Annotated in this window: 45 protein-coding genes (1 of these 45 only partly in view); 20 read left to right on the top strand and 25 right to left on the bottom strand. The window is 43.1% G+C overall.

Features of this window, described 5'->3' with window-relative positions; genetic code table 11:
• Positions 1-1,087, bottom strand: partial view of a WD40 repeat domain-containing protein gene (locus tag RMY27_RS13180; RefSeq protein WP_322663813.1) — the 5' end (the start) only. Its footprint begins 1,280 nt before the window's first position; only the first 1,087 of its 2,367 coding nucleotides appear in the window; the start codon lies at positions 1,085-1,087; its stop codon lies beyond the left edge, outside the window.
• A 436-nt stretch (positions 1,088-1,523) separates the two neighbouring features.
• Between RMY27_RS13180 and RMY27_RS13175 the strand changes: the two genes are divergently transcribed.
• A complete protein-coding gene (locus RMY27_RS13175; RefSeq protein WP_322663811.1) occupies positions 1,524-2,168 on the top strand; it encodes an HMA2 domain-containing protein in 645 nt (214 codons plus the stop codon).
• A gap of 133 nt (positions 2,169-2,301) precedes the next feature.
• The gene (locus RMY27_RS13170) at positions 2,302-3,324 is read left to right on the top strand and encodes a phosphatase PAP2 family protein (protein ID WP_322663809.1); all 1,023 of its coding nucleotides are present in this window, start codon (positions 2,302-2,304) and stop codon (positions 3,322-3,324) included.
• 10 nt (positions 3,325-3,334) lie between these two features.
• Here the strand turns inward: RMY27_RS13170 and RMY27_RS13165 are convergent, their stop codons facing one another.
• The 4 genes from RMY27_RS13165 to RMY27_RS13150 all read right to left on the bottom strand — a co-directional run bounded on the left by RMY27_RS13165 (position 3,335) and on the right by RMY27_RS13150 (position 10,099).
• Positions 3,335-4,414 (bottom strand): WD40 repeat domain-containing protein, encoded by a 1,080-nt coding sequence (locus RMY27_RS13165; RefSeq protein ID WP_322663807.1) that lies wholly within the window; start codon positions 4,412-4,414, stop codon positions 3,335-3,337.
• Positions 4,415-4,701: 287 nt separating this feature from the next.
• Positions 4,702-7,875 (bottom strand): efflux RND transporter permease subunit, encoded by a 3,174-nt coding sequence (locus tag RMY27_RS13160; RefSeq protein ID WP_322663805.1) that lies wholly within the window; start codon positions 7,873-7,875, stop codon positions 4,702-4,704.
• Positions 7,876-8,157: 282 nt separating this feature from the next.
• Positions 8,158-9,507, bottom strand: coding sequence for an efflux RND transporter periplasmic adaptor subunit (locus RMY27_RS13155; protein WP_322663803.1), 1,350 nt, complete (start codon positions 9,505-9,507; stop codon positions 8,158-8,160).
• Between the two features lie 205 nt (positions 9,508-9,712).
• The gene (locus RMY27_RS13150) at positions 9,713-10,099 is read right to left on the bottom strand and encodes a hypothetical protein (protein ID WP_322663801.1); all 387 of its coding nucleotides are present in this window, start codon (positions 10,097-10,099) and stop codon (positions 9,713-9,715) included.
• 99 nt (positions 10,100-10,198) lie between these two features.
• Here RMY27_RS13150 and RMY27_RS13145 point away from each other — a divergent pair, with 99 nt between their 5' ends.
• Together RMY27_RS13145 and RMY27_RS13140 are read left to right on the top strand one after the other, a co-directional pair.
• On the top strand, positions 10,199-10,873 hold the full coding sequence (locus RMY27_RS13145; RefSeq protein WP_322663799.1) for a response regulator transcription factor: 675 nt from the start codon (positions 10,199-10,201) through the stop codon (positions 10,871-10,873).
• A 204-nt stretch (positions 10,874-11,077) separates the two neighbouring features.
• Complete coding sequence (locus tag RMY27_RS13140; RefSeq protein ID WP_322663797.1) at positions 11,078-12,352, top strand: HAMP domain-containing sensor histidine kinase; 1,275 nt, start codon at positions 11,078-11,080, stop codon at positions 12,350-12,352.
• A 246-nt stretch (positions 12,353-12,598) separates the two neighbouring features.
• Here RMY27_RS13140 and RMY27_RS13135 read toward each other — a convergent pair whose 3' ends face one another.
• Both RMY27_RS13135 and RMY27_RS13130 read right to left on the bottom strand, forming a co-directional pair.
• Positions 12,599-14,188: a B12-binding domain-containing radical SAM protein gene (locus RMY27_RS13135; protein ID WP_322663795.1), complete on the bottom strand. Its 1,590-nt coding sequence runs from the start codon at positions 14,186-14,188 to the stop codon at positions 12,599-12,601.
• Positions 14,189-14,901: 713 nt separating this feature from the next.
• Positions 14,902-15,885, bottom strand: coding sequence for a CHAD domain-containing protein (locus RMY27_RS13130; RefSeq protein WP_322663794.1), 984 nt, complete (start codon positions 15,883-15,885; stop codon positions 14,902-14,904).
• A gap of 277 nt (positions 15,886-16,162) precedes the next feature.
• Here RMY27_RS13130 and RMY27_RS13125 point away from each other — a divergent pair, with 277 nt between their 5' ends.
• Positions 16,163-17,230, top strand: a complete 1,068-nt coding sequence (locus tag RMY27_RS13125) for a DUF3616 domain-containing protein (RefSeq protein WP_322663792.1) — start codon at positions 16,163-16,165, stop codon at positions 17,228-17,230.
• 30 nt (positions 17,231-17,260) lie between these two features.
• On the opposite strand, the gene RMY27_RS13120 is transcribed toward RMY27_RS13125, so the two are convergent.
• Complete coding sequence (locus RMY27_RS13120) at positions 17,261-17,665, bottom strand: NIL domain-containing protein (protein ID WP_094347724.1); 405 nt, start codon at positions 17,663-17,665, stop codon at positions 17,261-17,263.
• An 804-nt stretch (positions 17,666-18,469) separates the two neighbouring features.
• Here RMY27_RS13120 and RMY27_RS13115 point away from each other — a divergent pair.
• The 3 genes from RMY27_RS13115 (at position 18,470) to RMY27_RS13105 (ending at position 22,912) form a co-directional block, all read left to right on the top strand.
• Complete coding sequence (locus tag RMY27_RS13115; protein ID WP_322663789.1) at positions 18,470-21,523, top strand: response regulator; 3,054 nt, start codon at positions 18,470-18,472, stop codon at positions 21,521-21,523.
• Positions 21,495-21,881: a response regulator gene (locus tag RMY27_RS13110; protein ID WP_322663787.1), complete on the top strand. Its 387-nt coding sequence runs from the start codon at positions 21,495-21,497 to the stop codon at positions 21,879-21,881. The genes RMY27_RS13115 and RMY27_RS13110 overlap by 29 nt, the downstream gene beginning before the upstream one ends.
• Before the next feature lie 272 nt (positions 21,882-22,153).
• Positions 22,154-22,912: a sterol desaturase family protein gene (locus RMY27_RS13105; RefSeq protein WP_322663785.1), complete on the top strand. Its 759-nt coding sequence runs from the start codon at positions 22,154-22,156 to the stop codon at positions 22,910-22,912.
• 93 nt (positions 22,913-23,005) lie between these two features.
• Here RMY27_RS13105 and RMY27_RS13100 read toward each other — a convergent pair whose 3' ends face one another.
• Together RMY27_RS13100 and RMY27_RS13095 are read right to left on the bottom strand one after the other, a co-directional pair.
• Positions 23,006-23,308 (bottom strand): hypothetical protein, encoded by a 303-nt coding sequence (locus RMY27_RS13100; RefSeq protein ID WP_322663783.1) that lies wholly within the window; start codon positions 23,306-23,308, stop codon positions 23,006-23,008.
• A gap of 486 nt (positions 23,309-23,794) precedes the next feature.
• On the bottom strand, positions 23,795-23,935 hold the full coding sequence (locus RMY27_RS13095) for a tyrosine-type recombinase/integrase (protein WP_322663781.1): 141 nt from the start codon (positions 23,933-23,935) through the stop codon (positions 23,795-23,797).
• 230 nt (positions 23,936-24,165) lie between these two features.
• Here RMY27_RS13095 and RMY27_RS13090 point away from each other — a divergent pair, with 230 nt between their 5' ends.
• A complete protein-coding gene (locus RMY27_RS13090) occupies positions 24,166-25,326 on the top strand; it encodes an LLM class flavin-dependent oxidoreductase (protein ID WP_322663779.1) in 1,161 nt (386 codons plus the stop codon).
• Positions 25,327-25,823: 497 nt separating this feature from the next.
• Here RMY27_RS13090 and aroF read toward each other — a convergent pair whose 3' ends face one another.
• The gene (gene aroF, locus RMY27_RS13085) at positions 25,824-26,714 is read right to left on the bottom strand and encodes a 3-deoxy-7-phosphoheptulonate synthase (protein ID WP_322663777.1); all 891 of its coding nucleotides are present in this window, start codon (positions 26,712-26,714) and stop codon (positions 25,824-25,826) included.
• Positions 26,715-27,524: 810 nt separating this feature from the next.
• Between aroF and RMY27_RS13080 the strand changes: the two genes are divergently transcribed.
• From RMY27_RS13080 to RMY27_RS13065, 4 genes are all read left to right on the top strand, one after another.
• Positions 27,525-28,019 carry a hypothetical protein gene (locus RMY27_RS13080; protein WP_322663775.1) on the top strand — a complete coding sequence of 165 codons (495 nt, stop codon included), beginning with the start codon at positions 27,525-27,527 and terminating at the stop codon, positions 28,017-28,019.
• Between the two features lie 148 nt (positions 28,020-28,167).
• The gene (locus tag RMY27_RS13075; RefSeq protein WP_322663773.1) at positions 28,168-28,839 is read left to right on the top strand and encodes a pentapeptide repeat-containing protein; all 672 of its coding nucleotides are present in this window, start codon (positions 28,168-28,170) and stop codon (positions 28,837-28,839) included.
• A gap of 180 nt (positions 28,840-29,019) precedes the next feature.
• On the top strand, positions 29,020-29,874 hold the full coding sequence (locus tag RMY27_RS13070) for a DUF72 domain-containing protein (protein WP_322663771.1): 855 nt from the start codon (positions 29,020-29,022) through the stop codon (positions 29,872-29,874).
• Between the two features lie 82 nt (positions 29,875-29,956).
• The gene (locus RMY27_RS13065) at positions 29,957-30,397 is read left to right on the top strand and encodes a hypothetical protein (protein ID WP_322663769.1); all 441 of its coding nucleotides are present in this window, start codon (positions 29,957-29,959) and stop codon (positions 30,395-30,397) included.
• A 260-nt stretch (positions 30,398-30,657) separates the two neighbouring features.
• On the opposite strand, the gene RMY27_RS13060 is transcribed toward RMY27_RS13065, so the two are convergent.
• The 4 genes from RMY27_RS13060 to RMY27_RS13045 form a co-directional block, all read right to left on the bottom strand.
• A complete protein-coding gene (locus RMY27_RS13060; RefSeq protein WP_322663767.1) occupies positions 30,658-31,059 on the bottom strand; it encodes a VOC family protein in 402 nt (133 codons plus the stop codon).
• 95 nt (positions 31,060-31,154) lie between these two features.
• Positions 31,155-31,565, bottom strand: coding sequence for a VOC family protein (locus tag RMY27_RS13055; protein WP_322663766.1), 411 nt, complete (start codon positions 31,563-31,565; stop codon positions 31,155-31,157).
• A gap of 22 nt (positions 31,566-31,587) precedes the next feature.
• A complete protein-coding gene (locus RMY27_RS13050) occupies positions 31,588-32,031 on the bottom strand; it encodes a YybH family protein (RefSeq protein ID WP_322663764.1) in 444 nt (147 codons plus the stop codon).
• 35 nt (positions 32,032-32,066) lie between these two features.
• The gene (locus RMY27_RS13045; protein ID WP_322663763.1) at positions 32,067-32,426 is read right to left on the bottom strand and encodes a YciI family protein; all 360 of its coding nucleotides are present in this window, start codon (positions 32,424-32,426) and stop codon (positions 32,067-32,069) included.
• A gap of 245 nt (positions 32,427-32,671) precedes the next feature.
• Here RMY27_RS13045 and RMY27_RS13040 point away from each other — a divergent pair, with 245 nt between their 5' ends.
• Positions 32,672-33,925 carry an RNA polymerase sigma factor gene (locus RMY27_RS13040; protein WP_322663762.1) on the top strand — a complete coding sequence of 418 codons (1,254 nt, stop codon included), beginning with the start codon at positions 32,672-32,674 and terminating at the stop codon, positions 33,923-33,925.
• A gap of 167 nt (positions 33,926-34,092) precedes the next feature.
• Here RMY27_RS13040 and RMY27_RS13035 read toward each other — a convergent pair whose 3' ends face one another.
• Both RMY27_RS13035 and RMY27_RS13030 read right to left on the bottom strand, forming a co-directional pair.
• Positions 34,093-34,635, bottom strand: coding sequence for a GNAT family N-acetyltransferase (locus RMY27_RS13035; protein WP_322663760.1), 543 nt, complete (start codon positions 34,633-34,635; stop codon positions 34,093-34,095).
• Between the two features lie 28 nt (positions 34,636-34,663).
• A complete protein-coding gene (locus tag RMY27_RS13030; RefSeq protein WP_322663758.1) occupies positions 34,664-34,840 on the bottom strand; it encodes a hypothetical protein in 177 nt (58 codons plus the stop codon).
• Between the two features lie 400 nt (positions 34,841-35,240).
• Between RMY27_RS13030 and RMY27_RS13025 the strand changes: the two genes are divergently transcribed.
• The 3 genes from RMY27_RS13025 to RMY27_RS13015 all read left to right on the top strand — a co-directional run bounded on the left by RMY27_RS13025 (position 35,241) and on the right by RMY27_RS13015 (position 38,918).
• Positions 35,241-35,681 carry a beta-lactamase hydrolase domain-containing protein gene (locus tag RMY27_RS13025; RefSeq protein ID WP_292740392.1) on the top strand — a complete coding sequence of 147 codons (441 nt, stop codon included), beginning with the start codon at positions 35,241-35,243 and terminating at the stop codon, positions 35,679-35,681.
• The gene (gene chrA / locus RMY27_RS13020) at positions 35,678-36,898 is read left to right on the top strand and encodes a chromate efflux transporter (protein ID WP_322663757.1); all 1,221 of its coding nucleotides are present in this window, start codon (positions 35,678-35,680) and stop codon (positions 36,896-36,898) included. The genes RMY27_RS13025 and chrA overlap by 4 nt, the downstream gene beginning before the upstream one ends.
• An 802-nt stretch (positions 36,899-37,700) precedes the next feature.
• On the top strand, positions 37,701-38,918 hold the full coding sequence (locus RMY27_RS13015) for a glutathione S-transferase family protein (protein WP_322663756.1): 1,218 nt from the start codon (positions 37,701-37,703) through the stop codon (positions 38,916-38,918).
• Positions 38,919-39,326: 408 nt separating this feature from the next.
• Here RMY27_RS13015 and RMY27_RS13010 read toward each other — a convergent pair whose 3' ends face one another.
• The 5 genes from RMY27_RS13010 to RMY27_RS12990 all read right to left on the bottom strand — a co-directional run bounded on the left by RMY27_RS13010 (position 39,327) and on the right by RMY27_RS12990 (position 45,478).
• Positions 39,327-40,634, bottom strand: coding sequence for a CO2 hydration protein (locus RMY27_RS13010; protein WP_322663755.1), 1,308 nt, complete (start codon positions 40,632-40,634; stop codon positions 39,327-39,329).
• Between the two features lie 44 nt (positions 40,635-40,678).
• Positions 40,679-42,175 (bottom strand): NADH-quinone oxidoreductase subunit M, encoded by a 1,497-nt coding sequence (locus tag RMY27_RS13005; RefSeq protein ID WP_322663753.1) that lies wholly within the window; start codon positions 42,173-42,175, stop codon positions 40,679-40,681.
• Between the two features lie 102 nt (positions 42,176-42,277).
• Positions 42,278-42,994: a carbonic anhydrase gene (locus RMY27_RS13000; protein ID WP_322663751.1), complete on the bottom strand. Its 717-nt coding sequence runs from the start codon at positions 42,992-42,994 to the stop codon at positions 42,278-42,280.
• A gap of 51 nt (positions 42,995-43,045) precedes the next feature.
• On the bottom strand, positions 43,046-44,923 hold the full coding sequence (locus RMY27_RS12995) for an NAD(P)H-quinone oxidoreductase subunit F (RefSeq protein ID WP_322663749.1): 1,878 nt from the start codon (positions 44,921-44,923) through the stop codon (positions 43,046-43,048).
• Between the two features lie 369 nt (positions 44,924-45,292).
• Positions 45,293-45,478 (bottom strand): hypothetical protein, encoded by a 186-nt coding sequence (locus RMY27_RS12990; RefSeq protein ID WP_322663747.1) that lies wholly within the window; start codon positions 45,476-45,478, stop codon positions 45,293-45,295.
• A gap of 861 nt (positions 45,479-46,339) precedes the next feature.
• On the opposite strand from RMY27_RS12990, the gene RMY27_RS12985 reads away from it, so the two are divergent.
• Positions 46,340-46,513 (top strand): hypothetical protein, encoded by a 174-nt coding sequence (locus RMY27_RS12985; protein ID WP_322663745.1) that lies wholly within the window; start codon positions 46,340-46,342, stop codon positions 46,511-46,513.
• Between the two features lie 46 nt (positions 46,514-46,559).
• Here RMY27_RS12985 and RMY27_RS12980 read toward each other — a convergent pair whose 3' ends face one another.
• Complete coding sequence (locus RMY27_RS12980) at positions 46,560-51,959, bottom strand: translocation/assembly module TamB domain-containing protein (protein WP_322663742.1); 5,400 nt, start codon at positions 51,957-51,959, stop codon at positions 46,560-46,562.
• 882 nt (positions 51,960-52,841) lie between these two features.
• Positions 52,842-53,039 (bottom strand): hypothetical protein, encoded by a 198-nt coding sequence (locus RMY27_RS12975; protein WP_322663740.1) that lies wholly within the window; start codon positions 53,037-53,039, stop codon positions 52,842-52,844.
• 719 nt (positions 53,040-53,758) lie between these two features.
• Between RMY27_RS12975 and RMY27_RS12970 the strand changes: the two genes are divergently transcribed.
• Together RMY27_RS12970 and RMY27_RS12965 are read left to right on the top strand one after the other, a co-directional pair.
• Positions 53,759-55,012 carry a DUF4912 domain-containing protein gene (locus RMY27_RS12970; RefSeq protein WP_322663738.1) on the top strand — a complete coding sequence of 418 codons (1,254 nt, stop codon included), beginning with the start codon at positions 53,759-53,761 and terminating at the stop codon, positions 55,010-55,012.
• A gap of 84 nt (positions 55,013-55,096) precedes the next feature.
• Positions 55,097-56,023 (top strand): phosphodiester glycosidase family protein, encoded by a 927-nt coding sequence (locus tag RMY27_RS12965; RefSeq protein ID WP_322663736.1) that lies wholly within the window; start codon positions 55,097-55,099, stop codon positions 56,021-56,023.
• 418 nt (positions 56,024-56,441) lie between these two features.
• On the opposite strand, the gene crtR is transcribed toward RMY27_RS12965, so the two are convergent.
• Positions 56,442-57,503 (bottom strand): beta-carotene hydroxylase, encoded by a 1,062-nt coding sequence (gene crtR / locus RMY27_RS12960; protein ID WP_322663734.1) that lies wholly within the window; start codon positions 57,501-57,503, stop codon positions 56,442-56,444.
• Positions 57,504-57,671 lie beyond the last annotated feature (168 nt).

Below are 57,671 nucleotides of genomic sequence, written 5' to 3'. Positions count from 1 at the left end.
GTACTGATTGTAAATCAAAAGTATCTGACAGCAAACTCGGCAGCAACTCTGGTAGTAGCGGAGCTACACCATGATTAACCAGGTGGTAAACATCCGCTACCCAACCTGCAACCAAACAGTGATAAGTAATCAAAACCTGGCAAAGGTTTTCAAAGTCTTGACGGTTAACTTGATATTGTAAAGATAACTTACTAATATCAATTCCTTTTTGATTCCATTTTTCTACCTTTTCTAAAATTGCCAAATTAACAACATTGTCTTTTCCAATCTGATTAATTTCCTCTAAGTCTTCTCCCAATGCCAAGAGTTCATCTCTGATTTTTTTCCATTCTAACGCTCGTCTTTTAGCAGACTCTTCCAAAATTTCTCGATAAGGTAAACGAGCAATTGTTTTATAATAATAATTACCTTGTCCCAAACCCCAGTAGGCAATCCGAAAATTTAAATAATCTCCATCTTTTTCTGACTCTAAAATCAAAGTTGGCTCTGTTTTCAACATTCCAAACAGAGCCTTAATACTTGATTCACTGTGAAAACGCTTACTATCCCAAGCTCCTGCCAATAATTCTGTTGGTCTAACTTGACTGTGTAAAGAGTAATGCTTGTTGAGAAAATCTCGTAATCCTTCAGCCAACATTAACTCAATTTGGGAAATTCTTTCATCTCTATTATCGTCAAAGTGGTCAAAATGTACTTGAGGAGGAGCGATAAAAATTTTCAGTGGAGTGCGTTCATAATTGGTGTGGTCTAAAATTTGTGAAGGGTACAATCTTAAAGGCCAGCTATCAAGAATTTTATTGACTTCTGGCAACTTGAGGGCTGTTTCTCGCTCTTGGGCGGCTATTCTTAGTTGCGTTTGGTGATTCTCGGCTACTAATTGCTGTTGGAAAATTTTTTCTTGTTCAAAGTCTTCAATATAACTGCTTTTTTTATTTGAAGGATTTAGAGCTTTGATTAATTCAGGAATTGCTTCAATCGCTTCATATTTGCTCAGAGCTAAATCTTGACTTCTCTTTTGTACTAGCTCTGCAACAACAGGTGCAAACTCTAGTACTAATTGAATTAGTAAACTTAACCCTTGCTGCATAAACACATACCTAGAAACTAAAGAAAATAAACAAGCAACGCTTGCATGAAATCAGGGCAATACTGCCAGCCAGTAAATTCATATATACTCTTCATTTTACTATTTGGGAATATAGTAACTCAACTATTGCAAGTTAAAAACTTGACATTTTAAGCCGAATATATACTTAAACATCTGGAAATAAAAATGATCATCATCTAACAGAGGGGAGAGAGTATTTATAAGATTATTAGCGAAACGTAGTGTTAAAGAAACTTAATCAACCTGATAGCAGCGACAGTTAGATTCACTACTGGGATAGATTTTTTCCCTCAAAAGAATAGGTATAAATAAAGTAAAGTCAATGCAGTTTAATAAAACGCTCTCTGAGAACATCAAGAGATAAGTTTATAAACCTCGGTTATGCTTTTTATTTTTTAAATTAAAAATTGTTTTTATGACTTCTATGAAACCGAATAATTCTGACAAAAATTCTAGTCTTAATCTGCGTTTACCATCAAAAAAGGCAGCTAAAAGCGTAGCTAAGAAAACAGCGCCATCTAAAAAGATATTATATAGCATTGTCCATGCAATACCTGGGCGCATTCGTTTTCGGATTCCTTTGTTAGCCAAAGATCCTGAGTACGCTAATCAACTCAAATTGGTGATAGAATCCGACACTAAGGTTACAAATGTTCGTGCTAACCCGAAAGCTGCATCCATCGTCATCAATTATCAAGTAGGTGGAATTTCAGATAATCAAATGCGCGAGCATTTGATCGGTCTGATTCAAACTGCTCAAAATGTGGTTTTGCCAAAAGAGGTAACGACCAAATCAATCATAGGGGCTATCTTTGACGCTCTAATCAACTTAATTGATAGTACACGCAAAATCAACCAAGCACGTAATGTTATTGTGTATCGAAGGGTTAGGACAGACGTTTGGGAACGAATACTTTCTACCTCAAGAAGCATAATTAAGAGGCTAAAATCTGCCACCATGTTTATCTTGCCCAACAAGCGATGGCGATTGCGCGGCAATGGTGAGGTGAAGTCCCCGCCTTTACAACTGCAACCTGTGAGGGAAGTTAAGGCTGTGTAGTTGCCAATACAGTGACCATTAACATTATTGATGGTTAAGAAGTAGGCTTGAAATAACTGCGCTCCCTCAGAGCTGATGAAAATCTCTCTTCCCTAGCCCCCAATCTAAATGTCCCTATTATCAATTAAAAAAAATGGGTACAGCTTATTTCGATGAACTTCTCAATGAAAATCATTGGGTTCAACCAATACATACTGCTGTTAAAGGAAGAGCTAGATATAAGGTAAATGGGCTTTATCATTCAGAGGCCCTTAAAAGATACCTTGAATCGAGATTATTAGAGCAGAAAATAATCTTGCGAGCTAGTGCTAATAGTTACACAGGGAATGTGCTTGTTATTTTTACTCCAGATAAGAGTTTAAACGCGATCGCTCTCCTCATTCAAGACATCCTCTTAAATTATCGGCAAAAAAGCAGTAAATCACTTGCTTCTGCCGCAGTCACTAAAGAAAATACTGCTTTCGTTGGGGGTAATAACCGAAACATATCTGATTCAGCCATACTGCCTCAAATATCTATGCAGCGACAATTAAACCAAACAGGTAGTCAACTTATTCCGGTATTGGGGGCTGTTGGCGCTCTTGTATGCGCCACCGGATTGTTGTATGCATATAATCTTGACGAAGCCATTTTGCTCTTGATCCAGAAGTTGCATACACCACTGCGCGATCGCATCATGCTTAGTATCACTTTTCTTGGCGATCCACTAGTAATGCTGTTATCTTCTTTGGGGCTGGCAATTAGTCCGTTATTTTATAATCGTCGCCGGGAAGCAACTATCTTGGGCATAGCTGGAGTCGGCGCAACCTTGCTAAATTGTTTAATGAAATTATTATTTGGTAGAGCGCGTCCAGCACTGTGGAAACATATTATTAAAGTAGGCCAACACAGTTTCCCCAGCGGCCATGCAATGGTTTCAATAGTGATTTACGGTTTTATCGGCTATATTCTAGCAAAACAGTTTCCTGAATGGCGCTTTTGGATTTATGGTTTGACTATAGGCTTAATTGTTGCCATTGGTTTCAGTCGGCTTTATCTTGGAGTACATTGGCTAACTGATGTGACAGCTGGCTACGGGGCAGGTTTAGTGTGGTTGATTTTCTGTATTCTTAGCTTGGAGACCACTAGAAAACAACTCTCAGAAAATGTACAGTGACTTTTTATAACTATGGTTTTATCTGCCAAACTTTAACAGATTTATCGCCACTACCGCTATATAAAGTCTTTCCATCACTACTTAATGCAAGTCCATAAATCCCACCTGCGTGTCCGGTAAGCTTCATGAGTGATTTTCCTGTTTTGATGTCGCGTAATATGATTTCTCTACCTAAACCACCAGTAATAAATGTCTTGCTATCGGCACTTATAATTAACGCATCAATACTCGTACCCAACGAAAAATTATGAATTAGTTTCCCTGTTTTCAAGTCCCAAGCTTTGAAACCTTTACTATCTGTGCTTCTGACTCCACCAGATTGAAAGCTATCGTCGTATCCACCACTGAGGAGCATTGTCCCATCGTTACTAACAGCAAGCGTAATTGGGGCAGATGCTCGTTCCGAACCGTTGATGAGGTCTTCCTTTTTGGGTAATGGTGGGGTAAAACTGCCTAGTTGTTTACCTGTTACCAGACTCCAAACCCGAACTTTTCCTCCATTTTCACCTCCGCTGAAGAGGGTTTTCCCATCAGGAGTAATTGCAAGTGCTGTTGTTTCTACTTTCAGTATCCGGTCAATTTTTCGAGTTTTGAAATTCCGAAATTTGATAGTTTGATCGCCACTACCACTAATTAAAGTTTGTCCATCTGGGGTCAGTAACATTGCTCTTACCCCGGTTTTTTCAACAATGGTGCGAATTTCCTTTCCTGTTTGCGTGTTCCAAAATTTAATAGTGTTATCCAAACTTGTACTAATTAGAGTTTGATTGTCTGGAGTAATCAAGATTGATTTAATGCGCTCCCGATGTCCAGTTAAAGTGCGAAGCAATACACCTGTAGCCGGATTCCACAGTTTGATTGTTTTATCATCGCTACCACTAGCAAGAACTTGACCACTAGCGGAAAGAGTTAATGCACGGACAGGTTCAGTGTGTCCTGATAAAGTTAATTTCAACCGCTTTACTTGTTCAGTATCTGTAGAAGTATTAGGTGTATTCGCTATCACCCGAAAGGTAGGAATCATACTAAAAGGTATAGTCAGGAAAAAACCAAGTAATGTTAAGGTTTTAAATAGGATGGGTAATTTCATAGCGATATTGCTGAAACTGCAACAAATCTAGCAAATAAACCTTGCTTGATTCGGACAAATAAAAACTGATATCATGTCCGCCAAATTACCCATAATAAAAGAACCCCACCCCCAACCCCTCCCCGCAGGCGGGGAGGGGAGACAAAGCACAGCTTTGGCGGGGTGGGGTTCTTCGGGTTTAATAAGCAATCAAGCGGACATGATATGACTCCAGCATAATTTTTTATCCTTGCTGTGTCATTTTAGTAACTAATACTGTGCAACTAATGTCTCACAAGGTCAACATCCTAGTTAGTAGCTAGTTTGTCCGGCTTTTTTGCAGTTGACGATCGCGGCGATTTACGTCCAGAAAGATCGTACAGTAAACCCATAAGTGCAGGTACAACAGTAGGTGTCAAAATAGTAGAAAAAGCCAGACCACCTGTTAAAACAATGCCTAACCCTTGATATAGCTCTGAACCCTGTCCTGGTAGAACTGCTAGCGGTAACATCCCCAAAACGCTAGTTCCGGCAGACATGAAAATGGCACGTAAGCGATCACTTGTCGCATTATATAAGGATGCATCATAATCCTCACCTGCTTGCTGGAGTTGCAAGGCGCGATCAACTAGTAGAATGGCGTTGTTAACAACCACACCTGTAAGGATCACAAATCCCAAGGCTGTAATCATATCCAATGCCACATTCATTCCCGGAATTAGGTTGGCAATCACTAAGCTCAATAGTGCGCCACTCATACCCATCGGTACTGTTGCCATAATCACCACTGGGTAAAGGAATGAGCGATACAACGCTACCAGTAACAAGTAAGTAATCAAAATCGAAAATACAAAGGCAGCAGCTAATTGGCCAACAGTTGTTGCTAACTGATCTGCTGAACCTGACAGTTCTAGTCGATAGCCTGTTGGTAAACTGGCACGCAGAGGAGCGAGAATTTCTGCTTCGGTACGTTCTACCAGGGTAGCAAGGGGGGCATCTGGTGCAAGGGAAACAGTGAGACTAATTGAACGCTCTAAATCAACGTGGTTAATGGCATCGGCTCCCGTTGTTTCACGAACTTCGGCAATATCGCCAAGTTGTACTTGTCGTCCCCGCGCATACAAGGGTAATTGGCGCAACTGCTCTGGCGTTTCCACAGCAGCATTTTGGAGTTCCACTGAGACATCTAATTCTTCTTTGCCGTCAATGTAATCGGAGGCAACTTTACCACCCAATGCTGCTTCTACCATCGAACCAATTTCCGCTTCCGAAAGTCCCACTTCCGCCATGCGTTCGCGGTTGGGAATCACTTGTAATTCTCCTGCACCCAATACAAAGTTTGAGCGCACATTCTGAACCCCTGGAAGCGATCGCAATTTTCCGGTAATTTGCTTTTCTAAATCACCAATCTGATTTAAGTCAGCCCCAACAATATCCACTTCAAATTCTTTACCCGGATCGCGGAATATAGAAATCCGTGTTGGGATCACAAAACGGTATCCAGGAAAGTTACTGCTTTGGGCGCGTAACCGATCCACCATGTCAGCGAGTCCCGTAGTCGTGGCAAATTCTGGTTTTAAGATAGTTGCAATCCCGCGTAGCGCCCCTGGACGGTCAACATACATGATGCGCTCAACTTCTGGTTGCGATCGCAGAAATTTCTGTACAACTTCAGATTGCCGAATCGCTTCGGGAATACTAGTTCCCGGCAAAGGTTCTGCTCGCAAAACAACTAAGTTACGATTTCCTTCGGGTAGATAATCGGCAGGTGGTAAGAGAAAAATACTAGCCACTAATAAAACAATCGGAATCGACAGCACAACTAATCTGCGACGAATATGCCTACGTCCCAGTGACCAACTAACGGTAGCAGCGAGAAAGTTTTCTAGTTTGCCTTGGAAATGACGAAACACCGCAGAAGTTTTGGCCACCATGCGCTCAAACCAATTACCGCCCCGATATTCTCCACCCTCCATCATTTGCATCGCTTCTGATTGTTTCAGGAACAATCCCGATAGCATTGGTACTAAAGTTAATGCCGCAAATAGCGAGAATAGAGAAGAGGCAGAAAGAGTGATCGCCATATCGGTGTAGAGTTGTCCTGCTTCACCCGTCACCATTAACAGGGGGACAAACACGACTATGTTACTCAAAGTAGAACCGAGCATTGCGCCCCAGACTTCCTGAGTGCCATCGATTGCTGCCCGAAGTGCGTTTTTGCCTTGCTGCATGTGGGTAAAGACATTCTCAATGACAACAATTGAGTTATCCACTACCATACCCACAGAAAACGCAAGTCCTGCCAAACTGATGATGTTCAATGTTCGTCCAAATGCAGACATAACAATGAATACAGCAATTGTGCCAATAGGAATAGTTATGGCAACTACAGCAACGGTTCGCATCGAACCCAGGAATAGCAACAAGACAATGATTGCTAGCAATCCACCACTAACCAAGTTCTCTTGAACGAAAGCCACAGATTGGTTAATATATTCGCTTTCATCGTAGTTGTAGACAAAGCGAATTCCTTGGTTTTCCCTGTCGAACTCAGTTTGCAATGCTGCAATTTCCGCCCGGACACCTTTGGCAACTTCAGGCACATTCGCCCCAATTTGACGAATCACACCTATCGCCACCGCAGATTTGCCGTTGAACATTAACGCACTATCTTGCGGTTTGCGTCCCATCTGGACAATTGCTACATCTCGCAAGTAAACTGTGCCCGATTGGTCGCGTCGTAGGACAAAGCCTTCAATTTGCGATAAATCTTGCGATCGGCTGATTGTGCGGACTCGATATTCCCGTCGTCCGAGAATTAATGGCCCACCCCGAATATCGCGGTTGTTTTCCTGAAGAACTCTTACTACATCGCCAATTGCGAGGTTGCGATCGCTTAATGCTTTCGGATCAACCTTCACCTCGACTTCTCGTTCTTGTCCACCCACTAACAAAAACTGCCCAGTTCCTTCGACTCGCCGCAAACGCGGAATCACTACTTCGTCCGCTAAATCCCGATAACGATCTGCATCTGGTTGAAATCCTTCTTTGGTATCAAAGGGAATCCACATCATCGGTGAACTGTTACCACCCACCAGTTCTACATTCGATTCCTGCGCTTCTGGAGGCAAGCTTTCTACCTGTTGCAAGCGGTTGAGAACATCTATCATCCGTTCTCTGGCGTTGGCATCCTGAGCAAATTCTAAGGTAATGCTGCTGCGTCCAGCACGAGAAGTACTGCTAATTTCTTGGACACCCAGTACCTCTTGCATCTGTTCTTCGATGGGGCGGGTAATCAGGTCTTCTACTTCTGTTGGCCCTGCGCCCGGATAGGTAGTTGTGATCGTAATTTCCGGGCGATCGCCTCCCGGTTGCAATTCTAGGGGTAACTTTAGTAGGGAGAACACCCCAAACATTCCTACCAAGCAAAACAAAACAAAAGTTCCATGTCGCCAACGAACAGCGGTTTCAATAAAATTCATATTAGTTAGTAATTCAGAAATTCATATTTAAACTGGGTTTGCAGTCTTTTTAAGAAGGAAAGGTTAAAGGAGAAAGAGACGATTCTTCCTCTTTAACCGACTTCTGCAAGAAGTCTATGGAAGTGTGGTGCAACCTATGTTACGCCGTGTGCGACTTTCTCTCAGACCTAACCCCCAACCCCTTCCCTACCAGGGAAGGGGAGCAAGAATCAAAGCCTCTCTCCGTTTCGGGGAGAGGTTTGGAGAGGGGTTTCAAGAATAAGTCGCACATCGGGTTATGTTTTAAGTTGGATCAACTATCTTTACAGGCGCACCATCTTGCAATCCATCACCGCCACGTAGCACAATGCGTTGACCAGTGCGTAAAGTGGGATGATAAATTGCGACATTTTTACCCATGTCAGAAACCATCTCGACTGGAATTTGTTTAGCTTTGCCGTCAGCAACTGCAAAAACTAGCCACTCGTTTTGCCTTCTGGTTAATGCATCTCGTGATACCACAAAGCTAGAGCGGTTCGAGGGCATATTTAGGTTGCCTGCGATCGCCATTCCAGGTATTAATCCTGATGGTGGTTTGTTAATTTGGACACGCACACGCTGACGACGGGAGGCAGTATCGGCAGAAGGGACTACAGCAGTAATAGTGGCGCGTTGTTTCCATTGCGGTAGGGCGCGAGTTGTGAGATCGATTGTCATACCTGGGGTAACTTTACCACTGAGTTCTTCGGGTAACTCTAGGAAAATATCGAAGCGATCGCCTGCTACTAAGGTGACAATTTGACCAGAAGTTTGGACTAAATCGCCATTGCTGATATGGCGAGTTTGCACTATTCCCGATTCCGATGCCAAAATCCGAGTTCGCTGTTTTGCTAATTCTGCTTGAGCTAAGGTGGCTTTAGCTGCTTCTACATTTGCCCGTTGAGCGGCAATTTCTTCTTGAATCGGCCCAGCTTTAGCTTCGGCAAGTTCTGCCTCGGCTTCTAACCGTTCTCCTTGGATGTTATTTAATTGTGCTTGAGCTTCCACTAGCACTCTTTGAGATAAAGCGCCCTCTTTAACAAGATTGCTAGTCCGTTTCAGGTTATCCTGTGCTTCCAGTTCTCGCGCCTTCGCAGATGTGACAGCCGCTTGACGTTGAGCAATGATTTCTTTTCGAGTACCAACCTCCAAACGTGCCAGATTGCTCCGTTGTTGTGCCAGTTGCGCTCGTGCTTGGCTAATTGCCAATTGCTGATCGGTATCATCCAGTAAAGCGATCGCCATCCCTATTTTCACGCGATCGCCTGGTTGCACTGAAATTTGCTTGACAATTCCACCAGTTTGAGCGCGGATTGTTGACTGCTGAGTGGCTTCTACTTGTCCCAACAACTGGACACTTCTTGTAGCATTTCCTGTTGCGAGGGAGATTGTTTCAATTGCTTTTGGGGGTGGCCCTTGTTGTTGTGCAACCGAGGAGCGTGGTGCGCCACCAGGAGCGAGCATCCGCCAGAGGATAATGCCACCGGTTGCCAAAAATAAAATCAGCAATCTCCAGAACCAAGGTTTACGCGAACGAGTAGGTGCTAACTCAGAAGGCACAGAACTATCTGATTGGGTTTCAACCGTTGAAACTTGATTTTCAGAAGTATCCATAGCGATTAACGGTGAGCTGCTGAGGTTTGAGGGCTAACTATCAACCGTTGAAAGTGAACAATGAATAGTCCAATGTTCGCTATCAACAATCAATTATTTAGGTAAAAGTAAATTTAAGTTACCTTTTCTGTAGTTTATTGGATAAATATGACAAAGAAATGTCAAGGTTAGTCATTGGTCATTTGTCAATTGGTCAAAAAGTTTTCTACTGCTTCGACTCAACTATTAGTTCTTTAACACGATCGCGCGGTAAGCCTAACTCTTGACTAAGAGCGATTTCAAGTTTACTTATATCTGTGATTGGAAATTCAAATACTATCCTTGTGAGAACTGAGTTGTTGGTTTTAACGTTCACCCGTGAAATTCCTTTTTTGGGGAGAATTTCCACTTTGATTGCTACTATCCTTTTCATAATCTGTCGTGCCGATTGGGTATCTGCTAGCAGATATTTTTTGGTGAGATTGGAGCGACTTAAAATCCGATCTCCGACAAAACCGCTCCCCAGCCAAAAAACTAACCCAATCAACGGCAAGGACAACCAAAACACAAAGCCTAACGATCGCAACACTTGAAAAAGTTGGAGTTGCTGCATGGAAGGTATAAGGTTGAGTGTTTCCCGTCACTTTTGCGTCATCCTTTTAGCTTAATCTAAAATTAGCAAGCAAAAATTACGGCAACCTGAGCAAATAGGATGTTGATCTTACTAGTCGAAGATGACCCATCGCAGTTAGAGCCACTGCGGGCAGCCTTATTAAAGGTGGGGCATACAGTCGATGCGCTCGCTGATGGGGAAACAGCACAATGGTTTGCCTTTCGCAAAGACTATGACTTGCTGATTTTAGATTGGATGTTGCCTAAAGTGAGTGGCGTAGAATTGTGTCAAGTATTTCGACGAGCAGGTAAGCTGGCTCCTGTATTGATGCTGACGGCGAAAGACACGGTTTTAGATAAAGTAATGGGTTTAGATGCTGGAGCCGATGATTACTTAGTAAAGCCTGTGGATGTCCTGGAGTTATTGGCAAGAGTCCGGGCACTAGGAAGGCGATCGCCTATGTGGCAAGGAGATATACTTAGCTTGGGCAATTTGCAACTTCATTTATCCAGTTTGACGCTCGAACTTGGTTCATTGACAACTCAACTTTCTAGCCGGGAGTTTCAATTGATGGAGTATTTAATGCGTCATCCCCGCCAAGTATTATCTCATAGCCAGATTGAGCAAGCCCTTTGGAGTTGGGGAGAGGAACCAGAAAGTAACGCAGTGACTACTTTAGTTCGCCGCTTACGCCAGCGCCTACAAACCATTGGCGTGAAAGATTGGATAGAAACAGTGCATCGGATGGGCTATCGAATAAATCCGCCTTTCTAAGTCGTTAGGAGGCAGGGGGGCAGCACTTCGGCTACGCTCAGTGACCGAGGGGCAGGGGAGCAGAGGAGCAGAGGAGCAGAGGAGCAGAGGAGCAGAGGAGCAGAGGAGCAGAGGAGCAGCACTTCGGCTACGCTCAGTAACCGGGGGCAGGGGAGGAAACTAATGACAAATGACAAATGACTAGTGACTAATGACTAATGACTAATGTTTGATCATAGCCGTCGTAATCTCGCTCACTGGTTTGCCCTGTCAATGGGTGGAATTTTGTTCGCTTTTGCAGGGGTGGGCTATTGTCTGAGTGTCGAAGAACAGTTGCGGGTTTTTGACGACGAACTCTTTTCAGAAAGTAAAGCCTTTGCCGTCAAAACCCAATACTCGCTTTATCAAAGTCAATGGCAAAATCAGCGCGGCCAGACTCCTGTAGAAAGTGATGCATCCTTGAATGGCGGGTTAATGTATGCACGGTGGTATAACTCTAATAAACAACTTTTGCAGTTTATCGGTTCATCGGGTGGCAAACAGTTGACTGCAAAACCTGGCTTTCAAACAGTAGAAGCACCAATAGACTCAGAATCATCTAGTACAAGAACCTGGGTTCGCCAAGTTACACTTCCTGTTTTGGAAGGTAAGGTGGTGATTGGCTATTTCCAAACGGCAGTTCCAATGAACTCTTTACGCGTTGGACTAAACCAAGCCCGCTTGTTTTTAACTTTCGGGGTTCCTGTTACCTTTGGTGTAATAGGCATTACAGGCTGGTTTTTGGGCGGATTGGCAATGCGGCCAAGCCTCCGTGCTTATCAGCAATTGCAGCAATTTACAGCCGATGCTTCTCATGAATTACGCGCACCCGTTGCTACGGTATTAAGCAATGCCCAAGTTGCTCTGATGCCTCCCGAAGACCCCGTGGAGCAAAGATTGCGGTTGCAAAATATCGTCCAAACTGCTAAGTCCATGAGTACGTTGATCAACGATCTGCTTTTTTTGTCGCGTCATAATGGCTCCCTTGCGGAAACCGGATTAAAACCTATTGATTTGTGTGAAATATTGCGATCGCTTGCTCAGGAGTTCGCAGCCCTTGCTCCTGCCCAAAATCTCAATTTCAATGCTCACCTTCCAGAGCATCCCATCATGTTAAAAGCTGATGCTAATTTGCTCAAACAAGCTGTGATTAATCTACTGACTAATGCCTTCAAGTACACATCAGCAGATGGAAAGGTAGAATTATATCTTTTTACTCAGTCTCACTCTGCGGTAATTCAGGTCAAAGACAATGGGATTGGCATTCCCTCCACTGATTTGCCACATATATTTGATCGTTTTTATCGTGTAGATACTGTCCGATCTCGGCAAACAGGCGGCTTTGGACTTGGACTTGCGATCGCTCAACAAATTGTGCAACGATACGGAGGACAGATTACTGTAAATAGTATTCTAGGTCAAGGCTCCACCTTTCAAATTAGCCTTCCCCTAAAACTTTGACAAAAATAATTCAAGCTTTCACTCTGGCAAATGTTGACCTCTTGCATAAATCAAAAAGAAGAAAGAACCCCACCCCACCAAAGCTAGGCTTTGTCTCCCTTCCCCGCTTGCGGGGAGGGGTTGGGGGTGGGGTGTTAGGGACTTTGCAAGAGGTATAAAGACTATCTCCTGGTGTGATTGGGAAAGCGATCGCATCTGTTGTTGAAAGAGGCATTTAATGGAAGTCTGAAGCCCTTACTCTAAATGCTATGAGTATACTTCCATCACTTCTGCTTCCGGTTTTACCCTAGCTTCTGCTTCCAGAAATTCAGTTACTTGAGCCTCAATTTGATCTCGGACAATTTGGCGATATTCCAAGAAATGCTCAATTTGGGCACAAACAGCTAAGTAGCTACTCACTCCACCCGGATTATGCTGGTACATACTCCACAAATTGCGCCAGAATTGCCAGCGTGTTTGACGACGTACACCTTGACGCCAACAAATAATCAGAAACGCTCGGAGTACTTTCCAGTTCAATGGTTTCTTGGCAGCTTTGCCTTTTTTCGGGTAGGTTGCTTCGCCCAAAAGCCGGAAGTGTTTGTATGTACGCTCCAAAAACCGCTCTGGCTCATACAAATCACAGAATGCTTGCACATATTCACGAGCAATGTCTTCTAACGGTCGAGTTGGCACAAAGTTCATCAACGTGGTTTGGTTGATGTTGGCAGATTTATTGCGGAGTCGTCCTTCCTTTTCTAATCTATGCCAAAGTGCTGTATCTGGAAGCGCTTGCAACATACTAAATAAGGCTGTAGGAATTGCTGTTTGCTCGACAAATTTGACAATTCGTGCGCCTGCACCTGCCTTTTCGCCATCAAATCCAATGATAAAGCCTGCCATGACTCGCAGCCCGGAGCGGGTAATTTTATTTACCGCTTCGCTAAGTGAGTCTCGCGTATTCTGGTATTTCTGTGTGAAAGTGAGACTTTCTTCGTCGGGGGTTTCAATTCCCAGAAAAACGGCTCCAAAATTACACGCTACCATCAAATCCATCAGTTCTTGATCTTGAGCTAAATCAACTGAAGCCTCTGTGGCAAAGGAAAAGGGATAGTTATGTTCTACCATCCAGGGTAGAAGAGACTTCAAAAATAATTTGACATTCCGCTTATTACCGATGAAGTTGTCATCTACCATAAAAATACTGCGCCGCCAACCCAGTTTGTAGAGACAATCAAGTTCTGCTAAAAGTTGCTCTGGGGTTTTGGTGCGAGGTTTGCGACCATATAGCACAATAATGTCGCAGAATTCACATTGAAAGGGGCATCCACGGGAAAATTGCACCGACATCTCTGCATAAGCTTCAAACTCTAGCAAGTCAAAGCGAGGAGTTGGAGTGTTGGTGACATCGGGTTTTTCACCGCCAGAGCGAAAGATGCCTGTGCGATCGCCGCGTGCGATCGCTGCTACAAATAAGGGTAGGGTAATTTCCCCTTCGTCCAATATCAGGTAATCTGCTCCGGCGGATGTCATTTCATCTGGTAGCGCTGTCGGGAAGGGGCCACCCACAGCTACCTGCTTACCTCTCTGCTTTGCTTCCAATATCTGAGAGAGCAAATCTTCTTTTTGCACAATCATCGCCGACATAATAACCAAATCTGCCCAAGCCCATTCCGCTTCTGTACAGACGCGAACATTTCGATCTACTAGCTTAAAATTCCATTCTTGCGGTAAAATCGCTGCTACAGTTACCAAGCCTAAAGGCGGTAGCATTGCTTTACGGTCTAATAAAGCCAATGTTTTTTCAAAAGACCAAAAACTTTTTGGAAAGCGAGGGTATAGAAGTAAAACGTTCATATTTGATGCTTATAAACTTTGATTTTCGTTGGTGGTTGAGTTCATGTCAAACTAAACCAGTGGTGATAACACATTAGAGGAGCTTCTATATCCACTAGTTGTAACTTATACTATGACTGATTTAGACAAAGCAATATCTTGTGAGAGCGATTATTATAGAACTTACGCAAAATATCTCTCAAACTCTGATTTCTTGGTTAAGATTTTTTGATCAAAATTTAGATCGTAAAGACGCGATTCATTGCGTCTCTTGCATTAACCTGTTATTTTTGTGACTTGGCAAATTGGCAACTCTAAGAAAATTAACTGTGTTATTTTCAATACTATACAAGGTGTATTTGCACTTTCAAGCTATTTAGACGGGCTGCAACCCGTCTTTTTTATCCCTGGATCATTTTAAAATCTAGTTTTCGGGTAAAACGGAAAATGCTCTTTCATTCCGACTCTGCCGCTAATTCAGGAGGCAGCAAGCAGCAGCCCATTAATTGGCATTCCCAGCCTCCGGCTGGGAACTTTTTCAGCCAAGGTACTCTCCAGACAAATTGAGCAAAGAGTAATTCCAGAAAGCATTATTAGACTAATTTCAGGTTTGGGTTCCCCCGAAAAGATCCGTATTGTACAAATTCCCCAGAGCAGTGTTTATTTTTGTCTCTAGAAGCTTCTATTCAATTATCTGTTCGTTAGTCTAATCCTTTCTCAATCAAGAATAATTTTTAACTGATTACTCCTGAAAGCGGGTGCAGTATTGTTAAATGAAAACTATGTCTGGTTTCAGTTTTCAGATACCGTTCTTGCAAAGGTTGCCATTGCTGCCACGACTGGTAACGATTTTCAGTTAACAAATTAGCAAAGGTGGGTAACTGAGTCTGAATTTCTGACTTGTATACATCTGTAAGCCAGTCAGTTAAAACAGCACTATCTTGCATCGTACCCAAAATTTCTTGGATATTTTTTACTTCTGTAATATAAGCTTCGTAAGACTCGCCATATAAGTCAGTAAATAATTCCATTAGATAGCGTATACGTTTAGCTTCTTTTCGCAAACTATGAAGACTTTCACCTTCTGTTGTCAATTGTTTTTCTATCTTTTTCGGTTTCCAGTTTTTTTGGATCTTCACTTCTGATTCTACAACTTCAGTACCAATTAGCCAGCCCGGATGCAGTAAGAAGTTACTCACTTCTGGCAAAAGTAAGTCTGGTAACACTTGCTGAATCGAAACAGATGCCAAAGGTTGATAACTGGGTTTCTCTAACCACTTATCCAATGCATCTTTGAGAGACTTGTAAGATTCATCGTTTAATGTTTTCTGCACACTCGATTCTACATCTTCACGTTGTTTATCCAAAGCTATAAAAGCTGTTTTTAGAGATTCCTGCTCTTTACGAGGTAAATTTGGTTTGTAATTGTTTTCCAAACTTTCTTTGAGTACGTCTAAATCTCGCAGATTACCAAGACGACGGGCTATTTTACCAATATTTTTATCGCTGACTGGTTTCGGCATATCTACCGCTAGCCCAAACCGAGTTACCGCTGTCCGTAGGCGGCGCATTCCCACTCGCATTTGATGTAGCGCTTCTGGATCTTCATCTTTCTTAACTGATTTTTCCCACTTAAAGGTTTTCTTAAAGTGTTTTTCAATCGCTTGGTAGGCGTAGTCACCGAGAGTTTTTACTGTGGGTTGTGTGGCTAATGTCATAATAGGTCTGAATGATTACCTCATGAGGTTATTGCATAATAACAATATTATTTAAAAATTTGCATCTACTTCTGATATTTTTTATGCAATGAGGATTGTCAGATAAGGTTATAACTATTGATAGTTGTATCCTATTTGAGAAATATGCAATATCTATCAAAGGTTCAAATAGCAGATTTACGCCGTCAATTTGATATGGACTATAGCTTTAAGATAAATATCTTATATAATATAATGCTATAGCTAATATTTTTACAACTCCTCAATATAATTTAAAATGCCAAACTTACATTTACTAAATCAAGTTTTATTGACTTTTACAGATTCTTTTAAAGAACATAGAGAAAACTTATCAGCAGTACTGCTAACACATGATAAGTATTTATGGTTAGGCTCAGATGAAACTTCTACTATTGAGCGTCTCTCTTTGGTTGACACTGATAAATTTACAGATCATCAACAATTTCGTGTAGCAGAATATATTAATTTACCTGCACCAGAAGACAAAGAAATAGATATAGAAGGACTGACTTATACTGATAATTACTTATGGTTTGTTGGTTCTCACAGCTACAAACGCAAAAAATTCAAACCTGAAAATACAGACGCCAAAAACTTTAAAAGGCTCGGAAAAATTGAATCAGAACCTAACCGTTACGTTTTAGGACGAATTCCTCTGATAGACGGTAAGCTATTCTCATCTTGCCCACACCCCGAAAAGCCAGATGTGCAATTGAATGCCGCTAAATTAGAGGTGACGAATCAAGGTAACTTGCTGATGACAGCTTTAGCAAATGACGATCATTTAGGCTTATTTATTCAGGCAGCAATTCCCGGAAAGGATAATGGCTTTGATATTGAAGGAATAAGTATTTATCAAAACCGCGTTTTTCTGGGTTTGCGCGGGCCTGTATTGCGGGGTTGGGCTATGGTGCTGGAAATAGAGTTAGAAGATTCTACTTCTGGACTGATGAAACTAAAGCAAATTGGAGAATTGCAGGAGTTATATAAAAAGCATTTTATCTGGTTGAATGGTTTGGGAATTCGGGATTTGTATGTAGATGATAAAGACTTGTTGATTTTAGCTGGGCCAACGATGGATTTAGATGGCCCCGTGCAAGTTTATCGCTGGGTAAATGGTGTGAATTTGCGAGAAAATGTCTTCAGCAATCCCGATTTTGTGCAAGATATTCCTTATGGGAATCGGGAAGATCATGCTGAGGGAATGACGCTGTTTCAGGATGTAGCTGATATACCTTCGCTATTGGTAGTTTATGACTCTCCAGCAAAAAGTAGGCTGGTGGGTGATGATGGTGTAATGGCGGATGTGTTTAAGTTGGGCTAACTTCAATTTTGGATTTTGGATTTTACATTGTTAAATGTTAGTAGAAATTGCTTGTACGGGACAGGTGGGAATACACTGTTCGCAGACGATACAGCGCGATCGCGTGAATGTCAACTTGTACGTCTCTGGCTGGAGGGTGAGGGCTTCGGTAGGACAAACCCCAGTACACAAGCCACAGTGGACACACACATCCTCGTCGATCGCAATTTCGCCTAATGTCGAAGAAACATTAACATTACGCGATCGCATCCACTCGATCGCCGCATCTAATTGATCGATATCTCCCGATAATTCCACTACCAGCTTGCCAATTTGATTTGGGGCAACTTGGGCGCGGATAATATTAGCAGCGACGTTGAACTCTTTAGCCAGTACGTAAGTGACTGGCATTTGCACGGCGCGTTTTGGGAAGGTGAGTGTTACTCGTTTTTTCACAGGTTTAGCAGAGGGTTTTTTCTGTTGTAGCGTATTGAGAGTTTTATCAGTTCTCTCCTACGGTAAGTTGCACAACGCAAGGCAAGAGAAAGACATTGCTCCTACCTCAACATACATAGCGCTATTTCCAAAAATCTTTACACACATAAATCGGCTGTAGGGGCGTATAGATGTATATAGATGTCAACTTACGGTTACTTACCGTGTCATCCCAGTTTTGTCTAAAGCCAAAACTTACCCTCCCCTTCACAAGACGGTGTACACACAAGTCGAAGTACCCCCCTCAATCCCCCCAATGTATCGGGGGGAAGCCGGAAAATCTAGTTCCCTCTCCTTTGCAAGGGGAGGGTTAGGGTGGGGTAAAATGCTTGTTTTATAACCATTTGAGCTTACGTTGACACCAATATACAGTCCTGCACCCCTACAAAATTGGGGATTTCGTGTTATGGCGTTAAACTATAAGCAATTCGTGTAGGAGTTACGAATAAAAATATCCCCGACTTCTTTAAAATTCGGGAGATGAGCCTCTCTGTACTAGAAAAACTTCTAAGTAAGGTAGTATAAAGCTAGCATCTGTAAGATATTTCTTTCTACTACACCATCTGCTCCTAAGCAGGTAGCTAGAAAAATCTAATTAAAATTAATTAATATTGATATTTATTAATTAGTACGATCCGCAAATATAAACCTTTTGGAAGAGGCTCTAAAATTCAGCCAGCATTGAATTGATATTATATCAATTTTACAATTTAATTGAATTGCTTGTTATCTGTGATATCCATTTTAATTTGGAAAGCTTTTAACATGAAAATTTTAGTTGTCGAAGATGATGAATTAAATGCATACTCACTTACCACCGTTTTAACTAACCAAAACTACGCGGTTGAAGTTGCTACTGATGGTGATACTGCTTGGAATTTTATTCAAATTTACGATTATGATTTAATCCTCCTAGATGTAGTGTTGCCCAAGCTGGATGGCATTAGTCTTTGTCGTAAAATCCGGTCTAATGGTCTGCAAATGCCAATATTATTATTGACAGGGTGCGATAGTAGTCATGAGAAAGCGATCGGACTAGATGCAGGTGCAGATGACTACGTAGTTAAACCCTTTGACGCAGAAGAGTTAATTGCTCGTGTTCGGGCACTGTTGCGTCGTAAAGGTGTAACCTCGCAACCTGTGCTGGAGTATGGTCAGTTGCGGCTAGACCCTAGTAGCTGTGAAGCGGTCTATGCTGGAAATCTGCTGCCACTTACTCCCAAAGAGTATGCTCTTTTAGAACTATTCTTGCGAAATACTCGCCGGGTGTTTAGCTGCGGCATGATTTTAGAACATCTTTGGTGTTATGAAGACACTCCACAAGAAGAAGCTGTTCGCACCCATATCAAAGGGTTACGGCACAAACTCAAAGCTGTAGGAGCGCCCAGTGATTTGGTTGAAACAGTTTATGGTATCGGCTATCGGCTGAAACCAGGGGCAGAGGAGGAGAAGGGCAGGGGGACAGAGGAGCAGAGGGGCAAAGGGGCAGAGGAGCGTGCAAAATCCTTGGTATCCAATCTCAAATCACAGCAGCAAACATTAATGGCAGTTGCGGAAATTTGGCAACGATTTCAAGGGCGTATAGACGAGCAGGTGAGGGTACTGGAGGAAGCGATCGCAACTTTAAACCAAAATAGTTTAAATTTCGATTTGCGATCGCTTGCAGCCAAAGAGGCGCACACCTTGGCGGGATCTTTAGGTACTTTTGGCTTGCCTCTTGGCTCAAAATTGGCACGTGATATCGAACTATTACTGAGTTCTGGTCAAACTTTGAGTCAATCTGAGATTAGCAACCTCGAAAGTTGGGTAAAGTTATTACGTCGGGAAATTGACGGAAACGAAGCAGCGGTAATATCTGCATCACCAACCCCACAAGTTTTAGAAACAGTCACACAACCGCTGCAAAATGACTCATATACAGAAATTAAAATATTAGTTGTGGATGACGATCCGCAAATTCAAGCATTCTTGCAAACCTTACTTAGTCCTTGGGGACTGAAGGCGATCGCTCTTGAAGATCCGCGTCAGTTCTGGGAAACCTTGGAAGTAGTTACACCAGATATGCTGATTCTGGATGTGGAATTGCCTTATACAAATGGTATAGAACTTTGCCAATTAGTACGCAACGATTCGCGCTGGTGTGAGTTACCCATTCTATTCCTCACTGTGCATAGCGATGCCGAGATGGTAAATCAAGTTTTTAGCGTTGGTGCTGATGACTTTGTAAGCAAGCCCATTGTCGGGCCAGAACTAGTAACCCGGATCGTCAATCGCTTAGAACGGATGAAATTGCGGCAGCGCGTTGTGCAGGGAGTTAGGGGGGCAGGGGGGCAGAGGAGCAGCACTTCGGCTACGCTCAGTGACCGAGGGGCAGGGGAAGATAGGGAAGTGAATTCTTCCTTACCTCCCTCATCTCTCAATTTACAAGCTATCAGTGAACTGGAATTGCGAGTAGCAGAGCGCACTGCTGAGTTAATTCGGGTGAATCAACAGTTGCAGTCACAACTTGATGAACGTCAACGGACACAGGGAGAATTACGGTTTTCTCAAGCCCGATTTGCACGGATTTTAGATATTGCTGATGATGCAATTATTTCCATTAACGGGTTCCAAAGCATCACTTTGTTTAATCAAGGAGCAGAGAAAATTTTCGGCTACTCTGCCCAGGAAGTGATTGGACAAGGCCTTGATTTACTCTTACCGCTGCGTTTTTTTCAAGCGCATCGTCAACATGTGGTTGACTTTGGCCAATCTCCCAATGTTGCCCGTCGGATGGGAGAACGGCGTGAAATCTATGGACGCCGCAAGGATGGTACTGAATTTCCAGCGGAGGCTTCCATCTCCAAAATAGAGATGGGGGAGGAAATATTTTATACGGTTATTTTACGAGATATCACAGAGCGCAAACTAATTGAACGCATGAAAGATGAATTTGTCTCTGTTGTTAGCCATGAACTCCGCACACCTTTAACTTCGATTCACGGCTCTCTAGGAATGCTAGCTAGTGGTTTGCTACCGACAGACTCAGAGCAGGGAAAACGCCTGATGCAAATTGCGACTGATAGCAGCGAACGCCTAGTACGTTTAATCAACGACATCCTAGACATTGAGCGGATTGAGTCGGGTAAGGCAAAGATGGAACCAGAAATTTGCAATATCATTGACTTAATTACTCAAGCAGTAAATGTCATGCAGCCTCTGGCTGACAAAGCAGGTGTGAAAGTATCTGTTTCTACACTATCTGGTCAAGTATTGGCAGATTGCGATCGCATTGTCCAAACATTGACCAATCTATTGAGTAATGCCATTAAATTCTCGTCTGCTGGGTCTACGGTTTGGTTGGGAGCGCAACAACAAGGGAATGAAGTTTTATTGACAGTTAAAGATACCGGACGCGGTATCCCAACAGACAAACTTGAGAGTGTCTTTGAGCGCTTTCAACAAGTTGACTCTTCAGATTCACGCAACCATGATGGAACTGGTTTAGGTTTGGCAATTTGCAAGAGCATTATGCAACAACACGGCGGACGCATCTGGGCTGAAAGTACATTGGGTGAAGGCAGCACTTTTTACGTCACTCTGCCATTATTTAGGACTTTCCAAGATACTGATTTAGATGACTCTTCCAACATTCCTATGATTCATAGTAGTTTCGAGCCAACTACAAATAGCCAACTAAGTCCAGATGCAGAATTTTCGAGCAACGGGCGTGTGACTACCAAGGAATTTGAACAACGGGTGATGAAGTTACTTCAGGGAATTACCCTGAATCAACAAGAGGATAGCAGTGATGACAACAAAGCAAATTCTAGTGGTTGATAACGAGCAATATATTCAAGAAGTTGCCAAGATTTGCTTGGAAACAGTCGCAGGCTGGAAAGTAGTGACTGCGAGTTCTGGTCAAGAAGGCATAATTAAAGCTGAGACTTACCAACCAGATGCAATTTTACTAGATGTGATGATGCCAGAGATGGATGGCATCACTACATTTGAAAAGTTACAAGCCAATCCATTAACCAAAACGATTCCAGTAATTTTCTTAACTGCTAAAATCCAAGCTTCCGATCGCCGTCGCTATAATCAGATGGGAATGATTAGTGCGATCGCTAAACCATTCAATCCTCTAGAATTAGCTGCTGAAGTAGCCGTAGCGTTGGGCTGGAGTTTAGAAAAGTAAAACAAAATCTATAGCAAATTAATTTATAGAAAGTAGACTTAGAGAAAAGTGATTTAAAAGTTTTTTTAGGTATTAAAAAAATTAGTTTAATTTTTATTAATAAAATTTAATAAATATATATTTGTTGAACTACTTGATGTTGTAAAATAAGCAGTGGATTTTGTCGATTAACAAATTAAATCGTAATTTGGTTATTTTTGGTAATAAAGACCAAAAAATTCGACATAATCAGCATTTTGATTTCACCGAATTAATATTACGGATGGGTCTAATTGACGAACCACTCATTTTGGTATTATTGCTTTTTCTTCTTCGGTATCACTCTTGCCCGATACTTTCTGATTGCTGGCGGAGCATACTTGCTCTTTTATTTAATTCTGGGAAAGTCTCTCGCCAACAAGAGCTTGCGTTTGAAACCGTTGATGAATTCTTCCATTAAAAAGGATATTGAATTATCAGTAATATCCACAGTAGTTTTTGCTATTTCTGGAGCGTTTATGATCTCAGAGTATAATTTGGGAGCAACGCTTTTATACGGTGACATCTGGAAATATGGACTGTGGTATTTAATAGTTAGCTTTATTGCAGTGCTAATTCTTCAAGATACTTACTTTTATTTTATCCATCGGATGTTTCACCATCCTCTAATTTTTAGATGGATGCATTATGGACACCACCGTTCAGGAGATCCAACACCCTGGAGTTCCGCTGCCTTCGACTTACCAGAAGCGATCGTACAAGCACTTTTTTTTGTAGGTGTAAGCTTCATAGTTCCGCTGCATTTCGTCACCTTAGTTACCGCACTGATAACTATGACAGTATGGGCAGTATTTACTCATCTTGGATTTGAGCTATTTCCCTCCTCATCTAAAAGTTACTGGATTGGAAGCTGGCTTATCGGTTCTATGCATCATTCCATACATCATCGCAAGTATAAAGTACACTACGGTTTGTATTTTACGTTTTGGGACAAACTACTCGGTACTGAAGATCCTAATTATGAAAACGAAACCCACACAAGGGAGTTTTAACTATACCAGTCCTAAATCATTTGTGAAATATTTTTCTGTTGGCTGTCAGTAGTCATTTGTCCTTTGTAATCACAAAGGACAAATGACTACTGACTATTTAATTTTTGTCGAATTCTCAAGCTTGTTTGGATTCACCCAACGGTTGACAAATTCGTTGTTATGTTTGTACACCTTGATTTGCACTTGCTTGGGACTTAACTTGACTATTTCGGCAGGAATTCTTTGGACATCGCCAGAATCTGCGCGGGGCTTGTAAAGCCAAATCACTTTTTGCCCAACTTGAAAGTAGTTAGGATTGCTAGTTAAAGAAGGCGTACTGTCTGCCCAAGAGGGGAAAGCAACTGCTAAGTTGAGCAAAAGTACTAAGACCACTAGAGTGATTTGAAAAAGTTTCATGATCATCGCGCTTGTCTTAGGTCTGATGGGGCAATCAATCTGCTGCTCTAGCATTTAGTTACTGTCCTTATTTGGGTTCTCAAAGTTCAAAGCTCGTATACTAAAACTTCTTTAGGCGATTTAGTAAAAGTTAAAATATCTACTGATTTCAGGATAAAACGACTTGGAAAATAAAATCAAATAGTCTTATTTGTTAAAACGATAAGTTAGATTTATATATAGAATGAGAACAAATGGAAAAGCTGAAGTAACAAGTTTATTGTACGAAAGCGATCGCTGTTTGCCGTCAACCCAAAATAAATCTTTTGGCTGAGACATTGAAGCGATGCCTACGGCGGTAAACTACGCTTGAAGCTGAAATTTAAGCAGCCCAAAAAATCGGGGCGGGTTTGGAACCTGACTTTTGACGGCATGTGGAAAAGGTTATTTTGAAGGTTTCTCAAACCCTAACTTTGTGGTTTTTACATCCTTGTGTCCGAGTAATGCCTACACTGTGCGGATGTCGTAGCCGTTTTGTAATAAATGGGTAGCAAAACTGTGGCGAAACGTATGACAACCTACCTTTTTTTGAATACTGGCTTGACGAACCCCTTGTTTTAACGCTTTTTGTAAACTACTCTCGTGCAAACGATGACGACAAACTTCTCCACTACGTGGATCTTTAGTTCTTCAGCCATACTTTCAGGTAGCATAGTCACCCGACTTTCATTTTCCTTTGTATCGCGCACAATAATTTGATATAGAAGTTTTCTGTATATTTCAGACAAGAATTCGTTGTAATGCTTGATATATTAAGATTGAGAAAAAGATTATACGAAAACTTTCCGTATAATAAGTAGTTGGGCGGCACGGAACGAATGAACGACTATAAAGACTCAATGCAGAATTCCCTGAAGCTCGGATTCTTCATCCAGCCCGTCCACCCGCCGTCCCGTTCCTATGGGGACGTTCTCTGCGAGGATCGCGAAGCGGTAATGCTCGCCGATCGGCTCGGCTACCGCGAGGCCTTCATCGGCGAGCATCTCGTCGACTCCGCCGAGACGATCACATCAAGCCTCGCTTTCATTGCGAATCTCGCCGATGCGTGCCCGTCGATCACCTTCGGTACCGGCGTGCTTCCACTCGCCAACTACCACCCGGCGATGGTAGCGGCGCAGGTTGCGATGGTGGATCACCTGGTGCAGGGTCGATTGATCCTGGGAGTCGGACCTGGCGTTCCCGGTGACGCAGAAGCCATCGGAGATTTGGGCTCGGACCGAAATCGCAAGACCCAAGAGGCGCTCGAGCACATGTGCCGGATCTGGAGCGAAGAGCCGCCGTACCGGATCGAAGGCAAGTTCTACCGGACCACCACAGAGCGCTGGCTTGATCGGAACATCGGAGTGGGTGTCGCTGTCCGACCGCTGCAAGAGCCCCATCCGCCCATCGCCATCACCTCGAACCGACCGGGCGCTCAGGGACCGCACGCCGCGGGAGCGCGCGGCTGGTCCGGAATCTCGGCGACCTACGTGGGTGCGTACGTCGTCCGGGCCCACATTAAGAACTACCTGGAAGGACGGCGATCGGCGGGTCTCTGTGCCGATGCTTCCGAGTGGCGCGTGGCGCGCAGCGTTTTCGTGGCCGATGACGAGGCCACGGCACATCGCTACGTGCATCGCGAGGGCGGCGCGCACGACTTCTACTTCCACGTCATGAGGACCAAGCTCGCGAAGGCCGGCGCACTGGACGTCATGCGCGACTTTCCCGACCAACCGGATTCCGAACTCTCTACGAAGCGGTGCATCGAGCGTCTCGTAATCGCGGGAACCCCCCAGAGCGTCGCAGACCAGATTCTTGCATTCCGCAACGAGGTCGGCGCGTTCGGCACACTGCTCTACACGGGCCACGACTGGACCGATCCAGCGCTCGCCCGGCGCTCTATGGAGCTCATGGCGAACGAGGTCTGGCCCCGGATCGATCGGGCCGCGCATGGGACTACACCAAAAGGTCAAACTGACGGTAAGGCATTTTCAGTCTGATAGACTTCTTGGCATTTGTCGGGGTAAAGGGGAAGGTGGGACCCCTGAAGGGGATAAGGGGCAGGGGAAAAGGGTAAAGAAACTCAAAATCCTTTCCCTTTAACCTTTTTCCTTTTCCCTAAGAGTGCAAAAATATATTTTTGCAAGAGGTCTGATGGATAGCCCAACCATTGCGTACAGCCGACGCCCGTCAGCGTGCGCGGCTGACGCAGGCGTTAGACCGCTTCGCGTGACGCAAGATGTTCGTGCCTGATTGTATGAACACGTTAGCGATGCCGTTTCGCTCATTTGTATGACACCAAAATTCACCATCACCGTCCGCCACAAACGATCTGCGGACTTCGCCGCCACGGAAGCCATCGCCACCGCAGCCTTCGCCCACAACGCCCCTGACTTTTCACGGTAAGTCCTCAAACCACGAAACAGCGTGGCTTTTTCCACAGTCTAATTCTCAATAACTCTAAGTTAATGAAAATAGGTAACGTAAAAATTAGGGTTTAAGAAACCCTCAAAATAACCTTTTCCATATGCCGTGAAAAGTCAGGTTTGGAACCTGCCCCGACATCTGATATACTCCGCCCAACGGCTGTAGCTACAGGCTTTAAACTATCAACTAAATGCACCATATCTTCTAAAGAAAGTGCTTGACGGGCATCAGAAACAGATTTTTCTGGTTCTGGGTGACATTCAATAATTAATCCATCTGCACCGCAAGCGATCGCAGCCCTAGCTACAGGTGCTACCAACTCCCGTTTGCCGACGGCATGGGAAGGATCTACAATTACAGGCAAGTGAGTTATTTGCTTGAGTGCTGCCACTGCCCCTAAATCTAGGACGTTACGGGTGTAATCGTCGAAACTGCGAATACCTCTTTCGCACAACACCACATCAGGATTCCCGTGGCTAAGGATATATTCAGCAGCCATGACAAATTCTTCAATAGTCGCTGCTAAACCACGTTTGAGCAGTATAGGTTTACCAGCTTGTCCCAAAGCTTTGAGCAAGTCAAAGTTTTGCATATTGCGGCTACCAACTTGAAGCATATCAGCGTGAGCGGCGACTACTTCAATTTGAGAAATTGACATCACCTCCGTGACAACTGGCATATTGTAATGCGATCGCACCCTAGCTAAAATCTCTAATCCTGACTCTCCCATACCTTGAAAAGCGTAGGGAGATGTACGGGGTTTGTAGACACCACCACGCAACCCCTGTACTGATGCATTAGATAGCCTTTGGGCGACTATCTCCATTTGTTCTAAACTTTCAACAGTGCAGGGCCCGCCAATAATTACTAGTTCTTTACCGCCGAAAGCGATTTCTTTCGAGATTTTAACGATTGTCTGGTGGTTGAGATGGGCTTGTGCAGCAAGTTTGGCATTAATCATGGTTATATTTTCCTGAAAAATTAAGTATTGGGCAAAACAGTGCTGAGTGCTGAGTGCTGAGTGCTGAGTTAAGAGTTAGGAGTTTTGTTTATCACCTTGTCCCCTCATCTCTCTCTTGTCTCCCATGCCCCATGCCCAATGCCCTATTAACAAAAAAGCCCGAAACCTTTATAAAGTTCCGGGCGCGTTTTGATTCATTGGCATGACGCTATTTACCCGGAATTTATTCTGGGCCAAAAGTAAAAGCCATAAAACCAACTAATGAAATAAGTCATGACAATGAAATTCTCCTTAAAAAAACAAAAACCGCAGAGTTTGCTCTGCGGTTCACCGGGCGGTTTCCATTAGGAAACTTAATTCACCCCCGGTGAACCACCCTAAACCAAAAATAAAAGTAGGAATTTGTGTTAAGCATTTGCGGACTTTTTGCTGGAAAACTTAAAAATATACCTATGTAAAATAAAGCTAGCAGAAAGAGTAGGCTTTGTCAAGACCTGCACAAACTATAAAAAAACGATAGACTCAGTACAACTCTGGGGATTAAGACTAATAACGCTTTGCACAATTCAAAATCACGCCCTGTTCTGATTTTACTAGTTGCTTATTTGCGTAGACAAAAACAGCGGCTTGTCATTAGACATGACGATAGTTATATAACCTCAGAAGAAAAAGCCAGGATTGAGAAGTTAAAATATATAATTCTCCTGACTTCATCTTACGAAAGCTTATTGCAGGGAATTGACAACCGCCATACATTATTGCCCAAGTTCTCATTCACCAGATCAATTTTTTAGGATCATCTGTCTCATTATGCCCAGTTCCAAAATCTTAACCCAATCTTTCGACTACTATGGAGCTTACCCCTGCCCAGTCTGTCGAATAGGTAAGATTTCTCACATGCCATTGATGGAAGCTATGGCTTGTGACTTTTGCCAAGAGATTTTTACAGTCAATTTAGAGCAACAGCAAATCAAGATGCCTTCTAGGCAACCACCTTTGACTTGGCGTTGGAATGGGTTTAGTTGGACAGAAGGCCAGTTGGAAGGTGTGGAATTAGGTTGGGGTTATGGATTAGCAGCAGCAGTTTTCATAATTCTTCCCACGACTCTAATTGGCATAGTAGCTTACTATTTTCCTGCTAATCTGAAGGAACCCATTACCTGGATGCCATATATTTGGACGATATTAACCTTCTTATCACATTTATCAATTATTGTCTGGATTTATATTGAAGTCTATCAGATTCCAATTGCAGCATATTTTCGAGCGATCGCTCGATGGAGAAATGGAGAGATGGGAAGATGAGAAATCAATTAAAAATTAAAAATTAAAAAACTTCTGCCCCCTGCCTCCTACCCCCTTTTTCCCAAAGCCCCATAATCCATAACAAATGATGCAGCGTATAAATGACTCCATCACTCATAATTAAGTTGATTGTCCACCAAAATATCGTATGAGCGATCTGGAGCGGTACTACAGAGTTTTGGAATTAGAGCCTGGAGCAACACTTGAAGAAGTGAACCAGGCTTACAAAGATTTAGTCTTTGTTTGGCATCCCGATCGCATTCCCAAAGACAATCTCCGTTTACAGCAGAAAGCACAAGACAAGCTGAAAGCCATAAATGAAGCTCGTGAAAAGTTGCGCTCTCTAAAAACCAAACATCAAACCACACATCAAACTACATATCAAACCACACATCACTCACCGTCACCTCAACAAGAAAAACCATCTCAACCAACTCAGAAACCACCAAAGCAAAACTCAGACTTGAGTGGCAAAGACTACAGTCGGGCAAATTTGAGCAATAAAGACTTATCTGGCAGAAATCTAAGTTATGCCAATTTGAGCGGTGCTAATCTCAGCGATACCTTTATGCACAAAGTCAACCTCAGAGGTGCAAATTTATCTGAAGCAAATTTATTTCGGGCAAATCTACTTTTAGCCGATCTCAGGGAGGCAAATTTACGCGCTGCTAATTTGATTGGAGCGGATCTTAGTGGAGCCGACTTGCGAGGAGCCGACTTGACGGGAGCGCGGATTCGCTCTGGTGAGCGCCTTCTGGTTAAATTAGTTGGTACTAACTTAGCAGGGGCAATTATGCCTGATGGCTCAATTTATCAATAACTGAGGTTGCGCCATAACACCAAAATCCTCATGTAGAGACGCGATTTATCGCGTCTTAAAAAACCAATTATCCAGACTAATAATACCAATTTGAAACAAGTCGGGAATCTGACCTAGCTTTATCCATCCCTACAACCTGCGTGTAAAATTGGATATGATACATCAAGGCTTTTAGGCATTGTGAACTTTTTTATCGGTTGTGCTGTTTGGGCATATAAAGGTTGGGTAGGCGAACTCTATCCCCAAGGTACTCGCACTGCTGATTTTCTCCATCTCTACAGTCGTCGCTTCACCACTGTAGAAGGTAACACTACCTTTTATGCCGTGCCTAACCAAGAAACTGTAACTCGTTGGGCTGCCGAAACACCAACAGGTTTTGAATTTTGTCTAAAATTACCGCGAGATATTACCCATCAAGGGTTGCTAAAACCTTATATTCCAGCTGCTTTAAATTTTTTGGAGGGGATGCGCCCTTTAGGTAAGCATCTTGGCCCAATTTTTGCCCAGTTACCACCCAGCTATGCACCTGCATTACTTGACGATTTGTCCAACTTTCTGGAAGCTTGGCCGCGTACACAAGCACCCCTAGCAGTGGAAGTTCGGCATCCCGACTGGTTCAAAGAACCCCATGCTAGTATTTTGACAGCGCTTTTAGAAAAGTTAGGTGTCGGACGAGTACTGTTAGACTCGCGTCCCATTTACACTGGAGATGATGACCCCCAATTACAATCGGAACGGCGCAAACCTAAATTACCGTTGCAATTGAGTGTGACAGCACCTTTTACTCTGATTCGGTTTATTTCTCATCCGAATTTATCAGTGAATCAGCCATTTATGGAAGAGTGGGTAAGGCAGATTCAACAATGGTTACAAATGGGAGTGCGAATTTATTTCTTTGTCCATTGTCCAATAGAAGCGCGATCGCCTAGCACGGCCCGTCACTTCCAACAGCTATTAGAACAAAGTGGGACACCAGTTCCACCCTTACCTTGGAATAACCTTGAGCATCCCCCCAATCAACTCAGTTTATGGTGATCGTATTTAGTAGATAATTGGGGTTGTAATACTTTTCTGTTAAAGAAAAATTTTTAGAGTAGTTCCATCAAAGGAGGTTGAGATGAGTCGTCTTCTTTATGAAAATTCAGTCTCATATAAAGGATATCTCATAATTCCATTTGTTTTTGGTAAAGCCGACAATTACGAAATTTATTCGTATAAAATGCTATCTGAAATTGGGCACAGAAGCAAATTTCATAAAGCAGAAAATCCAGCAGAAATCTATGGAAGTGACGTTAGTAACATCATTGATATTGCTAAAGAGCATATCGATGAAAATTCCGAGTTTGTTCATCGGGGGGATAGTTTTAAGTCTCGCTATGTTTATCGGAACAATTTGATTATCATCTTCCAAGAAGGAGACAAATATTTTTATGACCATTATCCACCAGAGTTATTAAATAATATTGCAGCTCCAAAGTTATTCAAATCTGAATATGAATGTCTGGATTGGATTAAGCAAGGGTTTGATGGGCGACATGTGCGGCAAAGAGTGATTTGAAGAAGGTACTGACTTTTCACGGTATCTGGAAAACCTATCTCTAAATCTCTCTCCTAAAAGGAGAGAGACTTTAAATTTTCCCCCTTCCCTTGTAGGGAAGGGGGTTAGGGGGTTAGGTCAATCGTTAGCTTTTCCACATAACCTGAAAAGTCAGGAAGCAGGTAGGAGTATTTGCATTTGTGTATTACAGCTATTTTCAAGTAAATAGCTGTAATTTGGAATTTTGCTTTGCAGCATTATTTAAATGTCTGCAATCAACCTTAATTTATTGCGCTTGGCTCCATGTAGATAATTTCCCAAATGTGGCCATCTAAGTCAGCAAATCCATGTCCATACATAAAACCGTGATCTTGCGGTTCATTATAGGTTGTTCCACCAGCAGCGACAGCCTTGCGAATCATTTCATCAACTTGTTCTCGGCTATCAGAAGATAAACACACAAGCACTTCTGTGCTTTTTGTAGCATCACAAATTTCTTTGGGAGTAAACGTCTTAAACTTTTCATAGGTCAAGAGCATGACGAAAATGTTTTCGGACACAATCATACAGGTGGCAGTTTCGTCAGTGAATTGAGAATTAAACTCAAAGCCGAGTTGAGTAAAGAACTCGATAGATTGATTGAGGTTTTTAACTGGCAAATTAACGAAAATTTGAGTACTCATGGGTTCTTTTTTGGAATTATTTCACAGTAAAGGATCGGCGAAAAAGTGCTGAGGTTTTACTCTAGGGAAGACGCCCATAAGCGCCTCCCCACAAGTTAAGGAGTTTGCTGGCAATTGACCATCCAGGGAATGCCGAATTGATCGACCAACATACCAAAGCGGACAGACCAAAAGGTTTGATCGATCGGCATTTTCACTTTTCCGTTTTCTGCCAGGATATGAAAGATGCGTTCTGCCTCCGCTGGCTCGTCAACGCTGATTTGCACGTAAAAGCCTTGGGGCGTTTCAAAATATCCAGGCGGGCTGTCAGACCCCATTAAGAGGCGATCGCCCAGATCGAGGCAGACGTGCATGATTTTGTCATGCCATTCGGCAGGTATATGCTCGGCTGAGGGTGCATCTTTGTGAGTCATCATCATGACAATTTTGCCGCCAAGACAGTGTTCGTAGAACTTGAACGCTGCCTCACAGTTGCCGTTGAACGTTAGATAAGGATTGAGTTTCATGGCGTTACCTCAGTAGATTAGCCTATGGGTTTAGCGTGAATACAGCTTGAGAAGTCTCTGGATCGAATGGAACCGAGAGGTGTTCGTGTAATATCTGCCATTCGCCTTGATTTTTCTGGCAGACAGCGGTGACGCGCATCCAGGTCTGCATTGCTGGATGGTCTTGGGTTCCTGTGAAGCGAAATAGCCAGTGTGCAACCGCTAAGTCTTCGCTGACGGTAATCTTCAGGTCTCGTGTTTCAATCTCAAAGGTGTCGGGGAAGTAAGGCAAACATTCTTTCCACACTTGACGCCAAGCATCTTTCCCTTGGGTTTGGAAAGGAGGTTTAACATCGAAGACGATAATCTCGTTGGCATAGTGGGACATGATTTGCTCAACATCCTTGGCGCAGATAGCGCGTTGTTGCTCGGCAATTAGTTGGCGAATCTGAACTTCGTTAGTTGCGATCGCGTTTTTGGTTGTCATCGTCATCTCTCCTTTTGGGTTGAGGTTGAGTGCAGTTACAAATTCTCTGGCAAGCCTGCAACTTCAATCACAGGCCGAATTTCAACGGTGCCGACGTGCGCGCCTGGAATCCGCGCGGCGATCGCGATCGCTTCGTCGAGATCCTGAGCATTAATCAGAAAAAAACCGCCTAATTGTTCGCGAGTTTCTGCAAACGGCCCGTCAGTTACTAGTGGTTTGCCATCGCGCACCCGAACGCTGGTTGCAGTTGCCACAGGATGGAGTGGGGCGGTTGCGAGATACTGCCCCTTCGAGTTGAGTTGTTGTGCCAGTTGCGCGGATTCTACATAACAATGTTCCCGTTCAGTTTGGCTCAGGGCATTTTCCTCCAGGTAAATCAGCAGCAAATATTTCATCGGGTTGCCTCCTTTATTTCCTGTTGTTACTTCCCTTCTTTCGTAAGTCGAACGGTGCTGGCTCAAATCGACACCCCGCCAAAAATTTTTATCGTTTAGTACGATCTGGGTATACCTCCCTTGTTTCCTTTTGTTAGTAAGTCGAACGGCGCTAACTCAAATCGACACCTTGCCAAAAATTTTTATCGAAGAAAAGAGAAAAAATACCTCCTTGCCCCCTGCCCCCTGCCTCCTTCAATTCAGGTATGATCCCAAACGCAAAAACAGACGTAGAACAAGCGATCGCCTCCCTCTATCGGGCTGAATGGGGGCGGATCGTCGCCATCCTCATCCGGTTGGTGGGGGATTTTGATGTGGCTGAAGAAGCGGTACAGGAAGCCTTTATCGCTGCCGTGAATCAATGGCAGTCGAGCGGCGTGCCCGATCTCCCCCGTGCGTGGATCGTCAAAACAGCCCGATACAAAGCCATCGATCGCCTCCGACGGCGGACACGGCTGACGGAAAAATTGGAATGGTACGCCGCCTCCGGGTTAATCCCAACCCGTGAGGAGCCAACTTACGATACAGACGAAATTCCAGACGATCGACTGCGGCTGATCTTTACTTGCTGCCACCCAGCACTGGCGATCGAGGCGCAGGTTGCTTTGACGCTGCGGCTGCTGGGCGGACTTGAAACAGATGAAATTGCGCGGGCGTTTCTCGTGCCCACGGCAACGATGGCGCAACGACTGGTACGCGCCAAACGCAAGATTCGGGATGCAGGTATTCCCTATAAAGTGCCGGACACAACCGATCTGTCTGTGCGGGTGGACGCAGTGCTGACGGCGATCTATCTGATTTTCAATGAGGGCTACGCGACGACTAGGGGCGAGACGATGATGAGGGCTGACCTTTGCACAGAAGCAATTCGGCTGAGTCGCCTCGTGAGGACGTTGATGGCACCCCAACCGCCCTCAGAAGTAACTGCACTCTTGGCGCTGATGTTGCTGCACGACTCCCGGCGCGATGCCCGTTTGGATGAGGCAGGCGATCTGGTGTTGCTCGAAGATCAAGATCGTAGTCGCTGGAATCAACAACAGATTGCTGAGGCGCTGCCGCTCGTTGAGGAGTCACTGCGGGGTGGAACTGGCCCGTTTGGAGTGCAAGCAGCGATCGCGGCACTACATTGTCAGGCAGCACAAGCAGAAGAAACGGACTGGTTACAAATTGTCCGCCTCTATGATTTGCTCGAACGCTTGCAGCCCTCGGCGATTGTGTCGCTGAATCGGGCGGTGGCGATCTCTATGATAGAGAGTCCTCAGACGACCCTCGAACTCATTGATGGGCTTGCTCCCCAACTTAATGGCTACCATCTATTTCACGCCACCCGTGCGGAGATGCTGCGCCGCATTGGAGCCTCAGCGTCAGCCGCAGAGAGCTACGCGATCGCGCTTATGCTGGTTACAAATGACAGCGAACGCCGCTTTCTGGAGCGTCGGCTGCGCGAAGTTCAGCCCTAACATCCAGCATCACCGGACACGCGAAGAATTATTGATTACCAAGATTGTGTTCAGTTACTGATTAAACTTTGGTTAAGGGGGAAAGGGGAAGGGTAAAAGGGAAAAACCTTTAACCCAAACCCCAATTCCAAGTTAAAAATGCTTAACCGAACAGTATTGAAACCGTATCAATGTGCTGCTGTAACACCTTCATGATGCCAATCTACTCGGTTCATACGATAAACGAAGCAGTCATCGTCACCAAATCGTCGAGACTCGACAAATCGGAAACCAAAACGTTCATAAAAGCGGTGGACGCGGGTATTGCCAGCAAGTGGATCGACGAGTACAGCTATCACTTGCGGGTCAGCAAAACATCGAGCAAGTGCAAGCTGCATCATTTGGGTTCCATAGCCTTTGCCCAAATCACTCTCTTCCCCAATCCAGATATCAATAGCGCGAAGATTCGCCGGAACATCACCCCAGTAGTGACTATCCTCACGTGCCGGATCGATAATCTGAAGAAATCCGATGGGGCGACCATCAATTTCAGCAATCAATTGCTCTCTCCATTCAGGAGTGCGGTCAAGTTCCGTCTCCCAGCCCCAGTCATCGTTAGGATCGGACTCTACCACATGAGGTTGCTCATCCCAATGTCGCAGCAGATCCAAATCAGCAAAGGTAGCAGGGCGGAGATTTATCCTCATTGAAGGTGTTACGTTATAGTTCATGGTTTTACTCAGGTTAGTTAGCACTTACCTACTCATATTTACCGTGGTGTAACCAAATACTAAAGGATAGGGGAATTTTACCAAGAAGCGATCGCCTACGGCGGGCGGGTACGCCATCGCACAGTGAAGATATATACAAATCTAAAGACTTTATTAAATAGCTACCCAGGTAGAAAACGGGTAGTTCTCCGCTATCTTTAAGCAAGCGATTCAGGGATGATTAGTTCTATAGAAAAGCGCCAGCAAAAATTTTAGGCTGGCATTTAATAAACCGCATATAAATCAAAGCCCTGAACTTTTATCAGGGCTTTTTAAATTTAAGCAGAGTAATCGCAGCCTTTTGAGTCTGATTATTTCGTTGAAGCGATCAATTATTTATACAGTAGTGCTAGTGCTGAAACACTGATGGCAATACTGGAAAAATTGATACTGCAAGAAAACCGTAATTTTCATCTAATTCAAAAAACAGAAGCTGCTTTTCGTCAAAATTTTTCTCTGAGTGAAGGTATTTGCATTTTCGGGTAAAGCACTCTACGAAAATTGCTCTATAAATAGTATACAGAATAAACTACTATAAAACTATCGGAATAGTGTCTTTAAAGATTATGAGCAACACTAAAAAAGTTAGTGACGACTTAAGCGCTGCTGGACAACTAACTTCTGAAGAGTTAAAACAGGCAGCCCAAGAGGGATTTAAGTCAGTGCTGAACCTGCGTTCTCCTGATGAAGCAGGTTTTCTCAGTGACGAACAGCAGCAAGCTCAAGCGGCTGGACTGCAATATGCTAATGTGCCATTAAAGCCTTCAGAAGCAAATCAAGAGCAAACAGAGTTAGCAATTCAGGAGATTGAGAACTTACCCAAACCAATTTTAATTCACTGTGCTGCTGGAGCAAGGGCTGGTGGTATCGCCTTGATTGCCAATGCTATTAGTGAAGGTCTGACTTATGAGGAAATTAGTCAGAAAGCTCAAGAGCTTGGTTTAAATCTAGAACAACCCCACCTCAAGCAATTCCTACTTGAAAAGTATATTGCCAAGCAAAAATGACTAACTCAGCACCAAGTCGTTTGGGTGAACTCGCCAACCTGTTTTTTAAATTGGGCGTCATCGGCTTTGGGGGCCCGGTTGCCCATATTGCCATGATTGAAGATGAAGTAGTTAAGCGGCGTCAATGGTTGACAAGGGAGCATTTTCTAGATTTGCTGGGTGCAACTAACCTAATTCCTGGGCCAAATTCTACAGAAATGGCTATCCATATAGGATACATCTATGCAGGATGGCTGGGGCTGATTGTGTCAGGCGTTTGTTTTGTCTTACCTGCGGTTTTAATTACTGGTGGATTTGCTTGGGTTTATGTTGCCTACGGTACTCTACCCCAAATTGCTCCTTTACTTTATGGCATTAAACCAGCTGTTTTAGCAATCATCATCAATGCCCTGTGGGGCTTGGCAAAAAAGGCTGTGAAAACTCGCCAATTACTAGTGATTGCTTTCGCTGTGGCATTGCTGACATTGTTATTGAAATTAAATGAAGTAATTGCCCTGTTAATTGGGGGATTGCTGGGTATGGTTTGGTTACATTCTGGCGAGAAAAACGATAAACCAGGAGATAAAGCCAACTTTCTGATTGCTAGTCTCAGTACAGGTGCAACTTTGAAAGCATCCGCTGTACTTGCTACATCGCTAGCTACTGCATCTAATGTAGCCAACGTTTCTTTATGGCAGTTGGGTTGGTTTTTTCTGAAAGTTGGTAGTGTCTTGTTTGGTGGTGGCTACCTTTTGGTGGCTTTTCTGCAAGGAGGATTAGTTCAAGAATACGGCTGGCTGACACAACAGCAGTTATTAGATGCGATCGCAATTGGTCAATTTACCCCTGGGCCAGTACTTTCCACTGCTACGTTTATCGGTTATGTGATTGCTGGCATACCTGGCGCAATTGTTGCCACCATTGGAATTTTTCTACCTTCTTTTGTTTTCGTTGCTGCCCTGAATCCGCTAATTCCACGCTTACGAGCCTCTTCTTGGACTAGAGCATTTTTGGATGCTGTGAATGTTAGTGCTGTAGCGTTAATGGTTGTTACTACTCTGCAACTGGGGGCGGCAACTTTAACATTACCACAAGCCCCATTTGTAGATTTTCTCGGCTTGGCGATCGCGATCGTCTCAGCCATTTTAGCTATTCGCTTTCGCATCAATGCTGCATGGCTAGTATTTGGTAGCGCCTTCATTGGCTGGGGTGCTTCACTCTTGGGCTACACTCGATGAAGTCGTAGGGGTGCAAGAAGACCTATTGGTGTCAACTTAAGCTCAAACGCTTATTCCACATGCGTTTTACCCCCCTTAATCCCCTCTTATAAAGGGGGGAAACAAGAAAATCCAGTTCCCTCCCCAATACATACGGGGAGGGTTAGGGTGGCAATACGGTTCGGTTAAAGGGTAAAGGGGAAAGGGGAAGGGTTTTGAATACATCCTTTCCCCTTTACCCGCAAACCCATTCCCCAGATCATAAGGAAAGTGAAAAATGCTTATCCGAACCGTATTGGTTAGGGTGGGGTAACGCAGATCGTGATGGGAAGCCAGACAACTGAATATCACGTTTTGGCAAGGGTTTCACGTTAAGTTGACACCAATGAAGAAGGCCTTGCGCTCTTACCGCGTAGTCTATTTACCTGAAAATAGCTGTAAGCTTTCTATGCTCTCTATGACTCGAATTGATAGAGATTTTTCTGATTTTGACGGCTTAAGTAAGTCAAAAAATAGATATATTAAATCTTGCTTTCAAACTACTTTCATGTGATAATCACCATTAAGTACGGTAAGTACGTAAATTTTTAGTAGTTAATAGTCAGAGTTCAAAAATTTAGCTTTTTATCTATTTTTAAATAGATGTAGTTTGGATTGAGCAACGCGAAACCCAACATTGATCGGAGTGTTGGGTTCCGTTACTCAACCATCCGAGAATTTTGTTTGCAACAGTTTAGCCTTGCCACGCCAGTACTTATATTTAATTTATAAATCAACTCTGACTTATTTGTGGAAAGAAAGTTAACTTAAACTAAGGTGAAATATGTCAATTCAAGACACAGCATCTAATTGGGAACAACTGTTAGAAATTGCCCAAAAAAATACCCCGGCTCGACGGGTGCGTAGACCAGGGCAATCTCCTTCTACCGCTCCCATCCCTAGCAGTCTCCATAAACTGCCGCCAGATACAGAACCGCCAGTACTGCTCTACCGCGATACTAACTCTTGGTGTCCATTTTGCGAACGCGTTTGGTTTGCTCTCGAAGAAAAAGAAATTCCCTTTGCAACAGAGTTTATCGACTTGAATAACAAGCCTAAATGGTATACCGATTTAGTTCCCACAACCCTTGTCCCTGCGGCCAAAATTGAGGACAAGTTAGTTTACGAATCCAAAGATATTCTGTTAGCCTTGGAAGAACGATTTGGGCCAACTTTGCTGCCTGAAGACCCAGAAGAAAATGCCCTTGCTAGACAATGGCTTGAGGATGCTGAAACCAATGGTGTCAGAGACATCGCCTACAAATTTCTCAGACAAGCCCCGGAAGATCCGCATGAACTAGCAAGTTTACAAGCAGCTTTTGAAGCGAAATTAGACGAACTGGAGCAGCTTCTCGGAAAGTATCCTGGCCCATACTTTTTGTCAACATTTAGCGTCGTAGATATTACCTATAGTCCCCATTTAGACAGATTGGCCGCTAACTTACCCGTTTATCAGGGATATCACCTCAAGGGAAATCCCCGGTATCCTCGGATCAACGCTTGGTTTGAAGCGCTCAAACAGCGTCCCGCTTATCACCGCGTCAAATCGGATGATACCACCAACAATTTACTTTTGCGTCGTCGGTGGGGCGTGACACCAATCGGCAATCCTTTGCCACCTGACCCGGCTATTAGCCAAGAAATCCAATTTCGGGCAGAAGCGGCTGAAAGGTTGACTGATAACCGAGAAGTTGCTTTAGGAGATATTCTGAAAAACTCCGGGGTGCAAGCATTGGCGGTCAATGGCGACACCACAGCCGTTAAAGAAGCGGTTGATTTTCACCTCAGATTGCTGGCTGATTATCTCATCAATGGCAATGGTGCAGCATTACCGTGGGGACGCGTGGGTGGTAAAGACAATGCCGATCCGACTGCGGCGGCGGTTGGTGCTATCACACTCGCCTATGTGAGAAATCGCATCTGTGCGCCACGAGATATGAGCGCTGGTGCTGCAACTGCATTCCGCGCAGCAGCAGATAAAGTGTTGGCATCTCTTTATTAGCGATCGCATTTCCAAGTTATATCAAGTCCTGGTAATTAGTTATGATTTCCACAATCATTGCACCCCACCCCCAGCCCCTCCCCGCTCTTCGGGCTGTGGTGTACACACAAGTCAAATTACCCCCCTTAATCCCCCCGATGTATTGGGGGGAAATAAGAAATCTAGTTCCCTCCCCTTTCTAAGGGGAGGGTTAGGGTGGGGTAAAACTGACATGAAAAACCAAGTGAGTAAACTATTTCAGACTTGTGTGTACACCGTAGGCTCTTCGGGAGGGGAGACAAAGCGTAGCTTTGGCGGGGTGGGGTTCTTGAGGTTTAATAAGTAATCAAGCGGACATGATATCATTTGCAAAAAAATGTAGAGACGTAGCAGTGATACGTCTCTACAAAGGTTTTAGATGGAGATATCTTATCGATAATCTTGACTTTGAATGCTCCCTAAACGGGCAGCATCGCGAATATTGTAATCAGCACGGGTAAAGCGATTTAGCTGCATTTCAAAAAAGTCTCGATTAGCTTGTAAATGTTTAGGATTTTGGTCATCCAAAGGATATAAAAGTGCAGTTCGCAAAGCTTGAATTACCGCAGAAGTAACACAATACATTGAGCGTTGAAAACTCACTCCCAACTGAATCAACATATCTTCTTCACCCCGGCAATGTTGGCTGTAGTAATCAACAAGATATGGTGGCAGAAAATGCAACATATCTTGCATTAATAATGTGGGTGGTATGCCAGCAGTACCCACTGGAAATACATCAGCGTAAAGAATACCAAAGTGAAAGTCTTTCTGGTCTGCCGGCACTTGACGCGCTTGAGCATTATAAGATTTTGTCCCTCGGAAGGGTGCAGTGCGGTAGAAAACTGCTTCTACGTAAGGTAATGCAGCTTCATATAACCACATGAAACCCTTGGATTTGGGGATAATTTCGTAGCATTCACCACGAATATAAACGTGATGATAAATGGGACGACCTGCGATCGCAAATATACCATTAACTAAGAAACTCATTGCCTCTGGGACGCTGCTAATGGTACCTTCATCATAGCGATCGGACATTTCAAAGAATACCGGGGCCATGACTTCCCAGAATAAGCCCAGGTTGGCGTAGTATGACATCTGGCGACACTGTTCCAAAAACATATCGGGGAACAGGTTGTAAAGTCCCAGCATTACGGGATTCCCTTGGAAGTAAGCTTTAATTGCCCGGTCGGCGTTGGCTTTGTATTCTTCAGAATCTAGGTAAGGATCAAATTGTCCACCCATCCCTCTGTGCCACAACATCGCCCGCATACAAGCTTCCGCAAATTCCATGTTAATGCGATCGTGCAACAAGTGATGCAACAACTTCGGCATTTTGAAAGTTTCACCCTTCTCGATAAATGCCAAAAGTTCTGGATGGGCAGTAGCTTCACCGCGCCAAATTCTTAAATCGGCATCATCACCAGCGTAATGATTATGCAGTTCTAAATACTCTTTGGGCAAGAAGTATTTAAAGAAGGGAAGCGGGTTTAAAAATTCGCGTTCGGCAATATAAAGTAGGTCACGCCAGTAGAAATCCATCGGTACAGCATAAGCTTTGTATAAACCGATGATTTGCATCAAATTTTCTGGAGTATCAGGTAACATTGCACCGCCTGCTTCTAAGCGGTGAATTACTTCGGCAAATTCGTGTTTGGAAGGAGGTAATTTAATCGCAGTTTTAATTGCTGTCATGTTATGAGGAATGGAGAATGGGGAGTGAGGAAGAAACTGTAACCCTATTTCAGAGCTACTTCAGAAATTACGGTTTTTTCTAAAGAGGGAATTGCAGCTACCATCGTTGTAGTTGTGGATTCACTCCAACGCACTAACCAAGTAGGTTGTACTCCCAAAAAGATAATAAAAGCTGCCAAAATTAAAGCTGGTATTTTCTCAGACCAAAGAACTTTAGGATAGTAAGCGAAGTTATCAAGTCTGCCAAAACAAGTGCGATTGAGGAGGATAACAAAATAAACTGCGGTTAATCCACTAGCTACTACACACAAAATTGTCGGGATGGGAAAGACAGAGAAACTACCTTGAAAGACGATAAATTCGGCGATGAATCCTGTTAAACCAGGAATACCTGCGCTAGCCATTCCACTTAAGACTAGTAAGGCGCTAATTAGGGGTAAACCGCGTATAGGACTCATCAAACCATTGAGTTTATCTAACTCGCGTGTACCAACTTTCGCTTCCACGACTCCCACCAAGTGGAACAGAATCGCCAAGATGATACCGTGGCTAAACATTTGGGCGACTGCACCAACGAGTGCTAAGGGAGTACTAGCGGCACCAGCTAGCAAGATATAGCCCATGTGACCAACGGAACTGTATGCTACCATGCGCTTGATATCTTTTTGAGCGATCGCAATTACTGCCCCATAGATAGCGCTGATTGCTCCCCAAATTGCTAAAGTCGGTGCAATAATACTCCAAGCATGGGGAAACATACCCAACCCAAATCGCAACAATCCATAGGTTCCCAGTTTTGCCAATACGCCACCGAGAAGAATGGCAATTGGTGCTGAAGCCTCAACATAAGCATCGGGTAGCCAAGTATGGAAGGGAATTAAGGGAATTTTAATGCCAAAACCTAATACTATTCCTGCTAGTAAAAGGATTTGCTTTGTTGTTGAGAGGTTTTCTGTAGAGACTGCATCAAAAGCAAAATTGGTAGAACCACTAAGCCATACCATACCCAAGAATGTCGCCAGAATTAAGGCTCCCGAAACAGCAGTGTAAATCAGGAATTTCATCCCAGCATAACCCCGTTTTGCCCCTCCCCAAATGGAAATTAGCAAATAGAAGGGGATTAATTCTAGTTCGTAGAATAAGAAGAATAGCAGCAAATTTTCCGCGAGAAAAGCACCTGCGACTCCTCCACTAACTAATAAAATCATCGAGTAGAACAGTCGAGGACGTTCAGTTTCTTGACTACTGCTGTAAATAGCAATCCAGGTGAGCAGGCTATTTAACACCAACATCAAGATAGAAAGCCCATCAACACCTAATTGATAGCTCAATCCAAGGGTTTCATTCCAGGGTAAATACTCTTTAAATTGCATTTCTGGATTGCTGATATCAAATTTTAGTAGGATAAACAGATTCCAGAAGAGAACTATTCCCGAAAAAATCAATGCTATTAACCGAATGCGATTCTTAGGTATGCTTACAGGTAATATTGCTATGAGAATAGCAGCGAAAATCGGGAGCCAAATCAAGACACTTAACATGGTAATTTTGTCCTTTGTTCTTTGTCTTTTGTCCTTTGTCTTTTGTCGTTTATGACTTATTCTTAGCCAATGACCAATGACTAATGACAAAGGACAAAAAAGCTAACTGACTACGGTAATTCTTCCAGTATCTAAATCGTAATAACCACCGACTATTTTCAGTTTTTCTGCCTTGATTAACTCAGATAAAACTGTCGATGATTTCAATTTTTCAACTTGTGCCAAAATATTTGCTTTACAAGCATTTTCTAACTTATCTCCTGATTGATCTTTTGATTTTTCTACACTTGGTTTAATTGCTTCAAGTAAACTTCCAATTTGCCCTGGCACTTGAGCACCTTTGATTGCAGCATCTACTGCACCACATCTTTCATGTCCCACTACCATGATGACTTTGGCACCTAATACTAAGCTGCCAAATTCTAGGCTACCAATTTCTTCTCGCGTGGCAATATTACCAGCTACCCGGCAGACAAATAAATCTCCAAGTCCTTGGTCAAAAACAATCTCTGAAGGTACGCGTGAATCTGCACAACCTAGAATAGAAGCAAAGGGCTTTTGACCTTTGGCAACTTCGACTAAACGTGATTGAGTTTGGTTGGGATTGCGACGTTTTGCTTTAACAAATCTTTGATTCCCATCCAATAAATTTTGCAATGCCTTGTCGGGGGTAACATCATCTTCTGCTGGGGCTTTTTTTTCGGCTGCAAGTAAGTTCGAGCTAAGTCCGGCTGTCAATACACCTGTACCGATCGCACCTGCACTAAACTTCAATAAACTTCTTCTGGAAACATTGATTTGGGGATATTGTCTGCTCATGAAATTCTCCTCACAATATTAAACTGTTAACTTTTAGTAGGATAGTTACTGCTATCCAATTGTCGAGATTTGAAAAACCATATTTAAAAACTGCATTCCCCAAAATTGCCAAGTTACCCACATTCCTAAAAGACTCACTCCTAAAAGAACAGTGAATGCATAAAATTGGGTTTGCCCAGAATTGCTGTATTTAAGACCTTCGCCACCTAATAGCGAAAATAAACCAACAAAATTCACGATGCCATCGACTACAAAGCGGTCAATCATATCGGCAAGTTGGGAAATTTTGGCAACTCCAAAAATTATGGTCATTTTATAGAGTTTTGGAGTGTAAAAGTCGTATGCGAACAAGTCCTGCAAACCTTGCCAAGGGAGACGAATCGGTTTAGGAATGTTGCTTAAATAAATCACGCCAGTGATGCTACAACCGAAAATACTTGACCAAATTAAAAGCAGTGCTACATCTTTATTTAGACTTGCCCAATCGGGTAAAAGTGATAAGCTTTGCAACACTAAAGGAAGATGTAAACTGACACCAAGTAAAATCATTGTTGGCAGAATCATTGGCCAGTGAGCTTCAGGCGATCGCTGACTCATTTGTGTTGCTTTACCGCCAAAAATTAAACCAAATTCTCTGGTTAAACTCACGGCTGTTAAAGCATTTACCGCTATCACTACTCCGACTAACCAAGGTTGGGTTTCCCACAACCCATCTGCTAGTTTCACCAGCGCCCAAAAGCTACCCAATGGTGGAAAACCAATTAATCCCAATGTCCCGATGATAAAAGCGATCGCGGAAATCGGGCGACGCGTCCACAATCCGCCTAATTGGGTGACATCTTGGGTAATGCTATTCCAAATGATTCCGCCAGTACTCATCACCAACAGGGCTGCGGATATAGCGTGAGTGAGTACTAACAATAGCGCTGCTTCGTATTCTTGCACTCCTACAGCGATGAATACTAAACCCATGTACGCACTGACAGAATAGGATTGGCAGCGTTTAAGATCGATTTGAGCGATCGCAATTAAAGAAGCACCCACAGCTGTCACCGCACCAATGACAACCATCGCTGAGGAAGCTATGGGCGAGATGCTTAACACAGGTTGCAATTTAATTAGCACCCATGCACCACTAGCTACTACTACCGAGTTCCGCAAAATTGTACTGGGAACGGGGCCTTCCATCGCTTCATCTAGCCATAAATGCAGGGGAAATTGGGCACATTTACCCATTGGTCCAGCAATTAAAGCTAAACTTACCAGTGCCATAGTTGTCGGGTTGACGTTAGCAGTAGCCGCCCATTCAGCTAATTCTGGATAATTCCAAGTTCCAGCTAAAGGCCATAATGCCAACACGCCTATCAGCAAGAACAAGTCTCCCACGCGCTTGGTTAAAAACGCATCTCTGGCACCTGAAACTACTAGCGGCTGACTAAACCATAAGCCGACTAGTAGATAGGTTCCCAGCGTTAGGACTTCCAAAATTACATAGCTGAAGAACAAGTTATTACACAAAGCAAGGGCACATAATCCCGCTTCAAATAATCCTAATAAAGAATAGAAGCGTCCCCAACCCCAATCCATTTCCATGTAACCGATGGCATAAATCTGGGCCAGCAAATTCAAGCCAGTAATCACAACCAATGCGCCGACACTCACCGAGGATATATCCAAAGCAATGGTTAAGTCTAAACCAGCCGTAGATAACCACGGAATAAATACTTCTTGGGCTGGATAATTCCAAGTTGCTTGTAAGGCGATCGCACTATGCACAAACGCCAAAAATGTCATCACCAAATTTACATAACCCGCCGGTCTTGGCCCCGTTTTCCTAATGATCCCCGGCGACCAAGGCACGGCTAACAAGCCACCTATTAAGGCATAGCACGGAACTAGCCAAACAGTCTCTAGTAGAAACTGAGCCATTAACTCACCTCTATAATTGTCATCAAAACCTATGGGTTTTCAATCAACTCGCGTTGATCTCTGTTAACCCAGCGATGTCTACGACGGGCTACGCCTACGCAAAACATACAAGTTTATCTTTATTTAATGTTGTTAGAAACAGCTTACCGTTATATCTGTCAAAATGGAATTAGTTAATTAAATAAATTTGAGATAAGAACTCTAATTATTTCTTATATAATCAACTATTTAAGTAAGGATTAATAGGTATTTATTCTTATGTATGCATCAAGTCAGGGATAAATCAATAGTTATCATTAGTTTTATCAATCGATCTAAATAATTAAGAGACGCAATCAATCGCGTCTCTATAAATCGACTAAATATAATTTATATTTGGTTGATTTTGTCAACCTGCCAGTGAGAGATAGTAATGGCAGGTGGCGAGATAACTTGACTGATGGGGGCGGGTTTCATGTCCCGGTAGTCCAGGAGTTGGACTACGATGAGGTAGGCGATCGCTAAAATGACCGAAATCGCACCTGTAAGAATAGCAATTAATTTTGAACGTTCCATCAGTATTTCCTGTAATGAAAGTTATTGTGCAGTGTTTATATCCACATAATAAACTCGGCTATAGTTTCTGGGCATGAAAGGTTGTTTGAAAAATGATTGGCTACGCTGGTAACAAAATAACCTATTTTTAATTGCTATAACCCTTGATTTTTAAAGCTTTTTGGGGAATGAAACAGCCCTGCTCTCCCATCCGTGATATCATGTCCGCCAAATTACCCATAATAAAAGAACCCCACCCCCAACCCCTCCCCGCCTGCGGGGCTACGGTGTACACACAAGTCTGAAGTCGTTTACGAATCTGGTTTTTACCCCACCCTAACCCTCCCCTTGCAAAGGGGAGGGAACAAGATTCGATTCTTTCCCCCCTTTCCAAGGCTACGGTGTACACACAAGTCGTGAAATTCCACCTGACACTTGGTTTCGTCCTCTAGCAGTAGGATTGTGCGATCGCTCTGAAAGTCTGTCATTGCGTTCGCGTAGCGTCTCGTAGAGAGGAGAAACGACGAAGCAATCGCTTTAACTCACGGGATTATGTGATTACTTCGCTCCGTTATCACTGCGCTCGTAATGACTATTTTTGGGGTCTATAACGCCTGAAACCCTTTCAGATAGTACTTGTGTGTACACCGTAGGCCTGCGGGGAGGGGAGACAAAGCACAGCTTTGGCGGGGTGGGGTTCTTCGGGTTTAATAAGCAATCAAGCGGACATGATATGAGAGGGGATGAGGGTGTGAGGGATTTGCAAAACGCCTGTCTAATATAGTTTTCGGCTTAAGTTGACACCAATGGGCCTTGCGCCCCTACTATAGGATATTTTTTTATAGCCGTAGTCACATAGATTAGGACAGTGTTGAGTATTGATTGCTCAAAGGCCTGAAACGACTGGATTTTTGTTTAGCACTCAGCACTCAGCACTCAGCACTCAGCACTCAGCCACTCAACACTCAGCACTCAGCACTCAGCACTCAGCACTCAGCACTCAGCACTCAGCCACTCAGCACTTTGCATAACTGGAAGTCTTTTATCGCGTCTTGAAAGACTAATTATCTACACCAATAACCCTTAACTCAAGCGTATTGATTTAAAATCGCGTTTCATACTCAACTAGGAGTTGATTTTCATCCCCCAAATCAGTTGAGCCTCGCATCAGAATTTCGTCATTGACTCGATAGAGCACATTGTAACGAAAAGAGTCATCGCTAGAAAGAGCGCGTGATAAAGAGGCAGAGAAATTTCTATTGATGTCAAATACACCTTCTGCTGATAAATTCAGAATTGAAGCTCTTGATACTTCATTGTTAGTAGCAGGAGTAGGAAATATCCGAAACTCACTGAAACCAACAGCCTGTCCGATCGCAGTAATAGTTCCTTGTAAACTACCTAAAATGGTAGAACTAGCGAAATTAGTCAGCCCTTGCCCTGCATCTGCTTGACCGAAAGAACCCAGAATTGAGCCACCCAGCAGAGCAACTATTTCTCCCTTACTACGGCTAGGTTCGCTCGTCAGTTCTAAATTGTCACCCAATTTACTAGCTGGCCCGTTCACCCTAGCTTGAACGCGAACGCTACGTAAAGTCCCAAAGTTATTGACAGAAACATCGCTGACTTCAGAAGACAAGGGTGATTCCAAAGTTTGAGTGTTCCTTGCTGATGCTTCCGGTACAATTGCGGTCAGTCGGACATCCAAAGTAGGGTCAAGTCCTTGACTAGGAGTAAACTGCGCAGTGTGTTCATAGCCCCGCGCCAAGGTAAACTCAGTAGAAAATAAGCTTAGTCGTCCTCCTGTCAAACGAATGACTCCTTCAGGAAGTGGTTTGGCTAATGTACCATTGATAGTCAAGCCGCCTGTTGCATCAAAGCTCAATAAAGGCTGACTTAATGCCGCTCCTCCTGGTACAAAGCTTAGTAGAGACTGAGTTGTAACACGAATATCTTTGTCTAAAATCAACTTTAAATCTGCAAACTCTACAGGTAAATTGGGTGGAGTTGCGGCGCTAGTGCTTGCGTCTGCTGTCGCCACTGGCTTAGTGCTTCCTTCCACTGTAGCCACTGGGTTAGCGCTATTCTCTGCTGTCGGTGCGACGTTAGGGTTAACTTCTTCTCTATTTAGATTGATGACTTTAGTATTAGCCTCTGCTGTCGTTGCTGATTTTTTAGCAGTAGCAGTCGAGTTGCCAATAATCACCTGACCATCACTCAATTTAATCTCTCCACCAATTACAGGTTTTAACGCCGTGCCGCGAATCACGACATCGCCGCCAACACCACCTTCATACAATCCTGCAATTTCAAAATTGAGTTTGTCTGCTATTGATACCGTGAGAGGGTTTGATGTTGCTTGCTGAGGCTGAAGAATTGGGAGGATGCCTGATGCACTTACTTGCCCTTCATTGTAAGTGCCTTGGATACCTTGGACATTCACACTATTACCATTAAACTGCGCTGTTCCTGTGACATTCGTTAGGGGTTCAGATAAGGCTTTAGCGCTAAAAGTTGCATCATTAAGTGTGACATTGCCATTAATAATTGGTTCGTTTAAAGTACCTTGAACATTTAAATCTACTTGTCCTTGACCATTTACCCAAGCGACTTGATTGTTAGTAAACAGGTTTAACAGTGCTAATCCTTCATTATTCACATTGGCGTTGATGCTGATTTGATTGCTATCCGGTTGCACTTCGGCAAAAGGTAACGGAGCAGGTACGTTACCTGTAATGGTAACTGGCTGCGTTCCTGTCACTAGTAAGGTACTGTCAAAATTCAAACGAGCATTGTTGTAATCAAAGTTCACTTGTCCTGTTTGCACGGGTTGCTTGTTAAGAGTTGCATTCGCCAGTGTCACTTCCCCTTGGACTCTAGGATCTTGTAAACTACCTCCCAAGGTGGCGTTAGCATTCACATTACCAGTGATATCTACGGGATATTTTTCGATCAAAGGTTCTAAAAGTGATAGAGGTAGACTGGCTACATTCAATTTTCCAGATAGTTGCTCAGTTCCTAACTGCCCCGAAAATGCCACTAGTCCTTGATTAATCCCCACGCTCAAGGGCGAAAGGGTGACGATACCATCGGCAAAATTGCCTTGAGCAACAACTTGATTGATGGAATAATTACCCCATTGCCAGTTAGCACCTTGAAAATTAAAGCCAACGTTCAACCCAGATTTTAACGAGCCATTGGCTGTAATTGCTCCGTTTAAAGCACCTGTTAATTCTGCAAGGCTGGGCAAAGATGGGGTTTGTTTTGTTTCTGCTTGCTGTTCTTTGGCGATCGCTGTTGTAATATTCGAGAAATATGCTAACTGTGTTTTCAAATCTGTATCGGGCAAACTGACAGACTCAGTTTCAAGTGCTTCTGCTCCAGCTAATGTTGGAGGTTGTAACCCAGTATTAAGGTCTTGAAAGTCGAAGATATTAAACGCTTGTAAGAGTCTCTGGATTTTGGCTTCGGCAAAATTAGCTTGAAATTGAAATTGCGGGTCATTCCCTGCTTGCACGTTACCACTGAGGGCGATGTTGCTATCGCCAATCCGCAATAGACCATTAGCCAAGCTAGCTGTACCATCGGCATAATTGATGTTGCCGCGAAATTCATCGGCTGCAACTCTGGCAACGCGAGGCCCTGCGATCGCCACATCCCCTGCAATGGCATAATTATTTAAATTAACAACTAAATTACCTGATAATTGCCCCCCCAAAGGTTTCAATTGATTGTTAGGTAAAAAGCCGCCAACCAGAGCGATGGGAAACTGTTGGGCGTTGATTATCAAGTTATCTCCCTCAGTTCTACCCGTAGTAACTGCTTCATCGCGTTTAACTAAAAATGAAGTGGGACGATAATCTGCACCTAAGTTAAGCGCAATCCGATCTTGTTTCCCAGCTAGTCGCAGAGTTGCCCCTTGTCCCCCTTGAAAATTCACGTTTCCGGTTAAAAGTGGGTCAAATGCCAAGTTACTTACATTGAAATTCCGCAGTCGGATATTCCCATTCGCTTGCGGGACATCTGGAGTGCCTGTAACTTTCCCATTAAAATCCAGCCGCCCTGCTATTGCTACGTCCCCAGGAACTTTAAAGCCAGTATTTTGTAAGTTGAAATTTCGCGCCAGTACATTTAAATCAAATCCGGCAATTTGGGGTGCGCCAGTTGGGGGAGACTGAATAGCGATTGCACCATTAGCACTAAATCCTGCGGTACTTGCGTTTTCAACGATAATCTGCTGTCCATTCCACTGAAATCTTGCGGTGAGCGGTTTTGCCAGTTGCGCTACTCCTTGGGGAAGGCTGATTTGTCCGGCGGCGCGAATATCCGCAAGCTGGAAAGATTGGGTTGTGCCAGCTAATTGAATATTGCTATTCAGCCGTCCTCGCAATTGTGGTGAGAAACGGCTGAGTTGAATTCGAGAAGTTTTAACAGATCCTTGCCAGCGTTGTTGTGCAAGTTGACCTTGAGCTGTGATTGTCCCACCTGCCACGTTCACAACCGCATCGGGAAAGACGATATTCTCTCCTTGTTTGGTAACAACAACTCGTCCGCTAGTGGGATAGGTGGCACTAGGCGCTTGCACCCGCGCGACTGTTTGCAGATTGCTCAGAGTGCCGGAAATATCGGCATTTGCTGAGACATTCCCAATGGCGATCGAGGGTGAGGAATTATAGGCTTTGGCGATCGCATCCCCTGGTATATTTTTTGCTTGCACATTCAATGCCACCCTACCTTGGGGTGCAAGCTGAACTCGTCCGCTAGCTGTGACTTGCCCTCCCACTTCTGGATTTGCTTGAACGCGAGAAACGTTGACGTTTAAGGGTGTACCCAGAGAACCAGAAATTTTTGCGTTCGCAGATATACCACCAACATTAATTGGAGTTGAAATACCGTAACCTTGTGCGATCGCATTTCCTGGAATACCTTGAGCTTGAATATCTACGCCTACCTGACCTTGGGGAGCGAGTTGAATTTGACCATTGGCTGTGATTTGTCCCCCGGCTGGCGGTGCTACTTGAACATTGGAAACATCAAGTTTTAAAGGCTGTTTGCGAAGTGAGCCAGAAATTTGGGCTTTTGCGGAAACATTGCCAACTGCGATCGGTAAAGTAACGCCATAGCTTCGTGCTAGTATATCTCCTGATATTCCATCAGCTTGAGCATTAAATATTACCCCATCTTTGGTTCCCAGATTAGCTTGACCACCGCCTATAATTTGACCACCTGCTGCGGGGACTATTTTCAGATTGGAGACAGTAAGTTGAGATGCAGTTTGAGATGCATTCAAGCGGAAATCAGTGTTGATGGTTTTAAATTGAACGCGATCGACTTGAATCGGTTTGGTGTTACTTACTGTACCGATGACGACTGGTTTCTCAAGTGCGCCGCCTACCTGAATATTTGCTTGAATTTCGCCACTAGCCGGGACTGACGAATTCACTTTCAATGTATCTAAAATATTTTTCGCAGTAACTGGTCTGATCTGAGCAGAAACATTAAAACCTGTTTGAGTATTAATTGTTCCATTTGCCAGAATAGGAACTTTGCCAAAGTTCGTACTCAGATTATCTAAAGTAACTGTCTGACCCTGAAATAGAAATTTCCCATTAAAATTAGAAATCGGCTGAGGAATATTTTGGATCTTAGCGGTGATTTGATTAGCTGTAGCTGTTCCGGTAATTGCGATGTCTGAAAGTTTGGGTGGAATCTGAACCCCTAAGTCAGCATTTAAATACCCTGCTTGCAGAGCGATCGGTAACTGAATTAATCGAGTGATATCGGATGCTTGTAAATTTTGTGCTTGCAGTTGGAGCTTAGTTTGTTGAGCTTTTAGTTGGGTTTCGCCAACAATTTTGGCAGCGCCTCCCCTAGTGAGTTGAGTATTGAAGTCATAACCGATCCTTTGATTTTGATCGAAAAATCGGGCAATCCCACCAACTCGATCTAATATTACTGAGTCTTTGGGTTTAGTTGGTGCAGTGAATGGCATTAACTCTATATCGCCATCTTGAATTTGAAGTGACTGCAACTCAGTTTGAATAAAGCCTTGTCCCTCCCCAGCCTTAACTTGGGCTGTCACCCAACGACCATCTTTATCCTGTTGAACATAGACATTGGGTTGAATTAAGGTGACATTTAGTGCTAATTTTCGGCTCAGAATAAGTTGCAACGGCGAGAACTGCACATCTAAGGCTTTTGCTACCACCTGATCTGCATCGGTGGCAGTTGCTGGTATTGATAGAGAGCTAAATCTTAGACTGGAAAGCGAAAAACGTTCAACTTCTCCAACTTTTACTGGACGCCCTAGTAATTGCTCAAGATTTTGCTGCACTAACGGTGCTAAATCTTTGTATACATAGTTTCTAGCCCACCAAGCACCAACTATAATTCCAACTAGTAAAACCCCACCCAGAGCCAAACTGGTACGTCCTAAAAGCAGGAGCCACAGACGACGATTAGATGGTTCCTGATTGTTTTCTGAATTTGGCGATCGCTTCATGATTGTTACTAGTACCAGTAATTTTTTCTGGAGTCAGGCTAGAGACAAATTAGTTAGTTGTATCTGCAAGTTACAAAATATGGTTTCACAATATCAGAACTTACGCAAGAACTTTGCAGCAAGTTGCTCCTATTTATTAGACGAGACTGCACCAATAAGACGCATTTCGAGTGCGTCTATGTTATTTCATAATTTTTCGTAATTACTGAATATATTTTGATTAATAGTTTGTCACCAGACATTAGTTTTGTTGGTCTTAAAGTTTGAAAACTTTGCTGGTATTAGGAAGATTATTTAGAATTTTATGTGCGTCTTCAAAAGAAGTGGTATAGCGTTTCCTAATCACATGAATTAGATCATATTCCCCTTATCGCTTGCGCGGAGGGGTTGGGGTGGGGTTCTTGTACCTCACTTAACCAATAACTGCTATATGGATATTATCTTTCAGGAATTAGGTAATATTTTATGATTAAATTACTTTACGGTCGCACCTGTATATACGACTTTGGTTATAAAAATTAATTTTTATAAAATCTAACTTAGTATAGATGACAAGAGTAAATAATCTTGATTTGGAAGTAATGTAGAGTGAAAAGTTACTTTCTGAAGCTGGATTTGGCTCCCCGAACAAGGCGATGCAAATGTTTACGACATACTACGCGATCGCACTTACAAAATATTTGTGAATAAAACTTAGGCTTACGTCAAGTTCTCAAAGAATTTTATTGAGTAATTCATCAAGTCAAATTTGAGACTATAACTGTGCTATTAAACATCAATACGCTGGAAATATATTAAGTAAGAAGAACTAAATAACAAAATTCCCGACTTCTCTAAAAAGTTGGGAATCTGAGCTTTTCCATTCATCTTTTGCAAACCCAATCATTCATCATTTGGATCGTCAATCATTTCCGGTACTAAAGCTGGGTTACTTTTACGTTCTTCTGGTGATTGCTCTCGAATAACATCGTCTATTCTCGCAGGGTGTTTGATTTTGTCCAATATCTCTGGACTTAATTGTGAGGCATCACCTTCTGGATTAGACTTTTCAGCCTGGCTAGGAACTGTTTCCTTATTCATAATTATTTCCCTAAACCCTAAACTTATACGCCAAGCTTAAGTTCTTCTATGGTTGGGTACACACTATCTTGGGACTTAATTTCACATAACGGTGGGAAGAAAGGCGTCAGTTGCCAGAATTCAGTTGGGTATTTTGAACGAAAGAGCGAATAGCACAGCGTAAAGCCTTCTCTCTATAGGAAAAGAAAAGGCTTAGAGCTAGTCCGCTTACTCTGTAAGAGTTGCAGGGTTTCATAAGAGAGCGTCTTGATTCTGACGCCTTGGCAAAGCGTCTCCGGCTCTGCTCCTGAATTCTTCTTCAAGAATTGTGGTTTTTGGCTAACCCAGAGAGCAATGTCATGAAAGCTTGATATTGTTGCCGTTGCTCAATATGTAAATTAATACTAATGTTATGAAACCATGACAATTAGATCCCAGAAGGGCTGATAAATTCGTGAAACAGCTAAAAAACCCACCTCTTACCCCTTGATCCCTAGATATGCTTAGTGGTTAATATTGACTTAACAAATACAAATCCTCCGATCCCAAAGAAATGCTAATTTTGGCACAATAAGGAATTGAAAGGGTGTTGGCTCAATTTAAAAACAGATTAAAAAGCTTAAAAACTGGGCAAAACCAGGAGTCAGTATAAGAAATTCATCTGGAATGGATGAGATTTTACATAGCATTCTTTAACCAGGGGAAATCATTTACCGCTTAAACTACTGGAGGCCAAATTAATGGCAAAAGAACGCCCGCCACTAGAGGAGATGACCTTACGCCAACTACGCAAAGTTGCTAGCGAATATAGCATCTCTCGCTATAGCCGAATGCGTAAATCACAACTACTGGCATCAATACAAGAAGTCCAACGTAGCAAAACCTTACTCAGTCCATCTCGTTCATTGGAGGCACAAGAAACCGTGGAAGCTGCAAAGTTTGAATTAGGTCAGGAAGATCGTACTGGTGGATCTTTGGCTGATGTTGATGAAGGACTGGCAGATTTGCCTTCTGGCTATGGTGAAAGCCGGATTGTACTGTTACCGCGCGATCCTCAATGGGCTTACACTTACTGGGATGTTCCCAATGAACACAAAGAGGAACTGCGTCGGCAAGGCGGACAACAACTGGCACTACGGATTTATGATGTCACCGACATTAATATCGAATACCAAAGCCCGCATAGTATTCAAGAATATCCTGCTGATGAACTAGCTAGAGAATGGTATCTACCAGTTCCAGTTAGCGATCGCGATTATACAATCGATATCGGCTATCGTGCTGCTGATGGTCGCTGGTTAGTACTAGCTCGTTCTAGTAGAGTACACATTCCTCCCGTCTATCCTTCTGACTGGATTGAGGATGTCTTCATCACTGTAAATTTTGAAGAAGATTTACGTGGCAAAACTCAGTACGAACTAGTTCCTCCTGCCAAGAAAGTTCCAGCTACTACCAATGGTAATGTTGGTAATGCTGTGAATGGCAACCCCATCTACGACGAAATATTTGGTTTAGCAGAATCTGCCGAAGCACTACGGGTTGCTGGTTCTATCTTCGGCTCCCAACAAGGTGCAGTACGTCCTGAACAAGCCATTAGCTCCTACATTTTCCCATCTGGTGTAGGTCTGTGGGCAACTCCTACCGTGTCTGGCTTAACCGCTTCCGGTGCAGGAATGTCAGGTGTTGGCTTCTCGGCTTCTGCCGTACCCGTGCGTCCACGCAAGTTCTGGTTAATTGCCGATGCTGAGTTGATAGTCTACGGTGCAACCGAACCCGATGCTACCGTAACCATTGGTGGCCGTCCAATTCAGTTAAATCCAGATGGAACATTCCGTTTCCAAATGTCCTTCCAGGATGGTTTAATTGACTACCCAATTTTGGCTGTAGCTGCTGATGGCGAGCAAACCCGCTCAATTCAGATGAAATTTAACCGTGAGACACCATCTCGGAATACTAACACCAAAGAAGAAGCTGTCTTAGAATGGTTTTCTTAAGTTTTGGCTCTGAGATTGGCTCCAAACTGAAATTTTAAATTATTCCCCGCTATAGTAATTCTGTAGCGGTTTTTTTATATTATTATGTCTACAAAAAAATTATTTTTGTTATTTATCTTGAGCATTGGTGCAAGCTTATTATCAGGTTGTCAAAAGATTGAAGCAAATTTAGTCCCAAAAGCGTCTAAAAGTTGCCCTGGCAAAGATGCCAAGTTCAGTATTAATTTTTTTAAAACCAATAATCAAGGTAAAAAAAATCCCAAAGGTATTAACAATGTAATTATTTTTAATCCCAAATCAGCAGAATTAGATTTTAAAGTTAATGTTGGTCTATCTCATAAACTTTACGCCAAAGATAGTAGAGGTAGACTGCGTAAAGAATATGTAGCAAAACAGTTTCGTGAACTCATCGCTGATGAGAATGCCAAGTTAAACGGACAGCTACCCATTGCTGCAATTAATGCCGACTATATAGATACTGATGATAAACCCCAAGGCTTAAATATTTCGCGTGGTGTAGAGTATTCAGGAGCATTTAAAAATAAACGTTCTTCCTTTGGGATATCAGGAGGTACACCCCAGCAGCGACAGGCTACTATTCAAGCTGGCAGAAGAAAAAACGATATTCTCAATTACAATTTAGTGGGCGGTAATGGCAGATTCTATCGTCAGGGTAAGTTTAAGGATATTTGTCAAGATTTGGGAGAATTTGCTTGTAAAAATGCAACTAATCGCTCTCTGGCAGCTATCACCAACCAAGGCTATGTAATCTTATTAGTTAATGACTTGAAAGCTAATTCCGAGATTGAATTATCTCAACTTAATCAAGAGTTACTGCCAGATATGTTTGATAATGTCTTGGAAGGTATTGCTAGTAATAACTGTTTAGGTAAAATTCAAGAAGGAATTTTATTTGATGGAGGTATGTCTCCAGGATTGTATTACAACCGGAAAACTTATGTAGAAAACCTTGGGCCGATTGGTTCAGTTTTTTTGATTTACAAAAAATAAAATAGTTATAATTACCGCAGTTATTGCATCCCTCCCCGATGCTTTAGCGGCGTGGGTGATTCGGGTTTAATTAAGTCATTAAGCGGACATGATATAATTACCCGGAGTTGATATAGCAATCACAATTGAAAGGTGAGAAAATACTGAGATAAAAACTATCTATTTACAAGCTTTTCAGCCATTTTCTTTCTCACAATTGATTTAGGATTGCTACAGAAGATTACAAGTTAATGAAATACAAAAATACCCCACCCTAACCCTCCCCTTGTCAAGAGGAGGGAACAAGATTTCTTATTTCCCCCCTTTATAAGGGGGGATTAAGGGGGGTAAGGATGTACTTCATTTAGATGCAAAATGCTGTATATCATTGGTTATTTACAAATGACCAATAACTAATGACTAATTCACAAGTCAATGCTTATTTAGGACTTTGTGATTCATCTTGATTTTTAGTTTTTTGATGAGAAAAGCGAATTCCTACAAAGATATCGTAAATAAACTCCAAAAAGTCTTTCTTTTGTCGTAACCCTGAAGTTTGATAACAGCCTTTTTCATCTAATAAAGGCTTCATTAGATAGTATGTGGACTGATATTTGTACCAGGGAATACAAGTCCATAAATGATGAATTAAATGGTAGTTCTGGCCTAAAATCAAGATGTTAAGAATTGGGCTAGGGTATACACGAGCATTTTTCCAGCGATCGCGTTCAACAAAGGGACGATGGGGCAAATAATCAAAAAACAAACCCAGTACTAATCCCACGATACCAGAAGGTACAACCCAAAAATTGAGAACGTACATTAAAAAATGATATTGAACTGAGATATAAACAATTCCAACAACAATTAAGCGGCTAATTAACCATTCCCATAGCTCATATTTGCGCCACAGTCGCCGTCGAAAGAAAAACACTTCGTGGGACAAGAATCGAAATGCAATCATCCACAGCGGGCCACCTGTAGAAACAAAATGATCTGGGTCGTCTTTGGGATGGTTGACATGAGCATGATGCTGCAAATGTACTCGTGTAAACACTGGGAAAACAAACCCTAGCATCAGGGCGCTACCATGCCCTAATATGGCATTAATAACTCGATTGCGGTGGGCAGATTGGTGACAAGCATCATGAATTACTGTTCCAGCACAATGCAAAGCAATAGTGTTAGAAACAAAACACAGCCAGTCTGGCCATTGCCAAAGCCAGTAACCGCAATGAGATGACACCAATACTGTCACAGATGCAATAAACAGTAGTAGTGTTGGATTGAAATCACCAGGAGGCGCTAATAATTCCTTTGGTGGAGCTTTCAGGAGTTTTTCTGGTTTTGAAGTTACTGTTCTTACTTCTGTATCTACTACGTCTTTTAAGATGACTTCCAAGTTGTTGCCATTTAGCTTTTTATAGTCATCAACGGCTGGGTCGATGATGATTAGGCTTTTGTCCGGGATGTCAAAAAAATTAGGATCTAAAGAGGTCATAATTTTCCTGGTCTTGATTCGTTGATAAAATGGGTTTTAAATCCCAAACTCAGCCAGCACAGAATAGATTTCTTGCCCCGATTCAAGAGATGAAAAGATTGAAAATTTAGCCAATACTCTTCTCTGTTCAAATTAGGTATGGACTGTAAGAGATAGGGAATAGAAAAA

It is taken from the genome of Nostoc sp. DedQUE09, assembly GCF_034530915.1.
Classification (GTDB): Bacteria; Cyanobacteriota; Cyanobacteriia; order Cyanobacteriales; family Nostocaceae; genus Nostoc.
This window is presented reverse-complemented; position numbering and strand designations above follow the sequence as displayed.

What these genes read in the sequence shown, in the direction of transcription:
- RMY27_RS13175 (WP_322663811.1), top strand. Translation starts at nt 1,524, where the DNA reads ATGACTTCTATGAAACCGAATAATTCTGACAAAAATTCTAGTCTTAAT.
- RMY27_RS13170 (WP_322663809.1), top strand. Translation starts at nt 2,302, where the DNA reads ATGGGTACAGCTTATTTCGATGAACTTCTCAATGAAAATCATTGGGTT.
- RMY27_RS13165 (WP_322663807.1), bottom strand. Translation starts at nt 4,414, where the DNA reads ATGAAATTACCCATCCTATTTAAAACCTTAACATTACTTGGTTTTTTC.
- RMY27_RS13160 (WP_322663805.1), bottom strand. Translation starts at nt 7,875, where the DNA reads ATGAATTTTATTGAAACCGCTGTTCGTTGGCGACATGGAACTTTTGTT.
- RMY27_RS13155 (WP_322663803.1), bottom strand. Translation starts at nt 9,507, where the DNA reads ATGGATACTTCTGAAAATCAAGTTTCAACGGTTGAAACCCAATCAGAT.
- RMY27_RS13150 (WP_322663801.1), bottom strand. Translation starts at nt 10,099, where the DNA reads ATGCAGCAACTCCAACTTTTTCAAGTGTTGCGATCGTTAGGCTTTGTG.
- RMY27_RS13145 (WP_322663799.1), top strand. Translation starts at nt 10,199, where the DNA reads ATGTTGATCTTACTAGTCGAAGATGACCCATCGCAGTTAGAGCCACTG.
- RMY27_RS13140 (WP_322663797.1), top strand. Translation starts at nt 11,078, where the DNA reads ATGTTTGATCATAGCCGTCGTAATCTCGCTCACTGGTTTGCCCTGTCA.
- RMY27_RS13135 (WP_322663795.1), bottom strand. Translation starts at nt 14,188, where the DNA reads ATGAACGTTTTACTTCTATACCCTCGCTTTCCAAAAAGTTTTTGGTCT.
- RMY27_RS13130 (WP_322663794.1), bottom strand. Translation starts at nt 15,885, where the DNA reads ATGACATTAGCCACACAACCCACAGTAAAAACTCTCGGTGACTACGCC.
- RMY27_RS13125 (WP_322663792.1), top strand. Translation starts at nt 16,163, where the DNA reads ATGCCAAACTTACATTTACTAAATCAAGTTTTATTGACTTTTACAGAT.
- RMY27_RS13115 (WP_322663789.1), top strand. Translation starts at nt 18,470, where the DNA reads ATGAAAATTTTAGTTGTCGAAGATGATGAATTAAATGCATACTCACTT.
- RMY27_RS13110 (WP_322663787.1), top strand. Translation starts at nt 21,495, where the DNA reads ATGACAACAAAGCAAATTCTAGTGGTTGATAACGAGCAATATATTCAA.
- RMY27_RS13100 (WP_322663783.1), bottom strand. Translation starts at nt 23,308, where the DNA reads ATGAAACTTTTTCAAATCACTCTAGTGGTCTTAGTACTTTTGCTCAAC.
- RMY27_RS13090 (WP_322663779.1), top strand. Translation starts at nt 24,166, where the DNA reads ATGAACGACTATAAAGACTCAATGCAGAATTCCCTGAAGCTCGGATTC.
- aroF (WP_322663777.1), bottom strand. Translation starts at nt 26,714, where the DNA reads ATGATTAATGCCAAACTTGCTGCACAAGCCCATCTCAACCACCAGACA.
- RMY27_RS13080 (WP_322663775.1), top strand. Translation starts at nt 27,525, where the DNA reads ATGCCCAGTTCCAAAATCTTAACCCAATCTTTCGACTACTATGGAGCT.
- RMY27_RS13075 (WP_322663773.1), top strand. Translation starts at nt 28,168, where the DNA reads ATGAGCGATCTGGAGCGGTACTACAGAGTTTTGGAATTAGAGCCTGGA.
- RMY27_RS13065 (WP_322663769.1), top strand. Translation starts at nt 29,957, where the DNA reads ATGAGTCGTCTTCTTTATGAAAATTCAGTCTCATATAAAGGATATCTC.
- RMY27_RS13060 (WP_322663767.1), bottom strand. Translation starts at nt 31,059, where the DNA reads ATGAGTACTCAAATTTTCGTTAATTTGCCAGTTAAAAACCTCAATCAA.
- RMY27_RS13055 (WP_322663766.1), bottom strand. Translation starts at nt 31,565, where the DNA reads ATGAAACTCAATCCTTATCTAACGTTCAACGGCAACTGTGAGGCAGCG.
- RMY27_RS13050 (WP_322663764.1), bottom strand. Translation starts at nt 32,031, where the DNA reads ATGACAACCAAAAACGCGATCGCAACTAACGAAGTTCAGATTCGCCAA.
- RMY27_RS13045 (WP_322663763.1), bottom strand. Translation starts at nt 32,426, where the DNA reads ATGAAATATTTGCTGCTGATTTACCTGGAGGAAAATGCCCTGAGCCAA.
- RMY27_RS13040 (WP_322663762.1), top strand. Translation starts at nt 32,672, where the DNA reads ATGATCCCAAACGCAAAAACAGACGTAGAACAAGCGATCGCCTCCCTC.
- RMY27_RS13035 (WP_322663760.1), bottom strand. Translation starts at nt 34,635, where the DNA reads ATGAACTATAACGTAACACCTTCAATGAGGATAAATCTCCGCCCTGCT.
- RMY27_RS13025 (WP_292740392.1), top strand. Translation starts at nt 35,241, where the DNA reads ATGAGCAACACTAAAAAAGTTAGTGACGACTTAAGCGCTGCTGGACAA.
- chrA (WP_322663757.1), top strand. Translation starts at nt 35,678, where the DNA reads ATGACTAACTCAGCACCAAGTCGTTTGGGTGAACTCGCCAACCTGTTT.
- RMY27_RS13015 (WP_322663756.1), top strand. Translation starts at nt 37,701, where the DNA reads ATGTCAATTCAAGACACAGCATCTAATTGGGAACAACTGTTAGAAATT.
- RMY27_RS13010 (WP_322663755.1), bottom strand. Translation starts at nt 40,634, where the DNA reads ATGACAGCAATTAAAACTGCGATTAAATTACCTCCTTCCAAACACGAA.
- RMY27_RS13005 (WP_322663753.1), bottom strand. Translation starts at nt 42,175, where the DNA reads ATGTTAAGTGTCTTGATTTGGCTCCCGATTTTCGCTGCTATTCTCATA.
- RMY27_RS13000 (WP_322663751.1), bottom strand. Translation starts at nt 42,994, where the DNA reads ATGAGCAGACAATATCCCCAAATCAATGTTTCCAGAAGAAGTTTATTG.
- RMY27_RS12995 (WP_322663749.1), bottom strand. Translation starts at nt 44,923, where the DNA reads ATGGCTCAGTTTCTACTAGAGACTGTTTGGCTAGTTCCGTGCTATGCC.
- RMY27_RS12990 (WP_322663747.1), bottom strand. Translation starts at nt 45,478, where the DNA reads ATGGAACGTTCAAAATTAATTGCTATTCTTACAGGTGCGATTTCGGTC.
- RMY27_RS12980 (WP_322663742.1), bottom strand. Translation starts at nt 51,959, where the DNA reads ATGAAGCGATCGCCAAATTCAGAAAACAATCAGGAACCATCTAATCGT.
- RMY27_RS12975 (WP_322663740.1), bottom strand. Translation starts at nt 53,039, where the DNA reads ATGAATAAGGAAACAGTTCCTAGCCAGGCTGAAAAGTCTAATCCAGAA.
- RMY27_RS12970 (WP_322663738.1), top strand. Translation starts at nt 53,759, where the DNA reads ATGGCAAAAGAACGCCCGCCACTAGAGGAGATGACCTTACGCCAACTA.
- RMY27_RS12965 (WP_322663736.1), top strand. Translation starts at nt 55,097, where the DNA reads ATGTCTACAAAAAAATTATTTTTGTTATTTATCTTGAGCATTGGTGCA.
- crtR (WP_322663734.1), bottom strand. Translation starts at nt 57,503, where the DNA reads ATGACCTCTTTAGATCCTAATTTTTTTGACATCCCGGACAAAAGCCTA.